Raw genomic sequence first — 57671 nt, forward strand, 5'->3', positions numbered from 1 at the left:
GCGAGCTATGGCTATAACAATGCGGCTTTGTATTGGAATGATATCTATTCAAATCCCAATACCCAAGCCCTTCTCAACCTCAACTTTTCCGTGCCGGTTTTGGATTGGGGAAGAAACAAAGCCAGAATGGGACAAGCCCAAGCCAACAAAAAATTAATTGCCTACACCGTGGAGCAGGACATCATCAATTTCGAGCAGGAGATTTTTACCAAGGTGAGGAATTTTACCATGCTGGAACAACGCATGGAAATCACCAAACTTTCCGATGAGGTCGCAGACAAACGCTATGAAATCTCCCTAAAAAGATACCAAAACGGCAATGTCACCATCACTGACCTGAACATCGCCCAACAGGAAAAAGACAGCAACCGGAGGTCCTATATCCAATCTTTGCGGGAATACTGGACGGCATATTATGAGTTGAGGGGATTGACACTATTTGATTTTGAAAACAACAGGTTGCTGTATCTTCCAAATGAAATAGAGCCCCCGGTGGAATGATTTCAACAAAAAGACGTTTTTATTCAAAATGAACCTCTCTATTTGGTAAATCCAAAATTGGGGTTTTGCCAGGAATCAACTTCTGAAAAGGCGAGATTTGGGAGGTAATGGGAATTAGAAATTTGAACCCTACCCATTCTATTAATTATGCAAATGGAGGTTTGAGCGATCCGCTGAAAAAGTATTGTTGTGCGTTAAAATAAGTAGCTTAAATACTTGCGATTAATTTTGGATTCAAGTTCAAGGCAAGACTCGAAAAGCAAAGATCAGGTTTCTCAAAATCAATCGGTTCCTCGTAGATCCTTAGTCTGATGCCTTCTGGAACTTCGTCCTGAAAATGATCCATCAGTGAAAAAACTGTTTCTTGGTCCGGCACTTCAATATTTACCTTGACTATTCCGTCCTGAATCATCTCCAGTTCCTTTGCAGCTCCCCTTGACAAATCTATGATTCTCTTGGAATTTTGCGGCAATCTATCGTTGACTCGGACCCAGACCACTTTGTTGTTTTTGGTATTGATGACCTTCAGCATGATGCCAAAAGGGAGGTTTTTATGTGCGGCGGTCATCTCTTCCATTTTGAAGGTTTCTCCGTTTGCTGTTTTTCTCAGGTGGAACTTCCGGCCGTAAAAGCTGGCAATTCCTTCCTGTATTTTGAGCTTTGCTTCAGTATCTGTTCCCCCGTTATTTGCGGAGGCCGACAAAGGACTCAGTGCTAGCAGGATAGAGAATAAGAATAGTAATAATTTCATTTCCAATTTTTAACAATTAATGTGCCATTCTGTGTCATCCTCGAAGTAAATGTTTGGATTGGACAAATGAACCCTCTAACTTGAATCTTAATTGAATTTCAATTTAAATGATTTTATTTTAAAAATCACAATCTTGACCCAAATGATTAAAATCCTCCACACAGCCGATTGGCATCTTGGCAAGAGATTACAGGAGTATTCCCGATTGGAAGAACAAAAATTGGTACTGGACGAAATCATCTCCATCGCAGATGAAAACGAGGTGGATATGGTCCTCTTGGCCGGTGATATCTTTGACACCTTTAACCCCAGCCACGAAGCTGTCGAACTTCTCTATAAATCCCTCAGAAAACTCTCAAAAAACGGAACCAGGCCAATTATCGCCATTTCAGGGAATCATGACAGCACCCAGTTTGTAGAGGCTCCAGACCCTTTGGCCAGAGAGATCGGCATCTTTTTCTATGGAAGATATGACACGGTTATCCCTGTCGGACAGCTGGATTCCGGCATAGAAATCACGCAATCAGAGGCAGGATTTATCGAAATGAAGCTTCCGAAATTCAATTTCCCAATCAGAATCCTTCTTGCCCCCTACGCCAATGAGGTTTTGCTCAAAACCTATCTGGGAGAAGTGGACCGTGAAAGCGAATTCAGAAATGTATTGGAAGAAAAATGGAGAAATTTGGCGGATAAGTACTGTGATGAAAATGGGGTGAATCTGTTTTTAGGTCATTTTTACTTTATGAAAGAGGGCGAAAAACCCGAACCTGAACCCGAAAGTGAAAGACCCATTCTCCACGTTGGTGGCACCCAGGCGATTTTCACCCACAATCTCCCGAAACAAATCCAGTATGCCGCACTGGGCCATTTGCACCGCTACCATGCTGTGGACAGAAGCCAGTTTCCGGTAGTATACAGCAGTTCCCCCCTCGCCTATTCCTTCAGTGAAGCGGAGCAGCAAAAACAGGTGGTGCTCATTCAAGCCGAGCCAAATATGGCAGTCAACTATTCACCAATAGGACTGACTTCCGGTAGGATGCTTTACCGCAAGACTTTTGACAACCTTCCCGATACACTCGATTGGCTGGAGCAAAACCCCTATGCATTTGTAGAAATCACTTTTGTGACGGAACACTCCATCGATGCACCCACCCGAAAAGCCATCATGAAAGCCCATGATGGGATCGTCAATCTTATCCCGCAAATCAAAAATCCAATTGGCTCGGAGAACCAAAGTCTGAAAGTCGAGGACCTGAGCAAAGACATGGTCAGCCTCTTCAAGATGTTTTACCAAAGTGAAAAAGGACAGGAACCCAATGAAGACCTCGTCGGGATTTTTAAAGAAATCATGAGCCAAAACGAAGAAGGATGATACCTATAAAACTTGAAATTCAGGGGCTGTACTCCTACAAAGAAACCCAAAGCATCGATTTTTCCCAGCTGACAGCAGCAGGACTTTTTGGGATTTTCGGAGCAGTCGGCAGTGGCAAATCGTCTATTCTGGAAGCCATCCTTTTGGCCTTGTATGGAAGCACGGAACGACTTTCCGACCGAGGGGAAAAGACCAGTATGCTCAACCTTCAGAGCGAGACGCTCCTTATTACTTTTGAATTTCGGGCTGGTCCGAACCACAGCAAAACCTATTTGGCCAGGTATTCGGCAAAAAGAAACCCAAAAAACTTTGAGGATGTCCGTCCGGCAGAGCACACTTTTTACGAAAAAAGGGACGGGATTCTAGAGCCACTTACCCAAAGGGCGGAAGAGTTGGTCGGGATGAAAAAAGAGCATTTCAAACAAACGGTGATCATCCCTCAGGGAAAATTCCGGGAATTTATCGACCTCACTCCTGGGCCGAGGGCAGAGATGATGAAGGAGTTGTTTGGCTTGGAACGTTTCGATCTTTCCAGCAAAACGGGCAGCCTCCTCAAGGTGGTCAAGGAGGAAAAAATCAGGCTGGAAACCCAGTTGCTGGCATTGGAAAATTACTCCAAGGAAATCCTGGAGGAAAAGGAAATCCAAATCAAGGAAATCGCCTTCAGCGCCGAGCAATTTGAGCTGGCTTTTATTGCTGCGGAAACCCAGTTTTCCAAACAGGAAGTATTGCAGACCAAAAACCAACAGTTGCAGGGATATTTGAAGGAATGGTCATCCTTGGAAGAAAAACGAGCGGAGATCGTTGAGAAGAAAAACATCTGGAAAGATTTCCTACGCGCCAAAACCTACCTGAAACCCGTTTGGAACCTGATCAAGGAAAAGCAATCCGATTTGGAGAAATTCAGGGTGAGTGTGACAGACTGCTCTAGGTTCAAGGAGGCTTACGAATTGGAAATTGCCAAACTCGAAGAAGAAGAGCTAAGGCTCAAGGAGCGAGCAGAACAAAAATCCAACCGGGAAGCCAAAATCCGGGACCTCAAAAAGGTGATGGAAATCCAAAACCTGATGCTTGCTGTGAAGGAAGCCCAATTCTTAGTGGAAAAATTACAGCCTGAAATCGAAGCAAAAACCAATTGGCTGAAGGAATTGGAAAGTGACATCAAAAAAAATGAAAGCAGCGCAGAGCAAATCGCATTGCCCGACCTTGCCCAAATGGCGGAATTGAAAAGTGCCATCAGGGATTGGAATCAATGGGAGGCGCAACTGACAAAAATGCACTCAGAATTCAAGGCCTTGGAAGCCTCCGGATTTGAAATGGCAAAGGTGATCCAGGAATTGGAAAAACAATTGCCCTTGCAGAAAACCAGTTTTGAGTCCTGGAACATTTCCCAGAAGCATCTGCTGGGGAAATTGGAAATGGAGAGGGAGAAATTACAACAGAAAACAGGTCTTGCCACCCATTTACATTTGTTGACCGAGGGCGAAGCCTGTCCGCTTTGCGGATCCACCACGCATCCACATCCCATCGAAGACCAAGAAGAGGAGGCGGAATTAAAAGCAAATCTCCAAGAAATCGAGGCCGCCAAGATTCTTTTGGAAAATATCACCAAGTATGCGCGCACCCATTCCGAACAAAAAATCAGGTTTGAAAACCAATTGCATAACCAATCCACCAAACTGAAAGATTTGGAAGCGATTCAATCCCAATTGGGTATTTTAAAAGAAAGCCTCAAAGCCAAAAACCTCCACACCAAGGAAGCTTTGTCTGGATTTATCCAGCAAACAGATGCGGGTTTGGAAAAAAAGGAGGCCTTGCTTCTTACCGTTAAAGCCTCCAGGAAAAAGGCCGAGGAGTCAAAAACTGCTTTGGAGCGGGAAACAATAGACCTGCGGACGGCTGAGCAAAAACTGATGGGGCTGGTTACTACCATTTCGGCAAAAAAAGAGGAAATCAAAGACACATTGTTCTGTAAACCTTTCTTCGAAAAAGAAGCCGATATCATTTCCCAAACCATCCAAAAAGTACAAAGGGATATTGAGGAAACCACTTTTCTGTTGGAAGGAAAACAAAAGGTTTTGCGGGAAACCCGATCCAAACAAGCCACCAACCTGGCGGACCTGAAAAACTTCGAGAAGTCCGTCATTGAGACCGAAAACAAAATCCAGGAATTGAAGGAAGAATTTGAAGCCTTGAAACAAACCCATGGCTTTCAGGATGAGTCAGCATTGATTGCCTTGTTCCATCATTCATTGGATGCGGACAAAGTGGACGCGGAAATCAGGCAATTTGAAGACCGGAGTTTATTGGTCAAATCCAAATTGGAGGAATTGCGTGGGGAAACCGGTGTGTCTGAATTCAGCCCAGAAACTTTTGAGCAATTTCGAAGTGAATTGTCAGAAAAAAAATTGGCCTTGAATGCCATAAAAAAGGAATTCACTTTGCTCGACCAAGACATCAAGGAAAGCAAGCTGAGATGGGAAGAAAAGCAGCTCCTCCAAAAGAAATATGGAAAGCTGGAAAACAGGGAGTCCAACTTAAAAGAACTGGATGGATTGTTCAAAGGAAACGGTTTTGTAAAATATGTCAGCCTGATCTATCTCAAGGAACTTTGTAACACCGCCAATCTGCGTTTCATGAAACTGACGAAAAACAGCCTGAGTTTGGAAATTGACGACAACAACACCTTTTGGGTCATCGATTACCTGAATGGCGGAAAAAGACGACTGCTCAAAACCCTATCTGGAGGACAGACTTTTCAGGCTTCGCTTTGCCTGGCTTTGGCCTTGGCGGAAAAAGTGAAATCCCTCAACCAAGCGGACCAGAGTTTTTTCTTCCTTGATGAGGGATTTGGTGCATTGGATAAAAGTGCTTTGCGGGTGGTCTTCGAAACCCTTAAATCCCTTCGCCATGAAAATCGGATCGTGGGCATCATCAGTCACGTGGAAGAGCTCCAACAAGAAATTGAAGTCCATGCAAAAGTGGTCCTCGACCCTGAAAAAGGCAGTCAAGTGGGGTACTCATTTTAGGGTGTCCGGGCTTGGAAATAAATGCCAAATGGTTCTTACTTGGCTGGGAAAAGTCTCGATCAACCCTGTTTCTTGTCTGGCTGTCCTGGGCGAAAGGCACAATTGATTTCACATAAATCCCACATTTTGACATGTTTGGATTGAAAATTGACTGTTGTGCCGATATGAGAAATACTTACATACGTTTCCTAGCCTCATTCTTTATCGCAGGATTGCTGATCACGGGAGCATGCAAAAGCACCAAAAACACCCCTGTCACCAAAAGTAAAATGACGGAGGTACAAGGAAAGGCAAGTTTTTATGCGAATCGGCTTGATGGCAAAAAAACGGCAAATGGAGAGATTTACAATGCAAAAAAGATGACCGCCGCACACCCGACGCTTCCTTTTGGCACTCAAGTAGAGGTGACCAACCTGAGCAATGGCAAAACCGTCCGCGTCAGGATCAATGATCGTGGTCCGTTTCGAAAGGGGAGAATCATTGATCTTTCAAGGGCGGCAGCAGAAAAGCTGGACATGATCAAATCCGGAGTGACCCAAGTCGAGATCCGATATCGGTGATCGTAAGCTGCAAAGGTATTCTCTATATCTATCCAAAAAAGGCAGGAATAATAATTTACTCAATGTACTGAGTAAATTATTTAAAAGTGACACTATTGACTGATTAACAATATTTTACAAAATTATTTTTTAAGGAAATTATACATAAAAAGCAGTCGGAATGACCACCTTTTATGTAAATAAGTCCACAATATCCATTCGTAAAAACTCTTGCCAAGGGATTCCATCATCGCCAATCAAAAGGGATTTTTCAGGTTTGAATTTTTTATTGAAAGCATTCAAGCCTGAAAGATTTCCTGTCTTGGCCGACTTGACTTCAAAAGCGATCACCTTTTTTTTGTATTCCACCACAAAGTCAACTTCTTCATTTCCCTCCCTCCAATAGTAGAGAGACAATTTCTTGTCCTTGAAAGATTGATTGATCAAATGAGCGCCCACGGCAGATTCCACCCACCTTCCCCAAACTTTGGGGTCAGCGATCAGGGTCTGGAAAGTTTCAGTGGAAATCCCCGACATGATTGCCGTATTGTGCACCATGAATTTGGGACTGGAGGAACGCTTCCGGACCATGTTTGGGCTGTATTTTTCAAGTCCCCCCAAGAGCCCCGCATCATTCAATAACTCCAGATAATTGGCCAAAGTGGTGGTATTGCCCGCATCGGCAAGCTGGCCCATGATCTTGGTGTAGCTCAGTACCTGCCCTGAATTCACCGACCCCAACTCAAACAAGCGCTTCATCAAAGCTGGTTTATCAACCCTTGTCAGCATCAGGATATCTTTGGAAATGCTGGTTTCCAAAAGGGAATCCCTGATGTAACCTTTCCATCGGTCTTCATCCATTTTCAGGGAAATGGCTCCTGGATATCCCCCAAACCAGATAAATTCCTCTGCAGTCAAACCGAAAGCGTCATGCATTTCTCCATAGGACCAATGGCCCATATAGGTGGCTTCAAACCTACCCGCCAATGACTCGGTAAGTCCCTGCTGCAACATCAACCTTGATGAACCCAATAGCACCACTCGGATATCCAATTCCTCGGTGGTATCCCTATCCCATTCTGCCTTTATTTGTTCACTCCAATTGTCGATTTTCTGAACTTCATCGATGATGAGCAGGTAGGGTTTGTCTTTTGTGGCCTGATGGCGGACACGGGCATTTTCCCACTGCTGCGCGATCCAGATGCTGTCTCCTGCTGGCACCGCATCCGCTGCCACCAATGCATGCGGATAGTCCAAGGCCTTGACAATTTGCCGGACCATAGTGGTTTTCCCAACTTGTCGGGGACCATATATCACCTGAATAAACCTTCTTGGCTCGTCTTGAAGACGCCTTTGGATCAGGTCTTTTTCTTTTCTTTGGTAGTCCATTTTTTATTTACTCAATGTATTGAGTAAATTTACTCAATACATTGAGTAAATAAAAAAAGTTGCTCTATTTTATTTTAAATCAATGGATTACAATAAATAAATAAGGATGTTTATTGGATATATTTTTCAAAAATTGAGTCAATTACTCCCTCCTGATTAAAAAATTCAGAAAAAAAGAACAGAAAAAAACCACCTCCAAAGCAGTAATGACTTTGAAGGTGGTTTTTATTGGCGTAGCCCAACTGAATTATCTCACCCCAAAATGGTAAGCAATCCGGTGGGTATATTTTTCGCCTGGATTCAACCTTGCCGTTGGGAAAGTTGGTTCATTTGGTGCATTGGGAAATGTTTGTGGCTCCAAGCAAAAACCCATGTGCTTGTTGTACGTGATGCCATTCGTGGTTTGTTTTCCATCCAAGAAATTGCCTGAATAAAACTGAACCGCTGGGGAATCCGCAAACAGTTCCATGGTCCTTCCTGAACCTGCATGGTAAACCTCTGCCATTTTTACCAAATTCTTATCATGCTTTTCTTTGACCACATAGTTATGGTCGTAGCCTCCTGGGATCTGGCCAATTCTTTCCCCGATTGTATGTGCCTCGTTGAAATCAAACGGGGTACCCACTACCGGAGCCAATTCACCCGTTGGGATCAAGCCTGCATCAACCGGGGTGTATTTGGCGGCATTGATCACCAACTCATGACCGAGAACGTCTTCCTTCATTCCGCTGAGATTGAAATAGCCGTGGTGGGTAAGGTTGATGATGGTCGCTTGATCTGTTTCGGCCTGAAATTCCAACAAGAGCTTATTGTCATTGGTAAGTTCGAAAGTCAACACTGTGGTCAGGTTCCCAGGATAACCTTCTTCACCATCAGGGCTGAGATAAGTCATTTTCACCTTCATGGAATCTTTCCCTTCGATAAATTCAGCATCCCAGAATTTACGGTTGAAGCCCAATGGTCCACCGTGGAGATGGTTTTCTCCGTTGTTTTTGGCGAGTTGGTAGACTTTACCATCCAATTCAAATTTTCCTTTGGCAATCCTGTTTGCATATCTTCCCACGGAGGCACCCAAGAAATACTGATTGGTGTCGTATTGGGCAATATTTTCATAACCGAGTACGATGTTTTCGGGTTTTCCGTCCCTATCCGGCACGATCAGTTTGGAAATGATTCCACCGAAGCTGGAGATTTCCACTTCCATTCCGTTCCCATTTGAAAGATGGAATACTTTGGCTTTTTGATCGCCAATGGCCACCTCTTGTACTTTGACTTTGAAATTGATTTCTTCTTTCTCCATTTCTTTTTCTTCGGTTTTTTGGGAGTTGCAGCTCCAGAGCATTCCTGCAAAAAGGGCAAGGAAAATGCGCATGATTTTCAGGTTGTTTTTCTTCATGTCCATGGGTTGGTTAGCATCCTTGACCGTAATAGGCATCTTTTCCGTGTTTCCGTTCATAGTGTTTTCGGATCAATGCTTCTTTTAGCCTTGGGGCCTTGGGGTTAATTTGAAGGGTAAGATAAGCCATTCTGGCTATTTCCTCCAACACTTTGCTGTTATAAACTGCTTTGGCTGCATTTTTCCCCCAGGCAAAAGGACCATGATTTCCGATCAGGACCATCTCCACTTCTTCGTAGGAAAGCCCTTTGTTGGAGAAACAATCCAAAATCTGCTGTCCGGTCATCTGCTCATAGTCTCCCAAAATCAAGTCATCCGACATCGGGGGTGCACAGGGAATATCTGCAGTCAAATGGTCTGCATGGGTGGTCCCCAAAATCGGGATATCCATTTGAGCTTGTGCCCATGCTACTCCATAAGTAGAATGGGTATGGACAATCCCTCCGATTTCGACCCAGTTTTTGTAGAGAAATGCATGGGTTTTGGTATCCGATGAAGGACGCATTTCCCCTTCGATTACAGTATTGTCAAAATCCAAGATGACAATATCCTCCACCTTCAGTTCTTCATAGGGAACACCACTAGGTTTGATTGCAAACACCCCTTTATTTCTGTCTACGGCACTCACGTTCCCGAAAGTGTACACGACCAAATCCAATTTGGGCAATTGCATATTGGCTTCAAAACACTCTTTCTTCAATTCCTGGTATTGGCTTTGACGGCTCATTTATAGACTATTTTGTAGTTTCTTCAATTTGACTCCCAAACACAATATATTGCTGGTAAAGCGATTCGTAAATGGCGACATGGTCCTCAATGGGCTCATAGACTTTATCGAAGCCATTGCTCATCGCTTGGATGGCGGCCTGAGTGGATGGATGGATACCAGCAGCGACCGCTGCATACATGGCTGCACCCAAAGCTGGAGCTTGTTCCGACGTAGCAATTTTGATAGGCATGTTCAAAATATCCGCCATGGTTTGCATGACCAGATTGGATTTTTTCGCCACGCCTCCCAATCCAATTACAGCATCTATCTGAATGCCTTCCTCCCGGAATCGATCCACAATTTTCCTGGAGCCAAAGCAAATGGATTCCACCAAAGCTTTGAAAACCCTAGGCGCATCCGTTCCCATGTTCAAGTTCCGGATTGCTCCTTTCAGAGCTTGGTTCGCATCCGGTGTCCTTCTTCCATTGATCCAGTCCAAAGCTATTGTTTTAGACTCAGAAACCGGTATTTTGATGGCATCATCGGAAAGTCTGATGATGATTTGATCCTCTATTTCAGCTATCAATTGTTCTTTTTGATCTCCGCTGATGAGCGTACTCTTCTGAATAAGTTCTATAGAAGGCTTGACAATTAGATTTTTGAACCAAGCCAATACATCACCGAAACCTGATTGACCCGCTTCCAGGCCAATTGTCCCGGGAATTACCGATCCGTCCACCTGACCACAAATCCCGGAAATCAATTTGTCTCCAAGTATTTCTTTATGGGTGACCATAATATCACAAGTGGAAGTACCCATCACTTTGACCAATGTGTTTTCTGTGATTTCTCCACCGACAGCTCCCGCATGGGCATCAAAGGTACCTACGGCAATTACCGTATCTTCTGACAATCCCAGCTTTTCAGCCCATTCTTTGCTCAGCTGGCCGGCAACCTCATCAGAAGTATAGGTTTCTGTGTAAAGCCTATCTTTCAAATCTGTCAAATATGGATCGAATTTTCCAAGAAACTCTTTTGGCGGCAAACCTCCCCATGACGCGTGCCAAAGGGCCTTGTGACCTGCAGCACATCTGCTTCTCTTGAAACTCAAGGGGTCTTCACAACCGATCAACTGGGCCGTGATAAAATCACAATGCTCCATCCAGGAAAAAGCGGCGTTTTTGACCGCTTCATCTTCTCTGATGACGTGCAGGATTTTTGCCCAAAACCATTCTGAAGAATATATCCCTCCTTCATATTTGGTGAAATCCTCACCTCCCCAAGTTCTTGCTGCCTCATTGATTTCATCCGCTTCTTTGATGGCTGTATGGTCTTTCCAAATCACCATCATGGCATTCGGATTATCGGCAAATTCCGGTTTCAAAGCCAAAGATTGCCCTTTTTCATCGACAGGCATTGGAGAAGAACCTGTGGTATCCACGCATATTGCCCTTACTTGATCTTTAGAAACTCCCGACGCTGACAAAACCCCTTTGATGGTTTGTTCCAATCCTTCAAGATGGTCCAAAGGATGCTGCCTAAATCGGTTTGAAATTGGATCACAATATTTCCCCTCTTTCCATCTAGGATACCAATACACATGACTGGCCAGACAGTTTCCATCCGAAGTATTCACCAAAACAGCCCTGACAGAGTCAGAGCCATAATCAAGGCCAATTACATATTTATCATTCATATCAAATTATTTAACCCTTACCATCAAAATCGCATTTGCGGGTACAGAGATTTTTAAATTGTCCTTGTTCAGTTTGAAATCCTTAAAAGCTGCTTTTTTTACCACTTCTTTATTTTCGAAAGTATTGTGGGAGTTGATGGCCGGAGCGGTGATGTATTCAGCCGTTACTGTTTTTGCGTCAATCCCTCTCAGCACAACATCCAAATCGATTTTTTTGTCAGGATTGATATTGGCGATACTGATATTGACGGTTCCATCCGCAGATCTAGATGTTGAAACATTCAATGCTTCCATTTTTTCCTTCCCAAAACCCACTTCCTCGGATTTCAAATCGTGTGAAAGCAAAGTAGCATCTTTGTGAGGCTTGTACAGATCAAAAACATGATAAGTTGGTGTCAGAATCATGTCCGTATCGTTCGTCAATATCACAGCTTGCAAGACATTGACTGTCTGGGCAAGGTTCGCCATATGCACACGATCCGCATTTTTATTAAAAATATTCAATGAAATAGCTGCTACGTGGGCATCGCGCATGGTGTTTTGCTGATACAGGAATCCGGGATTTGTTCCGGGCTCCACTTGGAACCACGTTCCCCATTCGTCAATGATCATCCCGATTCTTTTCTCAGGATCATATTTGTCCATAATGGTTCCATGACGCTTGATCAACTCATCGATTAAAGCGGCCTTTCGAAGCGTTTCCAAATAGGTTTCCTTATCAAAATCAGTCGCTGATTTTTTGTTTTCCCAAGAACCCGCGATGGTATAATAATGAAGAGAAAGTCCATCCATCATCCACAGGGGGATATTTTTCATCAAGACTTCTGTCCAATTGTAATCCCAGTTGTTTGCGCCCCCGGCGATTTTATAAAGTTTGTTGCCGCCATAATCTCTGGCATAGGTTGCATATCTTCTGTATTCGTTGGCATAGTATTCAGGCGTCATATTTCCTCCACAACCCCAACTTTCGTTACCAACACCCCAATACTTGATCCCCCAGGGTTCGGCTTGCCCGTTTCTTTTTCTCAATTCGGCCATCGGGCTCACGCCATCAAAATTGATGTATTCGATCCATTTGGACATTTCCACCACAGAACCACTTCCTACATTTCCTGTAATATAGGGCTCTGTACCGATTTTCTTGGCAAAATTCATGAACTCATGCGTTCCAAAAGAATTATCCTCTATGACGCCACCCCAATGCGTATTGACCATTTTGGGTCTCTCGGCAGGATCTCCGATTCCATCTGTCCAGTGGTATTCATCCGCAAAACAACCACCGGGCCATCTCAAATTTGGAATCTCCAGGTTGATCAAAGCTTGCATTACATCCTTTCTATACCCGTCTTCATTCGGAACATCAGAATCCGGTCCAACCCAAATACCTCCATATATACTTCTTCCGAGGTGCTCCGCAAAGTGCCCATAGATGTGTTTGTTGATCCTGATATCACCTTGATCAGCATTGATGATCAAGCGGTTTTGGGCCAGTGAAATGAAGGAAACCAGCATCGCCGCCAGTAGCATCGTCCCTTTTAAGCTTTTTGTTTTCATAGGTTTATATTAATAGGTTAATTTTTTTTGCAATTTTCAATCAGCTTTTAGGAGCCTGACATAGTGGATTCTCTCTGTTTCAAGTCCATCGATACTGACAAATTTCACTTCTATTTCTTGGGTTTTAAATCGGGAAATATCGTAATCACGGTCAGTGATTTTCTGTGATTCATTGGAAGTAAATTGCTCCTTGATCAAGAGTTCTCCATTGATGAGAATTTGAAATGTCTATCAGAAAACATTTTTTTGAATTTCAATATTTTGAGGAAACATAAAACTCTTCTCTTAAGAACAAGGCTTAGACCCGAGTGATGCATTACCACTTCCATACTGACCGAAAATTGCTTAATAATCAGTCTCTCTTACCTGTTTTTGAATTGACTAAATCGGCGCCACGTCTTATTCTCCGAATAAGCTGATTTTCAAACAGTTTCAAACCCATTGGGAAACCTAATGTATAATTGGCAATAAATTTTCATTCGAATATTAAATAAATAAAATCAAGAAAACAATTTTAAATGTATTTTACACACTAATATGTTTTGGCGTTTAAATAAATGGGGTCTACCTCAATTCCTAATTTTATTAATCCCAGGAATCCATCTTAAATGATCTAAACAGTCCAAAAAGTTTTTTTGGGTTAAAGTCTTAAATCTTGATGGATTCCACAAACCTGTTTTTTGCTAAAAAAATGGTCCCGTCACACATACTGATTCCTTTTATTCCCTTAGATTATTTGATAAAAAAAGTTTTAATCTTAAAATCCAACCTATTTTGTTTTTAAACAAAATCCGTAATATTTGGGAATGAAAAAAGAATTTTACTTTGGAAAATAGAGACTTTTCGGACATTCCAATGAATAATCTAAGCAGATTGATTTTCTGTACTCTCCCTGAAAAAAAACTGGAAAAATCAACCAAATTGAGGTTAAGCCTTCATAAAATTATTTAAAGTTGCTTATTTTCTACTTTAGGAGCACTATATTTAATTTTCAAAAAAAACTGCTCGAAACAACCAATCCTTCCCAGCACAATGAAATATTCCAATCAGACCCGGATTTTAGTAGCAGTAGATTGTATCATATTCGGTTTTGACGGAACAGATTACAAGTTGCTGCTCATCCAAAGGGGATTTGCTCCCGAGAAGGAAAAATGGAGTCTTATGGGCGGATTTCTGCAGCCCGACGAATCCTTGGACGAAGCCGCCATCAGGATTCTCAACCAGCTGACAGGACTTCATGATGTCTACATGGAACAAATGCAGGTTTTCAGCAAACCTGATCGGGATCCTGTGGAAAGAACCATTGCGGTTGCATACGTTGCGCTCATAGATATCCAGAAATACATGCAGCAGCTCAATGACAGTTTCCATGCAAAATGGTTTACCATACAAAACCTTCCAAAGATGATCTTTGATCATGAAGAAATGGTGGAAATGGCCAAGACACGACTCAGATACAAAGCAGCCATGCATCCCATTCTTTTTGAATTGTTGCCTGATAAATTCACCCTGCCACATTTACAGGCCATGTATGAAAGCCTTTACGATACCAAAATCGACAAAAGAAACTTTACCAGAAAGGTGCTTTCGACCAATTTACTTATAAAAGAAGACGAAAAAGACAAAACCAATTCAAAAAAAGGAGCCTTCTTTTATCGACTGGACAAGGATAAATATGAGGAGGAGTTTCAGAACGTTCAAAATTTTATCCCAAGAATCGAAATCCCCTCCTCCAGCGAATAAGGTCAGGGAAATATTTTTTTTCTTTTTTTTTAGGTGTAATTAATACGCTTAATTTTGAATTGGTATATTGAGCATCCAAAGAAAAATGTGTTTCCAAGTCTTATCGAAGAAAAGCAACCCTTTTACAAGGTGTCAATTTGGGCTTCAATATCGACCATGGATTCCCCTTTTTTTAAGGAAACGATACAACAAAATAAATTCGGAGAAATCAATAATTCGCTTGGATGAAAAAACCCAAGTTTTCGGTGTCTCATTTTCCATTCAATGTATGCTCTTGCTTCAATCTTGATGCATCAATTCATTTTTGATAACAAATGATTGGCGCACAACAAACCTAACTTAGATGATAAATAACCTTAAAAACAAGCAAATCTGGTTCCTGACGGGAAGTCAGCATTTATACGGAGAAGAAACCTTACTCCAAGTTGCCGCACACTCGGAGTCCATTGTAGCCGGACTTAACGATCAAGCGGAATTATCCATCACCGTGGTGTTCAAGCCCGTGGTGAAAACCTCTGAGGAGATTTATTCGATCTGTCAACAGGCAAACAACGATCAAAACTGCATCGGGGTCATTGCCTGGATGCATACTTTTTCCCCTGCTAAAATGTGGATCAATGGGCTGAAGGTTTTGCAAAGACCGATGTTGCATTTCCATACGCAGTTCAACAGGGATATTCCGTGGAATTCGATCGATATGGATTTCATGAACCTCAACCAAAGCGCCCATGGAGACCGTGAATTCGGTTATTTGACAAGCCGCATGAACCTTGGCCGCAAGGTAGTGGTGGGACATTGGCAAGATCCGGAAGCCGTAAAGGAAATTGACACCTGGGCAAGAGCCGCCAATGCCTGGCACGATTGGCAAGGGGCCAAATTTGTGAGGTTTGGGGACAATATGAGAAATGTTGCCGTGACCGACGGTGATAAAGTCGAGGCGGAACTGAAATTCGGATTTTCGGTAAATACCCATGCCGTCGGAGACCTTGTCGCAGTGATCAATTCCATTTCCGACCTAGAGGTAGACAGACTCGTCGAAGAATACGAAGATGCCTATACGATTGCCGAAAATCTAGTGAAAAATGGTTCCAGAAGACAATCCTTGTTGGATGCCGCAAAAATCGAACTGGGCATGAAGGCATTTTTGGCCAATGGAGGATACAAAGGGTTTTCAAACACCTTTGAAGACCTCCACGGAATGAAACAACTTCCCGGAATTGCAACACAACGATTAATGGCCGAAGGGTATGGCTATGCTGGAGAAGGCGATTGGAAAACCGCTGCTTTGGTAAGGGCGATGAAGGTAATGGGAGCGGGATTGAAGGGTGGAAATGCTTTTATGGAAGATTATACCTACCATTTTGACCCGAGCAACAGCTTGGTTTTGGGTGCCCACATGCTGGAAGTGGATCCAGTGCTGGCAGCCGGAAAACCAAGGTGCGAAGTCCATCCCCTTGGCATCGGTGGAAAAGAAGATCCCGTCAGACTTGTCTTCAATGCACCGGGAGGACAAGGATTGAATGCTTCACTCGTGGATATGGGCAATCGGTTTAGATTGGTGGTAAACGAGGTGGAGGCAGTCGAAACGCCATTTGATTTGCCAAACCTTCCTGTGGCAAGGGTGATGTGGAAACCCCTACCCGATATGAAAACGGGCTGTGCGGCGTGGATTTATGCCGGAGGTGCACACCACACCTGCTTCAGTCAGAATCTTAGTTCGGAACACCTGTCGGATTTTGCCAAAATAGCGGGTATTGAAGACATCATCATTGATGGAAGTACCAATCTGAGGCAACTGCAAAATGAGCTCCGCTGGAGTGATGCCTTTTATAGGTTTAGGATGTAAGGTTTGCCAGCATCCGGTCATGATTTACAACGATTAGGCAGTTACTGTCCATTTACTTAAAAAGCAAAAAAGAGAAGCCCAAAAAATAGGCTTCTCTTTTTTTATGAAATGTATTACTCAATTTCAATTTAAAATATTGGCATTGACCCATTCAATCTCTTCCTCCCGGATGGTGTGTTCTGAATCGGCAAAGATCAGGGTTTTGACTTTTGCGCCCATTTTCTCCATCAATAGGGAAGATTCCTGGATCCTTGTCAAGGGGACATGCATGTCCTGCTTGCTTGATCCTATGAAGACCGGTGTGCCTTTAAAGTCCCCTGCATATTTGGAGGGGTTGAATTGTTCTCCGATCAAACCTCCCGTAAAGGCGATAACCCCACCGTATTTTTCGGCATTTTGGGCTGCATACTCCAAGGAAAGGCAAGCTCCCTGCGAGAAACCGATGAAGTAAATTTGCTCGCTTTTGAAACCTCTTTTGTAAAGCGATTTCACTAAATCATCTATGGTTTTGATGGCCTGGGAAAAGGCTGGCTCGTTATTTTTTTCCGGCGCCATGAAACTGTAAGGATACCATGAGCCTCCAACTGCCTGCGGTGCAAACAATGCATAATCCTCCAGGTGTAGATAATCTTTTAGGGAAAGAATGCTTTCTGCACTTGCTCCTCTGCCGTGGATCAGGATTGCAACCTTATTCGCGTCCTCAATCTTTTTCCCAGCCTGTTTTATTTCAGCCATAGTCTTCAATATTCAATTTTACCTTTGCCAATCTTGCCACGAGTTTTTCACGGTTTGGCTCAGCCCAATCGGGCAATTTGATCAATTCTCCCAAATGATCCACATCCTCATCGATGGCAAAACCGGGTTCATCTGTCGCGATTTCAAACAACACTCCACCTGGCTCGCGGAAATAAATCGATTTGAAATAATTCCTGTCTTTTACCTCGGTTACATGATAGCCATTTTCCATCAGAATCTTCTGCACCTCCAATTGAGAGGCTTCATTGGCTGTCCTGAAAGCAATATGGTGCACTGTTCCTGCACTTTGGATTCCTGGCTTTCCCTTTTCATCCACCACAATATCAACGATATCCCCGGGCTTTCCCTGGGTTCCATATCGGAATCTATTCCCTTCGGACTGAATGAAATGGTAATCCATAAATTGTGTCATTAATCTTTCTGTGGCTTCTTTTGCCTTAAGATTCAATGTTGCTCCAAAAAAACCCTTGATGGAATATTCAAGAGGAATGTTCCCATAAGACCATCCAAGGCGGTTATCATCCTCCGTCGCCACCAACTCAATCCCCATTCCATCGTGATCCTCAAACCTGATGTACGTTTCATCGAAACGTTTGAGGATTGAAGAAATCGGGATTTTATAGTTTTCCAGTCGCGCAACCCAAAAAGGGAGTGCGTTTTTTGGAATTGAAAATGCCGTATACGTCATCTCCCCTGTTCCCTTCACTCCTTTTTTAGCCCCTTCAAAAGGGAAAGTGGTGAAAACGGTTCCAGGTGCTCCCAACTCATCCCCAAAATAAAAATGGTAAACGCCTGGAGCGTCAAAGTTGATCGTTTTTTTCACCAGCCTGAGCCCAAGAATCCCGGTATAGAAATCGATGTTTCTTTGTGGACTGCCGGCGATAGCGGTGATGTGATGGATCCCTGTGATGCGTGGTTTCATGATGCTGTTTTTTTAATGGCTGCGTATGCTATTGGTTTTTCAAAAGGGCTTGTCCAAGCCTGGGCATTTATTTCCATGGCTTGGACAAGCCAATTTTTCTTGCTTAATTTTTCACCAATTGGATGCTGGCAATGATCCTGATTTGATCGCCTACTACTACACTTCCCGCTTCGGTGATTGCTGACCAGGTCAGTCCAAATTCTTTTCTGCTAATTTTGCCTTCAAGTTCAAATCCAGCTTTGGTGTTTCCGTAAGGATCTCCGGCGATTCCACCGAATTCCACCGACAATTCAATTGGCTTGGTGATGTCTTTGATGGTGAGATGACCGTTCAATGTGAATTCGCCATTCTTGTTTTCCAAAACACCATTTGAAAAAATCAATTTAGGGAATTTCTCTGCATCAAAGAAATCTCCTGATTTCAAATGTGCATCTCTATCTTTCTGATTGGTATCGATACTGTCGATGTCCGCGGTGAAAGCAACTTTTGCTTGGTCGAAATCTTCAGATTCAGTTTCTATCGAACCTTCAAAACTTTTGAAATTTCCAGTTACCGTAGAGATAACCAAGTGCTTCACTTTGAATGAAACCTCAGAATGTGTTGGGTCAATTGCCCATTTGGTTGTGGTACTTGCTGTTGATGTGCTCATGATTTTATTGGTTTTTGTTTATATTTTATTTTTTTTATTATGTCTCTACATTCTTTGTCTATACATCAATAGGCTTAAAAAAACTCAGCCTCTCATTTTATCCAAAAGAAAATTGAGTTGATCCACTTCTTCCTCTGACAGATTGATTATTTTCCTATTGAAGGCATAAACGGCCTCTTCCAATTCTGTCAAGATTTTCAAGCCTTTCTCGGTGATCAAAATATCCACTTGCCTTCTATCCGTGGGACATTCCTCTCTGTTGACAAGTTCTTTTTGTTTCAATTTTTCTACCAATCGAGAGGCGTTGGACATTCTGTTCAACATCCGTTCTTGAATCGAAGAAACCGTTATCGGTTGACCTTTTTGGCCTTTCAATATTCGCAAAACATTGTATTGCTCCGGTGATATCCCCAAAGGCTTGAACAAACAGCTTTGGTTGGATACAATATAGCTTTGGCTATAAAGCAAATTGACCACGGCCTTGTTGAAAGGGTCTTTGAATTCTTTTTGCTTTATGGCTTCTTCTAACTTCACGTGTATATATTGTTTTTGTATTAATTGTATATACATGTAAATGTAAGGAAAGGTTTCCCTGCATCCAAAAAAAATTGGATTTATTTGTAAATTATTAATTGACAGGGCTTAATGGACCGCCAACCAGTCACCGAGAAGCCGATTGATTTCATCAGGTTTTTCGATGCTGCTGCTGTGTCCTGCACCAGGAAGCAGGTGCATTTTGGAGTTGGGAATGGATTTTTGGATGAATCTTGCTTTTTCGGGTGTGGTGGCCACATCTTCATCACCTACGATAATCAGCGTCGGGCAGATTATTTTCTTGATTTCTTCTTCCACACCCTTTCGGTAGATGACTGCTTCCACCGACTTGGCAATGGATTTATGATTGGATTTGAGTTCCTGCATCCAATAATCAAACGATTCTTTGTTTTCCGGATTTTCAAGCCAGCTTTTGGCAAACATAATCTTCATCACCGATTTGGCAACGGGTGGAATCACCCCAAACCACCGAACGATAGCATTGAGGAGCTTGTACTTCAGGAGATTTTCTTTTGGTTCTGGCTGTTCGGAAGTTTCCATTAAGATTAAACTTTTGATTCTTCCCGGATACCTCGCCGCCAATCTCATCCCCACAAATCCCCCCATGGACAAACCCACGAAATGAACGGGCTTGCCTACCAGCGCATCGATCAAGGCCAGTGCGTCCAAAGTCAGCAGATCCATATCATAATTCCCTTCGGACACTTGACTTTTGCCTTGACCACGATGGTCATAGGCGATCACGGTATATTTAATTTTAAGGAAGTCTATTTGTTCTCTAAACATCTTATGACTCCAAAGTAATCCATGGGAAAAGAAAACGGTCTCCTCCCCATTCCCTTCCTTGACATAAAACAACTTGGTATTATTCACTTGAATTTCGGGCATATTTTGGCTGAAAAGTGGGGATTACTTGATAATTAAGAGCGCTTTCAATAAATATTGACTTCATTAAGGGGGTTCATCACCAACACACAATAAGAGGCATTTTAAATTAATTGAGAATTTCAGAAAAAATCCCTTTTACCAATCAAGATCCTACCAATCCAATCCAGGTTGCGTGATCCGACTGTTTTCCCGGGCCTTGTGTTCCTGTACGATCTTGCGGGCATCTTCCAGCATTTGTTTGGCATCATATACAATTCCGTCTTTGACGGTATATTTCACTCCGCCAACTCTGATCGGTTCATTGTCCGGCCCGATTCTAATCGCGCCGGTGCCATAAAGCACTTTGATATTTTGAAGCGGATTTTCTTCAAGGATTACAAAATCCGCCAATTTACCAACTTCCACTGAGCCGATTTCATTGTCCATTCCCAAGGCCTCCGAAGCATGAAGGGTGGCTGCCCTGATGACTTCCAAGGGATGAAAACCCGCTTCACGCAGCAATTCCAATTCCCGAATAAAGGCAAATCCATACAACTGATAAATAAAACCTGAATCAGATCCTGCCGTCACCCTTCCACCACGGTTCTTGTATTCGTTCACAAAGGTCATCCAAAGGCGGTAATTTTCTTTCCACTGGATTTCTTCCTCTGTCGTCCAATCAAACCAATAGGAGCCATGGGATTCTCGGGAAGGCTTATAAAACCTCCACAAAGAAGGTAAGGTATATTCTTCATGCCATTCTGCCCTTCTCGCACGCATCAAATCCCGATTGGCTTCATAGATGTTGAAGGTGGGATCAATGGTGAAATCCAGGTCCAGCAATTCCTGCATCACTTTGTTCCAATGATCGGAATAAGGCGTCGCAGCCTGCTTCCAGAGTTTTCCCGCTTCCGCAAACCGATGCTGCTCATTCTGATAGTTGTAATCCAATCGATAATCCTGAATGGTCCGGTCTTCGAATAGGGCTTCCGGTAAACCATACCAATGCTCCATGGTCGTCAGTCCAGCCCTGGCAGAATGCAAGACATTCCACCTGGCCACATCCATTTGGGCATGGTGCATGGCAGATCTCAAACCAATTCTCTTGTTTTCTTCCATCGCGGCCTGCATCACTTCCGGCTTGGCTCCAAAAAATTTGATCCCATCTGCTCCTTTTTTTGCATTTTCATTCACCCAGGCTTTCGCTTCGGTCGCATTGGTGATTGGTTTTGTGGCCCCTTGACCAAAACTCGTGTAGGCCAAAAGCCTGGGTGCGGTGATGGTATTGGCCGCCGATTTTTTCTTGTGGTCCAAGACCCAATTCAGCCCATTGCCTGCAGAAGGATCCCTCACCGTCGTGATGCCATGCGCCATCCAGAGTTTGAATACGTATTCGGCTGGAGTTCCCTGCCCAGCACCTCCAATATGTCCATGCATATCGATCAGACCTGGTAAAAGATAATGTCCTTCCAAGTCCATGACTTTGTCATTGGTTCCTGCTTTTGGTCTTCCCCCTTCCTTTATCGGTAGTCTGGGATAGCCCACTACACTGATTTCGACAATCCTGTTTTTTTCCACCACGATATCCACAGGACCAATAGTAGGCGAACCTGTCCCATTGATCAGGTTGACACCCCGAATGATGAGCCGATCATAAGGTCCATCCCCTTCCTTTCGATCGGGAGAAGGCATGACTTGCGCAAAATTAGATTCGGGGAATAGAAAAATTGTAAAAAGCAGCAGCAGTATTGATTTTTTCATAGTCTTGTGATTTGACATTGAAAAATAATCTTTTTTGTGCCAATAAAAAAAACCGAATCTCCCAATAAAGAGCATCCGGTTTTTTTAGCGATGAGAAAAAAGAGTATTATTAGTCTTTTCTGAAAGTATAGCGCAATCCAATATTAGCCCTTACAGTAAAATCATAGGCATACATGGGCGTTCCTTCCAACAAAATGGAAAATTGTCGGTGGTTTTCAAGGGGTTTGAAACTCAATCCAATGGGCAAACCAAATTTACCATTATCAATTGAAGATATACCCAACATCAAGCCAAGGTGCACATTGTACCAATCGGATTGTTTTAAATTGACATGACCCAAGACCTCAATACCATAGACATAGTTCACCACATCACCTGCGAGAAACCGTACTTCCCCAAAATATTTTTTATCGATATCCGTACCGACCCCAATCTGGCTCAAGACACCACCATGGTAAAGACCTGCGTGAACTTGGGCAGTTACATTTTTCACAAGAAAAAATGAACAAAAAAGCATCAGAAAAAGCAAAAGTGATTTTTTCATACGGTTTGGTTTGACTATAAACTTCAAGTATAGGTAAATATTAAAAAACCACAAAACCTTAATTTGATTAATTTCCCAATCAACTGGTGAATTTCAAATAAAAAAACCCACACAAAGTCCCCTAATTGAAGGATCCTTTGTGTAGGTTTTCCACTGCTTCTATTTCAGCAAATCTATTCTCTCAATATTTCCATAGGGGCAACTTTCACAATTTTCCTTCCATTCAACCAGCCAAGGATGACCGTCAGCAGCGTGATGGCTAAGTAAACGAAAAATGCCTCTTTAAATGCAGCCCTAAATGGCAATTCAAAAACAAACTTGCTCAACAGTCCTGTTGCTAAAAAAGACAGCATTATTCCGCTCAATGAAGCCAAACTCCCCAAAAAGAAATATTCCAAAGTATTGATCTTGCTCACGATTCCACTGCTTGCCCCTAGCGTCCGCAGCAAAATACTTTCCTTCATCCGCTGGTATTTGCTGATGATCAAAGAACTGATGAGGACCAATATCCCTGTAATAATGCTGAAGAAGGCCATAAACTGAATCACAAAACTGATTTTACCAAGAATCTCTTCAAGCGTCTCCACGATCATCCCCAAGTTGATGACGGAAATATTGGGGAATTCCCGGACAATCTCAGACTGCACATCGGCGGCTTGTCGATCATTGGCCGTTTTGGTAATCAAGACATGGAATTTTGGCGCATTGTTCAGCACATTTTCTGGAAACAGAACCAGGAAATTGGTGGAAACCTGATTGAACTTGATGTCCCTAAAACTTCCCACAAAGGTCTTGATGGGCCTTCCCTGGACATTAAAGATGATCTCATCGCCAAGATTGATTCCCGTTCTTTCGGCATAGCCTTGATCAAAAGAAACAAAAACACTGTCTCCTTGATTTTCGACCTTGCGCAGGCTTCCCTTTACCAATCGCTCCGAAGCGATCAAAGTATCTCGGTAAGAGACCCTAAATTCTCGATTGTACAATCCCCTGGACCTTCGCTCTTCTTCGGGAAGGTCTTCATTTGCCTTTTTGGTCAGCCCATTGATGGATTCCAAAGCCATGGTCACAATCGGTACTTGTTGCATGATGGGCAGGTTTCTGTCTTTGATCCTGCCGGCCACTGCATCCACCTGATGGGATTGAATGTCAAAAAGCAACATGTTGGGTTGATCTTCCTTCCCTGCAAATCTCGCTTCATCCAAAAGCTGGTTTTGGACAAAGAAGAGCGTGCTGATCATCGCCGTTCCCAAGCCGATGGTTGCGATCAAGGATACGGTTTGGTTATTGGGTCGATAGAGGTTGGCTAAGGATTGTCGGATGGGGTATTGGAGCGATAGCGGAAGAAACCTTCTGATCATCCACATGATCCCCAGTGCAACTGTCCAAAGTGTTGCAAATGCAAAAACCACAAAGCCCGTGAATCCCAAAGCAACCTTCCAATCTTTCAAAAGGTAAAAACTGAATCCGAAAATAAAGAGCAAAATCGTCACGATCACCGCCCATCGAAGAGGATCACGACTGATTTTCGTTTCTCCTGCCTCGGGCCTAAGCGTAGCCATGGGAGACACTTTCCTTATTTTCAAAAGTGGCAGCAAAGCAAATAGAACCGAGACAAACAACCCAGTCAGCACCCCAAAGCCTACGCTTGTCCAAGAAACCTGAACAGTAACGGCTACAGGCAAAAAATCCTTGAAAACCGCCGGAAGGGCAAACTGCAACAAAGTTCCCAATCCCGCCCCCAATAAAGATCCCAGCAAACCCATCATTAGGATTTGTGTCAAATAAATCAGCATTGCACTCCAAGAGGAAACACCCAAACAACGCAATACTGCGACAGACGCCAGTTTTTCTTTAACGAATACATTGACTGCACTCGCAACGCCCACACAACCCAAAAGCAGTGCAATAAAAGCCACCAAGCTCAGGAAGTTGGAAAGATTTTGGAAAGACCGGCCTGTGGATCTTTTTCGATCGGCCAAGGTATCCGCATCAATCCGCGCCTCATCCCATTGGGCCTCATATTTTGTTTTCAACAACTCCGGATCCTGGTCAGAAGGAAGTTCATAGTACCGGAGGTAGTTCAATCTGCTTCCATATTGGATCAGACCTGTTGCTTCGACATATTCCATCGGAATGTAGACTGCAGGCGCTACCGATGCGGTGATGCCCGTTTGGCCGGGGACTTTTTGAAGTTCCCCTTCAATCAGGAATGTCAGTTCACCTATTTTGATACTGTCTCCCACTTGGGCGTTGAATTGAGCCAAGAGGAGTTTTTCGACCAATGCTTTGCGAACGCCGGACCTGAAACTGGATTCAGCGGATTCGGGCAGGGTTTCCAGCTTTCCATAAAAGGGATATTCACCGGCCAAAGCCCTCACCTGCGTCAATCGGCTATCGTCGGTAGCCGGAAAAACCACCATGCTCGCAAAATTGATTTCCTCTGCGATTCGGGTTGCAATGGAGTCTGTTGGCTGTTCGCCTAAAGGTTGATTGTTTTTCAATTCCAAATCTGCCCCCATCAACTCTTTGGCCTGATTGTTTATGTCTTGGCTGAGGTTGTCTCCAAAGGAACTGATCCCGACCAATGCCGCGATTCCGATCACAATGGAAGAGACAAAAAGCAGGAGTTTGGCCACATTTTTTCGGAAATCCCGAAAGGCCATTTTTAGGATCCAGGAAAGATTATGCATAAGTATCCTCCTGAATTTTACCTCCTTTGATATGGATGATCCGATTGGTTTTTTTGGCCAATTCCAAGTCATGGGTCACCAAAACCAAGGTTGTTCCCTGTTCTTTATTGAGGTCAAAAATTAGTTTTTCAATCATCTCGCCAGTCTCCGTATCCAAATTTCCTGTGGGTTCATCAGCGAATAAAATCTTCGGTTCATTAGCAAAAGCACGTGCAATCGAGACACGCTGCTGTTCACCTCCGGAGAGTTGAGTCGGATAGTGTGTGGCCCTGTTGCCAAGACCGACTTTCGTCAAAAGTTCCAATGCTTTTTGCTTGGCGTCTTTCCGCTTCTTGAGCTCCAGTGGCACCATCACATTTTCAAGTGCAGTCAAAGTGGGCAACAATTGAAAATTCTGGAAAATAAACCCAACGAATTTGCTTCTGATATCGGCTCTTTGGTCTTCGGAGAGATTTTCCATGGATTGGCCATTGAGACTTACGCTGCCTGTACTCGCAGAATCCAGTCCCGCACACAACCCCAAAAGAGTCGTTTTTCCACTTCCTGAAGGCCCCACGATGGCAATGGTGTCTCCAGCCTGGATGTCAAAATTCACTTCATCCAACACCGTCAATTTTCGGCTTCCGCTTTGATAGGTTTTTGAAACCTGCTTTACACTCAAAATACTCATAAAAATTGCTGGGGTTTTAGTTGGCAAGGTAACAGTATAAGACGGCCAAAAGGTTTAAATGTTTGGCGTAAATATAAGGTATAGGCTTGGCTTTGAACAAAATTGCGCTGAAAATCGTATTTTTGAAACTATTGCCCAGCGGGCTGGCTTCATGAGGCAGGCAAACAACAATACTTGGCCCCTTGAAACCAAATGTAACTAGACGTCTATCTGTATGAAATTGAATTCCCTAATACTACTGTGTGTATTGACCCTCTCTATTTTTTCTTGTGCCCCAAAGGACGAAAAAGTGGTGCAATCCGAGAATCTTGAGCAGCAGGAAACCAAGATGGAAAAAAAACTGATCCTTTTCTTTGGCAACAGCCTGACCGCAGGATACGGCATAGAAGCCGAAGATGCTTTTCCCGGCCTGGTAGCAAGTCGCATCGATAGCCTTGGACTCGATTACCGGATCATCAATGGAGGATTGAGCGGAGAAACCACGGCAAGCGGGGTGGCAAGATTGGAATGGTTTCTGGAAGAGGAACCTGATATTTTCATATTGGAATTGGGCGGAAATGATGGTTTGAGAGGAATTGCGATTTCAGAAACCGAAAAAAACCTCAGGGCTATGATTCAAATGGTCAAGGCGAAATATCCAAAGACGAGAATCTTGCTGGCAGGAATGCAAATTCCCCCGAATATGGGCCAGGATTATGCCTCTGGGTTTAGGGAGCTCTACCCTCGGGTTTCACAAGAGGAGAATGTCACCTTGATTCCATTTCTTTTGGAAGGCGTAGCCGGAAATCCGGCATTGAATCTTCCCGATGGCATCCACCCCACCGAAGAAGGTCACCTGATTGTATTCGAGACCATTTGGGAATTTTTGGCCCCATTGATATGAATAGGCAAGACGTAGTTTATATTTTCTTTACCATTTAAATAACCCATTGCCGCGATAACACAAACTTCTTCTTTTGGAAACACAAAGGTTTTTTGATTTCAAAATTTTTAAATTAACTTGGTAAACAAATTTAAAAATTTCATCAAACATGAGTTTTCAGACCCAATCAGCCGGAGAAGAATACGATGTCATTATCGTAGGATCCGGTGCCGGGGGCGGCATGGCCTCTAAAATTTTATCAGAAGCTGGATTAACAGTGGCAGTCGTAGAGGCTGGAGCTGACTTTGACCCAGCAAAAGAAGAAGACAGGACCCAACTGCGAAATCCATGGGAATCTCCGAGAAGAGGCGGGGGAACGCAAATCCGTCCTTTTGGTGATTTCGATGCCGCCATTGGAGGTTGGGACATGGAAGGTGAACCCTATACCCGGGGAAATGGAACCAAATTCGACTGGTTTCGATCCAGAATGGTCGGTGGAAGAACCAACCATTGGGGGAGAATCTCCCTTCGCTTTGGTCCCAATGATTTTAAAAGAAAAAGCATCGATGGACTCGGGCATGATTGGCCGATCGGCTACGATGATGTCAAGCCCTATTATGACAAAGTTGACAAGTTGATCGGTGTATTTGGGTCCAAGGAAGGGATTTACAATGAGCCTGATGGCTTGTTTCTTCCTCCTCCAAAACCAAGGCTTCATGAGCTTTTCATGATCAAAGGTGCCAAAGGAACCAATTTGCCTATCATTCCCTCAAGACTTTCCATACTCACCCGCCCCATTAACAACGATCGTGGTGTTTGCTTTTTTTGCAAGCAATGCAATCGCGGTTGTCAGGCTTATGCCGATTTTTCTGCCGGAACCTGTTTGGTTCATCCCGCGATGAAAAAAGGAAAGGTGGATCTTTATACCCATGCAATGGTCCGGAAAGTCACCACCAACGATGCCGGCAAAGCCACTGGCGTTTCCTATGTGAACAAACTGGACATGAAGGAATACAAACTCAAGTCCAGGGTAGTCGTCCTTGGTGCATCTGCCTGTGAATCCGCACGGATCATGATGAATTCCAAATCCAAATCACACCCCAATGGATTGGGCAATCACAGCGGAATGCTCGGAAGGTATTTGCATGATTCTACCGGAGCAGATAGAATGGGCATTATTCCAGACCTGGTCAATAGAGAAAGATACAATGAAGATGGTGTAGGAGGCATGCATGTCTATACGCCATGGTGGCTTGACAATAAAAAACTGGATTTTGCCCGAGGCTACCACATTGAATATTGGGGTGGCATGTCCATGCCTTCTTATGGTTTTGGCTTTGCCATGGATACCATGAGGAAATACGTGAAAGACGAATTCGGAAATCCAAGTCCCAACGGGGGCTATGGAGCTGGGCTAAAAAAAGACATCCGAAGTTTTTACGGGACCACTGTCGGCATGTCGGGCAGAGGAGAGAGCATTCCCCAATACTCTAACTATTGTGAAATCGACCCAAATGTGGTGGATAAATTTGGAATCCCTGTTCTCCGTTTCCATTACCAATGGACAGAACATGAAATCAACCAAGCCAAGCACATGCAGGACACCTTTGAGGAAATCCTGACCAACGCAGGAGCGATCTTGATGGGGACTAAACCTGGGCCTGAAACCATGTACGGATTGGCCACCCCGGGAAGGATCATCCATGAGGTCGGGACAACCAGAATGGGAAATGACCCAGCAACATCAGTATTGAACAGCAATTGTCAGGCATGGGATTGTGACAATCTCTTTGTGGTCGATGCGGGCCCATTTGTATCCCAAGCGGATAAAAACCCAACCTGGACCATTTTGGCCCTGTCGTGGAGAACGTCCGATTTCATCATCAGTGAATTAAAAAAGAAAAACATTTAAGACCGGAACCATGAACAGAAGAGAAAATCTCAAACTCCTTTTCACCGGAACAATAGGCTCAGGATTCCTCCTGACCGCTTGCAACCCCGAAGACAAAAAACTGGAATATTCGCCAAAAATAGGAGGCGGTACCGTCGGCGGCCGAATACCCGATGAAGATCTCCGAGACCAAAAATTGCTTTCGGAAACTTTCTTCACTGATGAGGAAAGGAAGAAACTCGATGTCTTGGTGGACATCATTATCCCCAAGGATGACATTTCCGGCAGTGCGACAGAAGTGGGCGTACCTGATTTCATTGAGTTCATGGTGAAAGACCAGCCTTCCTACCAAACGCCCATGAGGGGCGGATTGATGTGGTTGGACCATTTCAGTGAGGACCATTATGGCAAACTCTTTATGGCGCTTTCAGAAAATGAGCGGATGCAAGTCATTGATGCCATCGCTTGGCCGGAAAAAGCAAAGCCAGAAGTGGATACAGGGGTAAGGTTTTTCAACATGATGCGCAATCTCACCGCTACGGGATTCTTCACCACAGAGGTGGGATTCAAAGATCTGGGCTATGTGGGGAACCGGGCAAATGTCTGGGACGGTGTACCAGAGGAGGTCATGAAAAAACATGGGCTCCAATATGAGGAAAAATATCTTTCCGTTTATTTAAAGCCCGAAGATCGAGGCGAAATTGCCCAATGGGATGAGCAAGGAAATCTTATCTGACCATTTCCAAAAAAGAAAGTTCAAATCAAAAAGCCACTGATAATCAGTGGCTTTTTGATTTGAACCCCACTTGGGGTTAGATAATCAGGTTGAAATCTGAAGAAAATTCTTAAAATGAAGATCATAAAAAGCTTGATTAGTTTAAAAAATTGACTAAAATTATCTTTTGAAAGGAACTCAAGCAAGTTCATGATTTATGTAATCGATCACTTGGGTATTCTTTAAACCCGAAATATGCAATAGGTTTCCAAATTGGATCGAAACTGCATGAAAATCAGACTATTGGGACAATAATTCTAGACACCAATAGGGTAAAGTTAAAAATAGTCAACACCTAATTGATTATCAGTAAATTACAATATTGAATTGAGTTCGTAATGCATAAAACGGGTTAAAGTTTTTCTAACAAATCTTAACGGGAAGTCTTTTTATTTATAAAACTACAATCAACTAACCTTACCAAATATTGATGAATATGAAAAGATTGATCTTATTGTTTATCGCCCTTGCGCCGTCGATTACTTTTGCACAATTCGACGAATCCTGGAATCTTCCGGGTTACACGCCAATCGCTGAGATTGTTATTCTTGATCAACTCGAAAATACCGAAGGAATAAAAAAAACTGGGGATATTTTCTCAAAGGCAAAGGGAGTATTTTCAATCTCTGCGATCAATACCATCCAAAACCGGGCGATGGAAAAATTAAAGACAGAGGCCTCACTTAGGGGCGCAAGTCATCTCTATATCAAAAATTTCAACCCTGAAAACAGCGTTTTTTCCAAGACAGCCAGTTATTCAGCTTCAACTTATAGGCAAGAGGGTGAAATAAATTTTACAAAAGCACGTGATTTTCTAAAGGATAACCAATTGCAAATTGAGTTGAGCAGAAAATACAATCGAAATGCATGGAAAGTCATTGATCAGATTCAGTCCAAACCGGTACAAAGAATAAAAGTCGAGGACATTCAGGAAAAAGGGGGAAGAATTTTGGTGAAAATATTTACTTCTGAAAACCAAGCCATCCTTTGCGAAGTAATTGGATTGTCGGATACCCGGATTTTACTGACCACAGAAACAAGGGGAAATGAAGAGTTTGAACTTCTGGGATTGGGAATAAGGGATAAAAACGTGAATATCATCCAAAATCGCCAATAAGAACCCTTCCAAAAACCGACATTGATCGGATTACGATTCAAGGAACAGCACTCATTTCAAAAAAAGGCAGTCGAATGACTGCCTTTTTTTGAAATGAGAATATCCTGAATGCAATGTTAAAACCCGAAATATGCATTGGGCTTTCAAATGGGGTTGGAACTGCAAGAAAATCAGACTTTTAGAAAATAAGGCGCATTACCGATATGATGCAGTTAAAAATAGCAAACAACTGACTGATTATTAAGCTATTTCATCCTGTATTAGTAATGCATACTACGTAGAAACCATGGAATCAGGAAAGGAAGCCGATCCGATTTGAATTTGCCTGCGGTCAAGGGCATTGTCAATCCGGCTGTGGGCGCGTTTTTACGCTCAGCAGATTGATTCTTTGATCTGAATTCAAAAGGTCCCAAAATTTGTAACAAAACCATGTGTATATCACTGGATTGAAAACACCTGAATAGTTACAAAGAACTCAATTAGCCCGTTTATTTGTTGCCTCTGAATTAAAACCCTATTTTTGGGGAAATTTTATTTTCATGACCAAGCCATTAATTTCTGTTGTCATCACCGTCTTCAACGAAGAGGAGAATATCAAACCCCTGTTAGCCTCCACATATTCAGCACTGAAGGATTTGGATTATGAAGTCATTTTGGTGGAAGATGGCGCCACAGACAAGACGGTGGCGGAAGTGAAAAAATATGCCAACAACCGAACAAAACTGATCATATTCAATAAAAACTATGGTCAGACCACGGCTCTTTCCGCAGGGATAGACATGGCCAGCGCCGAATACATCGCGACCATGGACGGTGATCTTCAAAATGACCCAACGGATATCCCGATGATGTTGGAAAAAGCCATTTCCGAAAACTGGGATGTCGTGGCAGGCAGAAGAGCCAACAGACAGGATGGGTTTGTGCTCAGAAAGTTTCCAAGTAAAATCGCCAATTGGGTGATTCGGAACACCACCAAAGTTTATTTGAACGATTACGGATGTAGCCTAAGGGTATATCGGGCTGATATCGCCCAAAACATGGGGCTGTACGGAGAGCTCCACCGATTTATCCCGGTTTTGGCCAAGCAAGAAGGCGCCACCATGACAGAAGTGGATGTGAAACACCATCCCCGGATCCACGGAACCTCTAAATACGGCTTGAGCAGGACTTTTAAGGTAATGGCGGATTTGATCCTGATGCTGTTTTTCCAAAAGTATTTTCAACGCCCCATCCATATTTTCGGAACCTTGGGGATGTTGTCTTTTTTCGTGGGAATCGTGATCAACATTTATTTGCTTGTCGAGAAAATCCTCGGGGGAGACATTTGGGGCAGGCCAATACTCCTGTTGGGATTTATATTCCTTTTGGCAGGGATCCAGCTCATTACCACAGGTATTGTTGCTGAGATCATCGTGAGAACGTATTTTGAATCCCAGAACAAAACCACTTACAAAATCAAATCTGTTTTTCAGGGTGAATAAAAAAACAATCAAATTAATCTTAAAGCTGATCCTGACGGGGTTGGCTATTTTTTTGGTTTTCCGGAAAATCGATACCGATCAACTCTTATCGGTGATCATCACCGCAAAGTGGACTTGGCTTTTTATCGCGATGCTGCTTTTTATTCTGAGTAAATTTCTGACAGCCTTGCGCCTCAATGCCTACTTCCGGAATATTGGCCTTTACATCTCCGAAATCCACAACATCAAGTTGTACAGTATCGGGATGTTTTACAACCTTTTCTTACCCGGTGGAATGGGTGGCGATGGTTACAAGGTGTACATGCTCAACAAACATCACGGAACGCCTCTAAAACCCTTGCTTCAATCTGTCCTACTCGACAGATTGGGTGGCTTAGTGGCCATCCTTTTCCTTCTTTTTGGCTTGGTCTTGGTAGTAAAAATCGATTTCCCCTTACTCAATGATTTCCCTCTTAAAACTTTGAGTTCTATTGGGCTACTATTGGTTTTTCCGGTTTTTTTCCTTGTTCAAAAACTGATGTTCAAAAAATTCCTCCCCTCCTTCCTGTTGGCCAATTTGTATTCCATCATGGGTCAGGTAATCCAATTGGTCTGTGCCTATTGCATCTTGATCTCCTTGGGCATTAATGAAAATATATTGGAATACCAGTTTGTGTTCTTGGTATCCTCCATCATCGCTGTGCTCCCGCTGACCATTGGGGGTGTGGGTGCGCGGGAACTTGTCTTTATTTTTAGCCATGAATATGTAGGGATCGATAAAAATGCCGCTGTAGCCTTCAGTTTGATTTTCTTCCTGATCTCCGCTATTGTCTCCCTGATGGGCGCATTTCCAAAATCAGGATTCCACAAAAATTGAATAAAGCATCTTTGGATCTGGGGAATCTTGAAAAAAAATTCCTACTTCTGGAAATTGTCGATTGTATAATGGGAACTAAGACGCTGGCAAAAAAAATCCAGTGGCCAACCAGTTGTAGGCAATCCCCGCAAGGATTCCGATGACGATGATTAAAGGTGAGGCGAGCCTGGAAAACTGCAAAAGCAAATAGGTGCAAACGATGGCCAAGATATTGAAGAGATTGGCTTCAAGAGGCTCAAAAAGCAGATAAGCTGCCGCGATCAGCATTCCGCAACTTACCGCATTGATCCCTTCCAATGCCGCGCGTACCGGCCTGTATTTCTTCAATTGATCCCAAAAACGGATGACGAAGAATATCAGAAACGTTCCGGGTAAAAATATCCCTGCAGCAGCGATAAATCCTCCCATCAGAAAACCCCCGAGCCCAAAATCCCTCATGGACAAAGCCCCAACGTAGGAACTGATGCTGAAAGTCGGCCCAGGTATTCCCTGTGAGATGGCATAACCCGTCAAAAACTCCTCAGAGGACAGAAATTTTTTGAATTCTACAAATTCAGTATACAGGTAGGGAACCAAAACTTGCCCGCCTCCAAAGATCAAACTCCCATTTCGGTAAAAATTTTCGAAGAGCAATACCGATTGATTCTTGGTCAATGCACCGAGGACTGCCGCCAAAACCAGAATCCCACCCCAAAGGTAGAAATTGGACCAGGAGATGACCAGTTTTTTATCTCCCTCCTCTTTTGGCTGCTTGTGGTATTTGAGTGAGGTGGCAATCCCCCCAACCAACAACAGCACGGGAAAAACAAATGGAGAATTATAGAAGAATGAAATAAAGGCCGAAAACATCATCAGCATCATCGCTTCTGTTGTTTTGATCATTTTGAAAATTGTCTTCTGAGCGGCATAAATGATAAAACCGATTGCCATGGGCTGGATGAATTTTGCGAAATTCAAGGCGCCAGGGGTGTTTTCCTGGAGAAAATCTATCAAAAATGCCGCGATGATCATCAGCAACGTGGCAGGCAAAATCCAGACAAAAAGTGAGAGGTAAGCTAGAAATGGACCTCCGATTCGGAAACCAATGGCAGAAATCGTTTGGGTCGAGGTCGGACCCGGAAGGACCTGACACAAGGCATTCAATTCCCAGAGTTCTTCTTCCGTTATGTAGCCCCTCTTTTTGACCATGGTATCCAATACCATGGCCAAAAAGACTTGTGGGCCTCCAAATGCAGTCACAGAAAGCAACAATACATCCTTCAAATAAAGAAAATACCGTCCTTTCCTGGTTTTCATGGTTTATTTTTTTAAACCCAGTTCTCTCAAACGCTCATCGAGAAATTCACCAGCTGTCGCATCGGGAAATTGTTTTGGATGGGATTCGTCAATACAGCTTTCCAAGCAAGTTAGGTCCATCTCAGACCTAGGATGCATAAAAAACGGAATGGAATACCTGCTTGTGTGCATCATTTCCCGAGGAGGATTGACCACTCTATGGATGGTGGACTTTAATTTCTTGTTGGTCAACCTTTCCAGCATATCGCCCACATTGACAACAAGTTGGTCGGGCAATGCGGTGATTGGAATCCATTTTCCATCCCTTCTCAAAACTTGCAAACCGTCTGCGCTTGCGCCCATAAGAAGGGTGATCAGGTTGATGTCTCCGTGTTCGGCTGCGCGTACGGCATCTGCAGGCACTTCATCGGGGTTTTCTATCGGAAAATAGTGTATTTGTCGTAGGATGGAATTGCCATAAATGACTTTTTCTTCGAAAAAATCTTCAGGAAGTTCTAGGTGAAGTGCAATGGCCCGGAGCATATTTTTACCGGTTGATTCAAGCGTACGGTAGGTTTCCAAACCAATTTCCCTGAATTTCGGCAATTCCTCTGGCCAAACATTTTCTGGATATTCAGCCCTGATCGGATCAGTGTCGGGGATAAAACCCAAATCCTGGCCAATATGGTAAAACTCCTTGAGGTCGCCCGTATTTCTACCTTTGGCGTGTTCTTTTCCTTTACCGGTATAGCCTCTTTGAAACCCTATTTCAGGTTTCTCATATTTTGTCTTGATCGAATCGGGAAGGGAAAAGAATTCCTGGATCGTCGCATAAATATTGTTTTGCAAATCTTTGCTCAATCCGTGGTTCTTGATCGCCACAAATCCGATATTTTGATAAGCTTCTCCTAATTTTTTTACAAAAGCTGCCTTTTTTTCAGCATCTCCAGAAGTAAAATCCGCCAAATCAAGTGAGGGGATTTCATCATATAAAATCTCAGTCATAAGGGTATAATTTATACCGAAAGGTAAGCTATTTTAAACTAAATTTAAATAACTTTAGCGGATTACCCTTAAACCCATGAAGAAAACAAGCCTTTCTCTTTTGCTGTCAATCCTACTTTTATCCTATTCCTGCGATTCCAAAAGGGAGAGAAAAAAAGAAACTATTATTACCCACGAAACTGCTGATAGTATTTCCTCCGTATTACCTGAAATCAGTTTTTTCCATTATGAGGAGAAAAACGATTATCCGGATGCCATCATCGAAATGTACACCCCTCTGAGCAATCAGAGTTTTAGACCAGGAAAAGTCCCCTTCGAATTCAATATAAAAAACTATCCCTTTGCCGAAGGATTGAGTGGGTTTCAGTTGAATTTGATCTTGAATTCGGGAGATCCGATTGGCTACAACATGCCTATTTTCCAAAGAGAGCTAAAGGAAGGCACCTATAGGGCTGTCGCCTATTTGATCGATCCTGAAGGCCTTGCCTTAAAAGAGTTCGGGAATTATATCGACAGGGATTTTACGGTCGGTGACACAAGGGCATTCCCCTATTTCGCCGAACCTTCCGTCTTTCTGAATCTTCCCAAAAACCAACAAAGCTACAGTCCGGAACAGGAAGTGATCATCGATTTTTTGGTGGTCGGTGGAGACATGAAAGCAGATGGACTCAAAGTCCAAATTAGCGTGAATGAATTTTCCTACGAAATAGAGGAAATGACTCCAGTAAGAGTGGCCAACCTCCCCAAGGGAGAATACAGGCTGTATGTAAACCTAGTTAGGAAAGATGGAAAGGAATTGGATGGCGCATTCTCAAGAGTGAGCAAAACAATCATCATCGAGTAAATTCAAGGTTTACCCGGCTTTGAAGGCCTAATTGTTTTTTTAGAAACCAATCCAATGCTCAAATACAGTTTCATTTTGTGGAACATCCTTATCTTTACACTTCAAACAGGCATATTAACAAAGGATTATGTTATTAGTAAATACCATTAGAGACCACTTCGAAACCGTGTTGGAAGGTTTGCAAAAACGCAATTTCCCTCATGCGGAAGCCGCCCTTCATCAGGTGTTGGAATTGGATAAGAACCGGAAGGAAACCCAAGTGGAAAGGGACCGATTGCAGGCAGAATCCAACAGTACGTCCAAAGAAATCGGAGCCTTACTCCGAGAAGGAAAAAAGGAAGAGGCCGAAAAAATCAAATCCCGGACAACGGAAATCAAGGAACAGATCAAGTTGTTGGAAGATACCTACTCCAATTACGAAGAGGATTTGAAACAACTTTTGTATACGCTTCCAAACGTCCCACATTATTCCGTCCCATCCGGAAAATCCGCAGATGACAACGAGATTGTTTTCGAACATGGGGAAATCCCCGAACTCTTTGAAGGAAAACTTCCCCATTGGGAGTTGATCAAAAAATATGACATCATTGATTTTGACCTTGGTGTCAAAATCGCAGGAGCTGGTTTTCCAGTTTACAAAGGAAGGGGTGCGCGTCTTCAGCGGGCACTGATTAATTTTTTCTTGGATGAGGCCATAAAAGCAGGCTTTATCGAGATTCAACCTCCAATTTTGGTCAATGAGGATTCTGGCTACGGCACGGGTCAGTTGCCTGATAAGGAAGGTCAAATGTACGAGGCTACCGCTGACAAACTGTACCTGATCCCAACGGGAGAGGTGCCCATCACCAACCTTTACCGGGATGTGATCCTCAACGAGGTGGAATTGCCGATCATGAATGTCGGGCATACACCCTGCTTCAGAAGGGAAGCAGGAAGCTGGGGAGCCCATGTCCGTGGACTCAACAGGTTACACCAATTTGACAAAGTGGAAATCGTTCAGGTGGTCCATCCGGACAAATCCTATGAAGTGCTGGAGGAAATGAGCCAATATGTGCAGGGATTGCTCCAAAAACTGGAACTTCCCTATAGAGTTTTGAGACTTTGCGGAGGAGATATGGGCTTTACGTCGGCCCTGACATACGACATGGAAGTGTATTCCGCAGGTCAGGACAGATGGCTTGAGGTGAGTTCTGTCAGCAATTTTGAGACTTACCAAGCCAACAGGCTGAAGTTGAGATTTAGGGGGGAAGACAAGAAACCCCAGCTGGCGCATACCTTGAATGGAAGTGCCTTGGCCTTGCCTAGGATCGTGGCAGCCATTCTGGAAAACAACCAAATCGAAGATGGCATCAATATGCCAAAGGTGTTGATTCCTTATTTGGGATTTGACATGATTTAGATAAAACCCAAAATATGCAATAGGTTTCCATATGGGATTGAAACTACAAGAAAATCAGACCATTGGGAGAATAATTCCCGACACCAATAGGGCGAAGTCAAAAATAGTCAACACCCAATTGATTATCAGTAAATTACATTATTGAATTGAGTTCGAAATGCATCAAACGGGTTAAAAAAAGGCCGGGTGGTATGTATACCCGGCCTTTTTTTTATTTTTTCTAGTTGCCATTTATTTCGACATCGATTTTTTTGGTCTTCACCTTTACATCCTTGTCTTTGGTGTTGAACTTGATTTCAGTTTTACTGTCTTTTTCAACTGTTACTTCTTTGACTTCTGTGGTTTTCTCAGAACCACAAGCGCCTAAAAATCCCAAACCAAGTATCATGAATACGTATACTGTCTTTTTCATATTGTCAATTGTTATTTAATAGCAGTATTCAAATATCAGACCAAAGACCTAGAATCAATTGTTCGAAAAAACTCCCTCTTAAAGTCATGTAAATGAAAAGGGCTCAGATTTACCAATCTGAGCCCTTTCCCTACTATTTTAACTTTCCTTCGGTATCGGTAAAATTACCGGTAATGGTGACATTGTTTCCTTTTCTCACTTGACCATAGATAGTGATGCTGTTTCCCGAACCCACAAATTCAATGGTTGCTCCACTGTTGAGGTTAAGATCCCCATAGAAAACAGCGGATCCAGAAATTCTCAAGACAGCATTGCTGTTGATGGATAGGGTATTGTTCTTTTGGTATTGTCCGAAGGCAAAAGTACCGTTCATCTTTTTTCCATGAGAAGACACCTGATTGTGAAAACGAAAGAATTATGAAGAAAGGTGCGGAACTCCTATCTACGCGGTTATTTCCTGAGGACTTTGATGTGTTCAATTTTTTGACCCCATTTGATTTCCACCACAAAAACGCCTCTTGGAATACGCTTGGCTACTTGGCTAAGAATTTCGTTCATTTCTGACTCATTTCTGACTGACTTATCAACAGTTTGACTCATGGGATGAATTATTCTAAAAGTAATGGGTTCGTCATCATACTGATTTCTGTCCATAAGACTGATCCTGAGCTGTTCTCCATCAGTAGGGTTAGGGTAAGCCCTCCATACACCCTCTGTGAATTGAAGTGCCGGTATCCTTACGGACAGGACTTTTGAATAATCCATTTTCCCAGAGAAGCCGACTTGTTTGAGTCTATAATAAACCGTCCCGCCGGTCAAGGGTAAATTTTTGTCCTCAAAATTATAATAAGCCGGTTCGTCAGAATATCCCATACCGTCAACTTTCCCAACCGCTTCCCAATTGTTGATATTTTGAAAAGACCGTTCCACTTCGAAATGTGAATTTTCCCATTCCTTGGCAGTCGCCCAAGTAATTTCCGCCAGTCTATCTTCATGCAGGTACTCGGCTTTGATGAAAATGTATTCGACAGGGAGGATGCGTACGTTAGCGTAAACTATGAACACACGGCCCTTACCACCATTACCTCCTCCTCCTGTTCCAGCTCCACCACCAGAACCAATTCCCAGTGCAGATTCACCAGGACCACTCACATTTCCGCTTCCACCAAGAAATGATCCATTTGGTGCTCTACCACCATTAATAAAATTATCTTTTACAGTTCCATTGAAATTGTAACCGACTCCGCCACCGCCGCCGCCATAATTGACTGTTGTTCCAAATAAATCATATGCAATACCTAAGCCTCCTCCTCCGCCATCCCCTTGGCCATTACCTGCAGCTTTACCGAGTTGGCCAAGACCTGCGGCTCCACCTCCACCACCGCCAACTGCTGCTCCACCTTGTGGCCCCCCAACATCTGCAAAAATACCCTTACCTCCTATATTTCCATTTGCTCCATTACTTGCACCACCTGTTCCTTCATAATTACTAGGTCTAAAAAAGCCTCCACCACCACCCGAAGCCCCTGTTGTACCATTAGCTACATCAATAGAGCCAAATGATCCTCCTGTCCCACCCCCTAGAGCTGAGAAAGACACTGCATTTCCATCAACATTACCTGTTAGCGAAGAAGGCTCTCCGTTTTGGCCTCGCACCATTTCATTTGCTGCTCCACCTCCACCTTCACCAACCTTGATGTTAAACGTAGTACCATCAGGCATGCCAAACTCTGCTGAGGTAGAAACATAGCCAGGCACTAATCCACCAGCTCCACCGCCACCAGCAGCTTTTCCAGCCCCGCCGCCACCCCCGCCGGCTATGACTACTAAATCAAAATCTACAAGACCCTCCGGTGCAATCCAATCTGTATCGCAAGTGAATTCTATGATGGTAGCACCACTTCTAGAGCCATCGTCAATTACAGTAAAACAACCATCAGGGGCGATTGGCGGGCAGGAATAGGATATGATAACTAAACCACTTCCTCCATTTCCTCCATTTGAGTTACCCTTAGCTCCTCCGCCACCCCCGCCAGGAGCTGAACCATTCTGGCCGTTTGTGTTTTGGCCTGTACCAAAGCCCCCAGGACCACCAGCTCCCCCTGTGGGGCCACCACCATTTCCTCCGTCACCACCTGTATTGGCACCTCCTACCACTCCGGGATCACCGTTATTTGTTGTGCCCTCACCACCAGTACCTATTGTTGTACCAATTGCTCTGTTTCCGCCGTATGCATAGACTATACTCGAAGTCAAAGGGTCTGGATTGGTTGGATTTCTGGTGACATAACTAGGATTACCATTTTGACTAGGATTATTGGTTTGTCCTACACCACCTGCCCCAATTACTACATTTAATACATTACCTGGATTAACTGGCATACTTACCATGGAATAACCTCCACCTCCTCCACCAGCATTATTATTATTCACACGACCGCCGCCGCCGCCGCCCCCCCCCCATACCTTGATGGTGATTTCGGTAATCCCTGCAGGTACAAAAAACTCTCCATTAGCATCAAACACTGCAGCACAAGTTCCAAAGAAAGTAATATTTCTATCTTTTAAATCAACGGTACAAGCATCTCCATTCCTTCTAATGGTAAGTATTTCTAAAGAAGTTAAGTCTGGATTATTAATGCCTACTGTCGTAAAAGTACCTCTACCGTTAACCACATTTACAGTAGCTGTCAATGGCACTGGATTGGTATTTGCCAAACCCAATGAATAAGTAATTGTATAGGTTCCGTTTGGAAGATTGGATGTAGTACCTCGAATGGTCACAATTGCAGGACCTCCTTCGAAGCTAGGCGATACAGAAGTAGTGGAAGTCAATTCATATAAAGGGGTCACTATTATAGTGCCTGTAGCGGAAACGGTGCCGCATCCACCAGTTAAAGGTATCGTGTAATTAAATGTCCCGGATTCTGAAGGAGTTCCGGTTAGAGTTATAATATTGGAATCCCAATTTGGTGTAACACCGGCAGGTAAGCCCGTCGGAATTCCGATTCCAGTGGCCAATGAAGTTCCTATGGATACAGGTAACATCATTTCGTTGGCACATACTCTTGGAATGGTAGTAGGGGGTGTAAATCCATTACGTCTAATATTAATTGTATTTGAAGAAGTGGAATTTACAGCAGTACAATTATTTGGATTTGTATAGTTTACAGAGAGGGATTTGTTACCAGGTGTTAGCCATCTAACCGTAATTGTATTATCGGAAGCACTACCCCCTGAAACGATGGTAAAGTCGGTTCCTGCTACACCAGGTAATCCCCATTGATAACTGCTCTGTCCCGCTTGTGTAGTGTAAACTCTATCTTCATTTACACAGATGCCAGTGGGGGGTTGATCGGTAAATGAAGGTGTTGGTAGAGTGTAGACTTCTTGCAAACCAGAGGGATTTGAGAAGACTGTCGTTCCACAAGCGTTCGTTACCCTCACATAATAATACCGTTGCCCTACCGTATTAGAAGGTGGAAGATATGTATTTGAAGTTGCCCCTGTAATGGCAGTACCGCCAGTGTTAGATTCAGAAGTATTACCAAACCATTGATAGCTCAGCCCTGTTCCTAATCCAACAGAAAGTGGGGCAAAAGTGCCATTCAGACAACTTCCTTGTGCAGGTAAAGTTAAAGGCTCTATGATTGCTGGAGCTGCATTGACAGTGATAGTGCCTGTTGCAGCAACGTTTCCACAACCCCCAATTAGGGGAATACTATAATTGAATACACCATAAGCTGTTGGTATTCCAGAAATTGTAATTTGGCTTCCTGACCAAGTTGCACTTACACCTGGAGGAAGCCCGTTTATGCCAGAGTTGTCTCCAGCATTGCTAATCCCGGTGGCAGATGTGGTGGTATGCGTGATAGGGGCTATTGCCGAATTGATGCATACAGGAGGGGGACTTGACGCAGGAGTTACCGAATTTCCCGGGTTAACAACAAATGCACCCGAAATAGAGCTGGGTACGGTATTGCCGCAGGCACCTGAGACCTCCACGTAATAATAAGTAGTGCCAACATTTACGGAGGAAGGAGTATAATCATGTGCTGTTTCTCCAGATATTGCAGTTCCACCAGTATAGGCAGCTGTTGTATTGCTAAACCACTGGTAGGTAAGTCCAAAGCCTTCACGAACAGAAATTGGATTAAAAGGCGTTCCTGGGCAGGAGGTTTGACCTGCTAAACTTTCGTTTACAGCGCTAACAACTTCATTTACTGTGATCGTACCTGTAGCGTTAACTGTTCCACAACCACCGGTTAAAGATATTGAATAGTTGAAAATTCCTGTTTGGGTTGGAGTCCCTGTAAATTCTATTTGATTATTGTTAAAATTCACCGAAATCCCTCCAGGTAGACCTGTTGCATCACCTATTCCGATAGCTCCATTAGTAGGCTGAAAAACATTTGCTGGGATTGGAGTATTTCTACAAAAAGTATTAGCTGTGATTGTGCCCGCTGTGTTGTTTGGTGTTACTCTAATTGTACCTTGTATGGAATTTCCTTCACAACTTCCTTCGGGTCTGATAGTGTAAGTAAATGTGCCAGCTTCGGTAGGTGTTCCAAAGATATTGACATTTCCTTGGTTATAGTTAAAAGAAACACCTTCAGGCAATCCAGTAACTGTAACGTTCAAAGCTCCTCCGACTTCATACAGGACAGGGCTTACACTTCCGCCAATACAAAATGTCTGTTCCTGCGGTCCTGAAATTAAAGCAGGGGCAGGACAGGTCCATGATACGACAATTCTGCCATTTCCACCATTCCCCCCTCGAAGTGAAGTCCCACTTTTCCCACCGATTCCACCACCACCACCTCCTGGCGAAGTTCCTGCTATTCCTGAAAGTCCATTATTCCCGCCTGGACCACCATTTCCCGCATTATTGATACCTATACCGCCTACACCGCCTGTTGTGGTGGTAGTACCACCGCCAGGGTTTCCAACTCCTGAGAAATTGCCGGCTGCACCACCGCCAGTTCCTCCATTGTTGTTGCTGGTTGAAGCATTAGGGGATCCTCCACCTGCGAAACTCGACCCTGCATCCCCACCGATTGTCCCACCACCAGCACCTCCTGTACTTGAATTTCCTGCACCCCCACCCAATGCCGAAAGGCTTCCAAAAATAGAATTTCCACCTGCAGTGGAGGTGATAGTTTCCCCACCTCCAACTCCACCGGTTCCAATCGTAAAATTAATTGTTCCTAAAGAAGTAACTGAGAAAGAAGCGGCTCTTAAAAACCCTCCTCCACCGCCTCCGGCTGCTGACCTATTATTATTAAAATGGTAACCGCCGCCCCCGCCCCCGCCCCACATTTGGACCTCAACGGAAGTTACCCCATGGGGGACGATAAAGGTCCCGCTTGTATTGAAGGTCCTTGTTTCTGTTTGGCCAAAAACCCTAAGACTAAAAAGCATCACAACCATTACCCCAAAAAACATCCGGGCGAATTTTAAAAATTGGCTATTTGTGATTCTCAAATTATTCACGATATCCAGGATAATTGAAGAAAACTAAAAAAAAACCCATACTACTTCTTTAATCAAATGGTTTTATAAATTTTTAAAACTAAAATTAACGCAGGTGATAATAACCGAAAATTTGACCTACGAACAACAAACAGCCAAATTTTGGAACAATGATACATAAAAATTGTTTAAAAACAATGCGAATTCAAATTTCGTAGCCTATTTACTGCATTTAAAAACCTTTTTTTTGGTTTTCATACCGAGGCAGTGACTAAAAATCAGAACTGTATTTTTTTGAAAATTCAAATAATTTCCACTGTTTTCATGACCATTTTACTTTTTGCCTTTTCTAGGAAGAACAACGGTAAAAACATCTGGAAATCTTAGCCAAAATCTCACATAATTTTTCACCTGTTTAGGCTATTTACTATGACTAGCCAATACTACCCTCATAAATTGCTCCCAAAGGGACCCTGAAAAGTTACTCCATATTTTTCAACACCTGCAACCCATTTTTAAACAGAAATCCATTTCATCCCGGGGACATACTTTTTTGCAACCACCAACAAGTCAAAAGCAATCCTTACCCATTGCCCCTTAAAAGGGTAATAATATTACAACTATAAATGAATTTTACCTAAAAATCTCTTATTTATTTTTTTGAAAGGAAACTTCCAGAAAAAGTCTAGGTTTTATGTATCCGAATGCCAAAAAAAATTAGAGACTGAACTAAAATTAACCTTGCCATACGTTCGCTTTCAATAAAATTTTAGTTTCAAAAAAGGAAATATGGATAATTTCTTTAATCTCTCACCAAAACTTTGATATATTCAACATTCTGACCCCAAGAAACCTCGAGAACATAAATACCATTTGGCGACTGAAGTATTGCCTTTTGAAGCGCCACCGAAAGTCTGGGAATATTTGTGCCAAAATAAGCTCTAAATCCAGCATTTGGGGATATCAGACGCACATGTATTTTTTCATTCTGATATTTACTTCTATCCAACAACTCAAAAGAAAATCTTTCTCCAGAAGTGGGGTTTGGAAAAGTTCTCCAGACATTTTTTGTCACCTGAGAGGAAGGCAATCTTACCGAAACTACCTTACTATAGCCAAATTTACCGTTGAAGTCGATCTGTTTCAACCTATAAAAAAGGTTCTCTCCTGTAATTGGAAATGTGTTGTCGATAAAACGATATTCCACAGGACCCGCAGAGAAACCAATTCCTTCTACCATACCAATTTTTACCCAGCTTTTGACAGTGTCAGTGGAGCGCTCAACTTCAAAATGAGAGGTTTCCCACTCTTCGAAAGTTTCCCATTTAAGCAGGACATCTTTTTTCTCTTTTTGGAAATTAGCCTCAATAGTTTGAAACTCCAAAGGAAGTATGCGATAGGCGATTCGAATTATCACAATTCCGCTCGATCCAGCTCCCCCTCGAAAATTACCGGCGCCTCCTCCAGATCCGGTATTTTTTGTTCCAAAATTCCCCACTCCCTCTCCGAATTTCCCGTTTCCGTCTCCGCCAAGTTCAATTCCATTAAAAAAACCTCCGGTACTTTCTCCGTATCCCAAAGCTGGATTTCTACCAGTGGAACCACCTCCTCCTGAAAATGCATTTCTTATATTAGGGACATTTGTAAGGATGTTTAGCCCCAATCCATTTCCACCGGTTCCGGGTTGATTGTTACTTGCATTTATACCCGCACTTCCTGCGCCTCCACCACCACCTCCAGTGAGTTGATTTCCATTCCCACCCCTATTGCCGTCTCCACCTGGATTCCCAATATTACCTACCTTCAAGCCTTTGGAACCTTGTCCTTGTCCAGGGGAATTGTTGGCCCCACCTCCTCCTCCTGACCCTCCCGATCTTCCGTTTCTGGCTATGGATGATGTTGAACCACCGCCGCCTCCTCCAATAGAAGTAATCCCAAAAAACGAGGAAAGGAAACCATCTTGACCTTGGTTGGAAGTAGAGCTGGAACCTGGGCCTCCACTTCCAACAGCGACCGGATAGACTTGCCCAATTGTCAAAGACAGTCCATCTACAGTTGTTATTTCTCCTGCCCCTCCGCCCCCAGCAGCCTCACCTCTTCCTCCGCCTGCACCACCTCCGACAACTGCCACCATTACATCAAGGAGTATTTGATCAATTTGCAAATCAGGCACTTTTAACTGCCCTGGACATCGATAAATATAAATCACGTCTATTCCATCGGACGTGCTTATTTGCTGCGTTTCAAAACAATCATAAGATGGACAGCTTCCCACATTAAAATCCCCTACAATCGCATTAGCGGTGGGAATCTTATTGATAAACAACGGCGAGTCTGCGTTTGATAAATAATTACTTACAATACTTCCATTGTTATTAAAAGACCCGTTTACTTCTATGTTACTGCATTGATTGGAGTTAATTGCATTAATACCACCGTTACTGTTTACTTGCAAGTTTCCTGCTATATTGAATTGTCCCGAAAAATTGATTGTAGTATTGGAGTTGATGTTGGCGGTTCCTTCAATGAAAGTATTTCCCTGAAGGGTTACTAATGCATTGCTGTTGAAATTCACATTCCCTCCTAAATTAAGGGTTCCGTTACTTAAAAAATTACTGTTGCTATTAAAATCAATATTACCGGGTACAGACATGTTCCCATAATTGTTTAGCGTTTTATTGGAATTAAGATTGGAATTGAAAAAGAACTGGCTATAGTTGTTAATTACCCAATTTCCATTAAAATCATTCCCAATTGACAAACTTCCATAGTTATCAATTCTTGACAATCCCGATAAACTTGAAGCTGAACCATTCCATGATGAATTATCGGCAATACAAATAACAATATTATTTCTGTTGTTGAAGTTAATTGCACTCGTTCTATTTCCCGAAATACAGACAACACTGCCATTTACCATTGAACCTACGGGTACATTATCCCCTTCTATGGTTACTGTACAACCTGAGCATTGTCCGTAACTTTTATTGTAAATACTTAAAAAAACACAAACAAAAACCAACCATTTTTTCATAGCCTAGAACAATTCTCAGAAATAAATGGGTGTACAAATATTGATTTATTCACGACCTTCATTTTACGCTTTCTCAAATACATTTTAATTAGTTTATTTTCAAAAAAGGGAATAATATTCCAATTTTATTGAAAACAAGAAATAATATTACTGTTTACCCCATTGTAAAACAAGTTAATGGTTTCGAAATTCAAAAATTAATCTTTTGATATCTAAATTTGAAAAAGGTTTCAATAATTGTAAAAACGCAAAAGCCCCTGACTAAAAAATGTCAAGGGCTTTTGGGCATTAAAATAATTTTTACGAGTCTCGTAGAATCTAAAAACCAATCAAAGCAGAAAAAGGATTTATCTAAATCTTACCCGTTCATGCTGATCAAGAACTCGGAATTGTCTCTGGTACCTTTCATCCTTTGCAGAAGGAATTCCATGGCTTCCTGGGAAGTCATGTCGGCCATCAACTTTCTCAAGATCCACACACGTTGCATTTCTTCCTTGTCCATCAGGAGATCTTCTCTTCTGGTGCCGGAACCCGGTACGTCGATGGCTGGATAAATCCTTCTGTTGGAAAGTTTTCTGTCAAGGGAAAGCTCCATGTTGCCGGTTCCTTTGAATTCCTCAAAGATCACCTCATCCATTTTGGAACCTGTTTCGACCAAGGCAGTGGCAATGATGGTCAACGAACCTCCATTCTCTACGTTCCTGGCTGCGCCAAAGAAACGTTTTGGCTTGTGAAGCGCATTGGCATCCACACCACCGGATAGAATTTTTCCCGAGGAGGGCACTACTGTGTTGTAGGCTCTGGCAAGACGGGTGATGGAATCCAAGAGGATCACGACATCATGCCCACATTCTACCATTCGCTTGGCTTTTTCCAAAACGATCGAAGCGACTTTCACGTGTCTTTCTGCTTGCTCATCAAATGTAGAAGAGATCACCTCTGCTTTTACCGAACGGGCCATTTCTGTCACCTCTTCCGGTCTCTCATCGATCAAAAGAATCATCAAATGCACCTCAGGGTGGTTTTCCGCAATGGCATTGGCGATTTTTTGCAAGAGAACAGTCTTACCCGTTTTTGGCTGGGCCACGATCATTCCCCTTTGTCCTTTACCGATAGGGGCAAAAAGATCCAATATTCTAGTGGAATAATTGTCGTGTCTGGTCGTGAGGTTCAAGCGCTCTTCCGGAAACAATGGCGTGAGGTACTCAAAGGGAACCCTGTCGCGGATTTCCTCGGTCGTCTTTCCATTGACCGTGATCACTTTCAAAAGGGCAAAGTATTTTTCTCCTTCTTTTGGCGGGCGGATGGTTCCTTTGATATGGTCTCCGGTTTTAAGGCCAAAAAGTTTGATTTGTGAAGGAGACACATAAATATCATCCGGGGATGCAAGGTAATTGTAATCCAAAGACCTCAGGAATCCATATCCTTCGGCCATGATTTCAAGCACGCCTTCATTTTCAATGATTCCGTCAAATTCCTTCATGCTCACGTAAGGCTTCCTTTTGGAAGGAATTACTTCTGCAGTAGGGATATGCGCCTCATCACTGTCCTTGTAATTTTTTCTTCTTGGAAGATCCACTTCCATTTCAGGCTGACTTTCATAAGCGGCTGTGGGCTGCTCGATCTCAATATCCTCCACGACTTTTTTACGGGGACGGATAAATCTTGGTTTTTCTTCCTCTGAGGCTTGCGGGATGGATTTGGGCTTTTCCTCTGGCTTTACTTGTTCCCTTTCTCTTGCGGGGCGTTCGGCAGGCGCAGGTCGTTCAGCAGGCTTTTCACTGGCTTCCCTTTTTGGTCGTTCGGCTGTCTTTTCTACTTGCTCCCTTTTGGTTTCTACTTGTTGCTCCCTTTTGGGACGCTCCGGACTTTTTTCTGATGATTCCCTTTTGGGACGTTCGGGTGCTTTTTCAGGGGATTCCCTTCTTGGCTTTTCTGTTTGTACCTTGGCTCTTTCCATCGTAGGAGCCTCTTTCGGTATCTCACTCACGTTTTGTCTCCCTGTTTTTGGCTTGATGGGTGCCTCTTCCTTGGTGGATTGTGGTGCTTCTGGTGTAGTGGGGGTGGATTCTGTTGGGGTGGGTTCGCCTTCAGCGATCGAGGGCTTCTTTTTTGGCAGGGCTTGCTCTGGGGTGATTGCCTGTTGGTCCAAAATGGCATAAATGAGATCGTCTTTTTTGAGGGTCTTGTGGTTTTTGACGGCCATTTCCTCAGCAATCTCTTTTAACTCAGAAAGGAGTCTAACTCTTAATTCTTCTATGTTATACATAAAAAGCAAATGTAAATTGAAATGATTGAATGATAATGATGATGTGTGAAATGATGTGAGTTGAGTATTACCGCAATGAAATAAAAAGATATTCAGGATAATATTAATCCCCGGGGAGAGGACCTTTAATTCCCAAGACATTACAATATTACGGTTTACATTATTAAAACGCAAATAATTCATCCTTAGACTTAATTATTTAAATAATTAATTGCCTGAGGACCTTTACAGATTTCCATTCTGAAGAATTTTCCAAGTGTTGGGAATAAAAAACCAAGAAATGATCCAGCAGACTCCTTCTGTACACCGCCGGGATTTTTTCTTCGCAGGCAAAGGAATGTTGGATCAGGTGGTCAAGATATTCCTTCTCCCTAGCAATAAAATCCGGAGATGTCACCTTAAGCTCGATTTCGTCAAAAAATGATTCGGCATCCATTGGCGCAAAACCCAAGTACCGGGAGGTTTCCCATAAAAACACGACCGGGAAAATCGGTAAGGACACGTTTTCCTCATCCAAATGGCTTACTGCTTCGTAGAGAAAGTCAAAAAGGGATTCATTCTGATAGTTTTCATAAATGGATTTACCGAGCACTTCTCCCACAAACATGGCCACACCGGACCGGAAGAAATCAAAGGGAATCCTTTGAAATGCTCTTGAAAGCTTGACCTCCGAAATTCTGTTCAACCCGGCGCCCTCTTTGTCATAAACCACCAATTCCAATAGGGTCAAGGGCTGATACAAAGCCATTTTTCCCTTGGAACCACTACTTCTCACCCCATTGACGATGTAGGATTTCAAGCCCAAGTCTCGCGTAAAGATTTTCACCACGATAGAGGTTTCCCGATATCGGATGTAGCTGATGACAATACCGGTAGTCTTTTTTAGCATTACAACACCACGAATTTACCTGCAACGCTTTCACTGCCTCCCTCATCCCTGGTATAGACCAGATAAACACCAGGCGAAAGTTTACCACCTTCGCCATTTCGGAGGTTCCATGTGGTTTTCCCTCCCCTCACCTGGACCGAATAGACGACCCTTCCGGAAGCATTGCTTATTTTGATGAAGGCAAAATCTGTCAACCCTTCTATACTCAGATATCCCACAAAATCCGGACGCACCGGATTGGGATAAATTTTTAATGCCTCTAATGATTCAAAAGCCTTCATACTTCCCCCACGAAAGGAAAGCGCCCCATTGGGCACCACCATCAATAGCGCTCCCGTCAATGGATCCAGGGTCAAATTTCGGATCGTATTGGACGGCAGCGGACTGTTGTCTCTTGTAAAATGGGCCAATAATCCATTCCCAAATTCATTGAAATGCCAAAGGCCATTCGAGGAGGTTCCAAACCACTTGGTTTGGTCAGGGGCAACTTTCACTGAAGTCACACTCTGGCCGTTGAGCAAATTTCTGTTTTCGAAAAGGGGTTGAATAGCATTGAACCCCGAATTTGTGTTTGTCCCAGATACGGCCGGAAGATAAACCACCCCACTGCTCATCCCCAACCACAAATTATCTGCTTGGTCTATGTCCATATCCAGCAATTGTCCTGGAGGAAAAGCCCCTTGATTATCCGCATTCCCAAGCAGCCTGTTCAAACCACTCGAGGCATTGAAAACCCTTATCCTTGGCGATCCCCCAGCGGGGGTATGGAGAATCCAAAGATTGTTGGCTTTGTCCATACGGATTTTGAAGGCGAACTGTAGCCCAGAAACGGGTATGGTTTCCCAATCACCATTGGTTTTGATTTTGACAAGTCTTTCTTGATTGTCGCCAAACCCAACCCACAGCTGGTTTTGGGCATCTTTGGCTAGGGCCCAAACTTTGGACCCACCGTTAATTCCAGGCAAATTCAACTTTTCCAATGTCCCATTTTGCTCCTTCCACAAGCCATCCCCATCGGTGCCAAAATAGCGAACATCCTGAATGCTCACCATCTCCGTGGTGTTCTTTGGAACTTCAACCTTTTCCCAAATCCCCTCAACCAGTTTTGAAGCGGCATTGCGCTCTGAGGCGGCGCTATTTCCCTGTGCATCTACAAAATACGGAATCGCAAAAACACCGGAAACGGTCCAAATGAATTTCTGGATTTTTGTTTGCGGACCGCTGGCAAAGATGAACTTATTGTCTCCCGTTTTGAAAATTCCTTTTCCCGGAACACTCAGATACAGGTCATCTGAGACGACATGATAGTCTGTGAAAGCCATATTGTCCGATTCGTAAAAACCCGAAAAAGAGCCATTGGCCGTTAGCTTGTTTATCGTTCCCTCTTGGACAAAGAACAGCCCAGAACCAAATTTTTTGAGCATATGGCTTCCATAAGTACCAAAGATCAATTCAGCTTCGTCTTCCTGAAGGAGGTAAAGTTGAAGATCCGCCCCCCTCATAAAAAACTTTCCTCCCAATTCCTCGATCGAGTGGAATCCACCATCTACGGATCTGGCCAACAATTCCCAATTTCTGAAATCCTTTAGATTTTTGGATTTTTCACCTTTCAGAATCCCCAATTCGGTGGCGAGATAAATGGATTTCTCATCCATGGACATGTCAAAAATCGGCAAAGTGGATCCTTCAGGACCGATATTCAGAAAAGCATCCAAAAACTGGCCATTCATAAGATCGACTTGCGCCAATCCAAAATCAGCCATTAAAAATGCCGAAGATTCGAAAATTTTGATTCCCCTTATTCTTTTGTTCAATATTTGTGGATTGTCTTTCAAGTCATAAACGGACTTGATCGATTTCTCCCCAATGACATCCAATGTTCCGTCGGGATAGGACACCATAAACAACTTGGATTTCGAGTCATACGCTGCTGCGGTAAAAGCCTGCCCATACAGTCCATCTATTTTGGTGATGGCACGAGGGGACAGTTCATGGGTTGCAAAAAAAGAAATCGCTTCAGTGGCATGATAGAATACAGTCCGATCATCCCCTTTTAAAAAACCCGCATCAAGATACGACTGGTGAAATCGCCAACTTCCTACCGGAATATCGGACTGGGCCATTAAATTGGCATTCGGAGGAAAAACCGAAAAGACAATTAGCAATAAGAAAAGCCCAACCGATTTCAAAAAAAGCCGTTTCTTGGGATTTCCTGAAATCATATCGATTTTACACTGATCAGTCCAAAAAAAAGACACGGGAATCATCCTCTGAAAGAAAATATTTCTTGTTGTGCTCCCCATTTGCAGGCCACGAATACCTCCCCCCATCGCGCCCTATTTTTTGTCCTCCAAAAAGCATTTCCGGCATCGGGCTTCATAGCTTTCCTTCTCCCCGACCATCACTTTTTCTTTTGCATCGGAGAGCCGGAAGGAATAGGAAGCCAAGTCCCCGCATTTCATACAGATGGCATGCACCTTGGTGACATATTCGGCTATGGCCAATAATTGTGGCATGGGATCAAATGGCTTTCCTTCAAAATCCATGTCCAGTCCAGCCATGATGACTCTTTTTCCGGAATTTGCCAAAACAGCCGCCACATGGATAATCTGTTGGTCAAAAAACTGAACCTCATCGATTCCTACCACGTCGCAATCTCCTGCCAATAGAATAATATCATCTGCAAAATTTACCGGGGTAGATCGAATTGCACTTTCGTTATGGGATACCACGTCAAATTCATGGTACCTTTTGTCTATTGATGGTTTAAAAATCTCAACTTTCTGTCTGGCAATCAATGCACGATTCAGTCTTCGGATCAATTCTTCTGTTTTTCCCGAAAACATGGAGCCGCATATTACTTCTATATGGCCTTTCTTCTCGTGTTGACTCTTTTTTCCTATGGAGGGTTCTATAAACATGGGTCTTATTCGGAGTAATCCAAATGGGGAAGCTTTTGCTCTTCTGGAACTTTTATAGAAAGCTCCCCATACATCAATTTAGCTTGGCAAGATAACCTTTCATCCACTTTTAACCTTCCGTTTCCCCTAAAATATTCTTCGCTATCGGTCAGCGGGCTGAGGTTTTCAAACCCTTTGGTCACAACCATTTTGCAAGAAGTACATCTTCCCTTTTTCCCGCATGCATGCATCCAATCTATATAGTTTTCATGGATTAATTCTATAACTTTACGGTTGTCTACCTGAGACACGATTTCTTGATGATTAAAATTTTCGATAGTGATTTTCAGCATGATTTCTGATCTCCAAACCAAAACAATTGATTATGTGTGCTAAAATAAACAGCAAATATTTAGAAAGCTACGTGAGTGAATTTACCAATACGGTTTGTGAAAATTATTTCAGGAATAAACAATACATGTCTGGCCAAGACATCATTCAGCTCACACCCTCTCCACAAGTCAATTTTTTCATCATCAAAGCACTTTTTGAAGGATGGCAGTTGGAATTGGAAAAATTAAAAAGCAATCCTTACTTTGATTACAGGGACAAAGCTGTCCATGAAGCGCTGGGCGAATTCATGAATGTGCTTTCCCGAAATATAAAAATCGACCGAAATTCATTTGAACCTTTATTGGCTGAAGCTTTGGCCTTTACTATTTTTTTGGCGGTAGATCCCCTGACTTATTATACCGGTGAATTTGAAAAAGTGGATTCCAACAGATTGAATGATTTTCTTAAAGAGAACAAAAAATATTACAAATGGCACAGCATCCTGATCAACAACCTCATTGACAAAGCTGGGTTGGGCAATACCCATGAAGCGTATAATGCTGCATTGTTGACAAATTTTGAAGCCAAAAAGAATGAATTGGAATCTGCTGAAAGCTTGTTGAAAAGCTTAGATCAAATTACTCAATTGGATTATAAAGCACTGTTTGTTGACATCAAGGAGCAAAGTGAACAACAAATCAAGGCAGAAAAAGAAGAGGCCCAAAAATCTGTTCAGGATTTCTTGGCAGAGGCAAATGAGGCGATGGATGCAAAAAAAGAAGAAATCCACGTTGACTCACCTGCTGAAATTCGTGAGGAAGAAATCATCATTGGATCCAATGTCGTTGTAGAATCTCCGAAGCATGCCACCGGAAGTAGAGCCATTGATCCCTTACAAGCTTGGGAACGTTTTGAGTCGGAAGAATACATGATCATGAAAGGCACCATTGGGAAACTTGCCGAAAGTGTGAGCATCAACCAGCGCTTTATGTTTACAAAGGAGTTGTTTGATGGCAACCCCGATCTATTGAAACATACCCTGAAATCCATCGACAATTGTGATAGTTTTATTGACGCCATCAACCTGCTGAATCTCCGTTTTGTGGAAGAACTCAACTGGGATAAAGATTCGGAGCCTGTCGTGGAATTTTTACAGCTTATATTCAGAAAATTCGACCAGAAAGGCTGAGTCAAGCCAAAACATGCATTAGGTTTCCGAATGGGGATGAACCTGTAAGAAAATCAGACTACTTGGAAAATATCGCATAGTACCGACATGGCGGAATCAAAAGTAAAACTCAATTTACTGGTTATTAGGTAATTAAGGGCATAAATATGATCGGTAATACATGATATGGGTTCAAGGCTGATTATGGAGTTCCGCATTTTTAAAAAATAAAGGGGAATCAATCTAGATAAGCGCAGGAAAACCTGGGATGAAAAGGGTTTGCTGGATCAGTCCAAAACCCCAAATATTTTTTTATATTTGATAGGTTCGGTAGTTTTATATTGATTTTTATTGGAGTGAGCCTTTCTAGAGGATCTTTTCCATTGAAATGGTTAAGGTCAATTAGATTTTGAGGTAAACCTGATACAATTGAGGCTTACCCGAATAGCCCTTTCGGATATTTTTTATTGAATTAAAATCAAACAGTTTATATGGACGATACCCACAAAATGCCTGAGGTCCCCGATAATCCCAATTATGAAATCACGGGCGATTTGGTAGATCATTATTGGTTTTTGATCAATTATCTGAGTGGAATGATCAAAGCTTCGGAAATAAAGGCGGGACTGATTTTGTCTTTTTATGGCATTATCTTAAATCTGTATTTCAAATACTTGGACATTTTTCTGGAAATGGCCAAAAACGATTGGTTCATCATCACCTTTATGGGTTTATGGCTAGTGGTGACCATCCTCTCCATTTATTTTAGCTTCAAGTGTTTTTTACCCATGATCTTAGGCAGTTATGACAAAAATGTTTTTTTCTTTGATGATGTAATAAAAGGCTTCGGTACCATCAAAGAATATTCGAAACATCTTTACCAAGTGAGCAACGAAAAAGAAATTCTTTTTGGCCAATTGGGAGAACAGGTTTTTATAAATGCCAAGATCGCTTCCACAAAATTTGGTTTTGTTAATAAATCCATCCGTTTGTTGGCACTAAATATCGTTTTATTGTTTATATTTCTTTTTACTTATTCAGTTCGAACATTCTCTTGGTTTTTTTAGGCTTGAATAATAATACATGTTAAACTATGAAAGGCTACTTCGAACTAAAGAAATTTGTTTTTGGGCTGTTGGCCAAAGAATTACCGAGACACATTACCTACCATGGACTCGAACATACTTTGGATGTACTGGAAGTCTGCGACCAGTATATCAATGCATTCAACCTATCGGGTGAAGAAGCCCACCTTATCCGCATTGCGGCCATTGTCCATGATTTGGGATTCTTAAAATCCCCCCTGAACCATGAGGAAGTTGGTGCAGAAATGGCATCTGAAATCATGAAAAATCTTGGAATGGACCCTAACCATATCGAGGAAGTGTATCGAATGGTCATGGCCACAAAAATCCCCCAGACGCCTGAGACCGACCTTCAGAAAATCATTTGCGATGCAGATCTGGATTATCTTGGTCGGGATGATTATCCGGAAATCAGCGCAAAACTATTTGAAGAACTCAAGGCCTTGAATTTTTTGAAAAATGAAGAGGAGTGGCGCATGCTTCAGATCAAATTTTTGCAGGAGCATGCCTTCCACACCCATTTCGCCAAAAAACACCGAGAACCCAAAAAGCAGTTTTGGCTCAATCAAATCAAAAAAGGCAAAGAAGTTTAACCCGTTTTGTATCGGGTTTTTAGCCCTTTCATGCATGCTCTTCTCTATTGCATCCTGAAATCCCCTAATCGTCAGGCTTTGTTTATTGTTTTTTGACTTCACCATACCGGCGACACGAACCATTCTAGCAATCTCCTGCTGTTCTTGCAGATTCAAGCCCCTTTGAAAGGGGAATGCATATGTCGGGTTTAATTCATCCTCCCCAAAAACTGAATTCTGTGGGAATCCAGCTTGATGAAAATAAACAACAAGATCGTGAAGGACCATAAAGAGGATCCCCCATAACTAAAGAAGGGAAGCGGAATCCCCACCACGGGAAACAAGCCTATGGTCATGGCGATATTGATCAAGAAATGGAAGAGCAATAGCGAGATCACACAATAGCCATAAACCCTCGAAAATCTGTTTTTCTGCCTCTCTGCCAGGATTATCAAGCGGATCAGCAAAGAACAAAACAGGAATACGACGACAATGCTTCCTACCCAGCCAAATTCTTCACCCAAGGTGCAGAAAATAAAATCCGTATGTTGTTCGGGCACAAAGTCAAATTTGGTCTGTGTTCCCTCCAAATACCCCTTTCCCCAAAAACCACCTGACCCGATGGCGATTTTGGATTGGGTCACGTTCCACCCCACACCCAAAGGATCCAAATCGGGGTTGAACAATACCATAATTCTATTTTGCTGGTGCGTCGGCAACTTGGAAACCACAAAATCCAGACTGTAACTGTAGCCAATCACCACAGCCCCAATAGCCAAAAGACTTAGGCTCCTCCTGAGGCTCTTTTTGCCCATAAAATTGAGTATACCAAGCACGACAGCCACACCAATGACAAGGTAAAGATTGTTCTCAATGCCCAAGGCCAATAGGGAAATGGTGATAAATGTCAAACCCAAAACGTAGTACCGCTGAGGCATTCCTTCCCTGTAAAGCATCACAAAAAATGCGGAATACACCATAGCCGTCCCTGTATCTGGCTGCAGCATGATAAGTGACACCGGGATCATGATGATAGCCAACGCTTGAAGCTGATACTTGACTTGACTCAAGTCAAAACTCGGCCGCTCCATAAACTTTGCCAAAGCAAGTGCCGTAGCAAATTTCGCGAATTCTGCGGGTTGTAAACGGAATGCACCGATCTCAAACCATGCCCGCTGGCCATTGATCTCCTTCCCAAAAAATGGGGTAATCAGCAAGAAGATCACAAAAACCCCATAGAGGATTATGGAAAGATTTTCGAACAATCGGTAATCGGCCACCATGATGAGCGTAATCAACAGTAGCGCTGTACCGATCCAAACCAATTGCTTACCGGAATTGATCGAAAAGTCAAAAATACTTTTGGCCGCCTGCTCGTCATACACGGCCGCATAGATATTGAACCAACCGATAATTACCAATGAAGCATAAATGCCAATGGTAATCCAGTCTATCTTATTGATGTATAAATCGTCCTGTCTCAAATCACATGAATTTACCTACCCGCACGTATTCTTCCAACTCTAGTCTAGTGACTTCTCCCCTCAAATATTTTTCAATCATCAGACTGGCGATGCTCGCAGCGGCCCTTCCTCCCCAACCCGCATTTTCCACATATACCGCAATGGCAATTTTGGGGTCTGATTTAGGGGCAAATGCTATGAATACGGAATGATCTTCCCCTTGCGGATTTTGAGCTGTTCCAGTTTTTCCCGCTATTTCGATATCCTTGATAACTGCCCTTGCCGCGGTTCCATAGATGGCCTGCGCCATAGCATCCTGAACCATATCAAAATGATGGGCATCTACGCCAACTTCATGTTTTGTACGGAACTCTTCCGGGATGTTATCAGTGTTTCCGTCTATCGCCTTGATCAGATGTGGGGTATAATAATATCCTTTGTTGGCAAAAACCGCAGCCAAATTTGCCATTTGCAAGGGCGTCACCAACATTTCTCCCTGACCAATGGAAAGCGAGTAAATGGTTGAATATTTCCATCTCCCAGCACCATATACCCGGTCATAAAGTTTGCTGGAAGGAATTGAGCCCCCTTTTTCATTGAACATGTCCAATCCGAGAGGAGAACCCA

At 43.0% G+C, this 57671-nt stretch carries 46 protein-coding genes (2 of these 46 cut by a window edge); 17 read left to right on the plus strand and 29 right to left on the minus strand.

The features are described from left to right. Positions 1-501, plus strand: the 3' end of a protein-coding gene (locus Q7J63_RS07530) for a TolC family protein (protein WP_304885113.1). It extends 996 nt beyond the left edge of the window; the window shows 501 of its 1497 coding nt (coding positions 997-1497); the start codon falls outside the window, past its left edge; it ends in the stop codon at positions 499-501. 208 nt (positions 502-709) lie between these two features. Here the strand turns inward: Q7J63_RS07530 and Q7J63_RS07535 are convergent, their stop codons facing one another. Further along, positions 710-1252 carry a septal ring lytic transglycosylase RlpA family protein gene (locus Q7J63_RS07535; protein ID WP_304885115.1) on the minus strand — a complete coding sequence of 181 codons (543 nt, stop codon included), beginning with the start codon at positions 1250-1252 and terminating at the stop codon, positions 710-712. Between the two features lie 142 nt (positions 1253-1394). Between Q7J63_RS07535 and Q7J63_RS07540 the strand changes: the two genes are divergently transcribed. From Q7J63_RS07540 to Q7J63_RS07550, 3 genes are all read left to right on the plus strand, one after another. Continuing rightward, positions 1395-2624, plus strand: a complete 1230-nt coding sequence (locus Q7J63_RS07540; RefSeq protein WP_304885117.1) for an exonuclease subunit SbcD — start codon at positions 1395-1397, stop codon at positions 2622-2624. Next, positions 2621-5653, plus strand: a complete 3033-nt coding sequence (locus Q7J63_RS07545) for an SMC family ATPase (RefSeq protein ID WP_304885119.1) — start codon at positions 2621-2623, stop codon at positions 5651-5653. The genes Q7J63_RS07540 and Q7J63_RS07545 overlap by 4 nt, the downstream gene beginning before the upstream one ends. Before the next feature lie 131 nt (positions 5654-5784). Then, entirely contained in the window at positions 5785-6213 is a 429-nt protein-coding gene (locus Q7J63_RS07550; protein ID WP_019596276.1) for a septal ring lytic transglycosylase RlpA family protein, read from the plus strand. A 171-nt stretch (positions 6214-6384) separates the two neighbouring features. On the opposite strand, the gene Q7J63_RS07555 is transcribed toward Q7J63_RS07550, so the two are convergent. The 6 genes from Q7J63_RS07555 to Q7J63_RS07580 form a co-directional block, all read right to left on the minus strand. Then, on the minus strand, positions 6385-7581 hold the full coding sequence (locus Q7J63_RS07555; RefSeq protein ID WP_304885121.1) for an ATP-binding protein: 1197 nt from the start codon (positions 7579-7581) through the stop codon (positions 6385-6387). Between the two features lie 247 nt (positions 7582-7828). Next, positions 7829-9037, minus strand: a complete 1209-nt coding sequence (locus tag Q7J63_RS07560; RefSeq protein WP_304885123.1) for an aldose epimerase family protein — start codon at positions 9035-9037, stop codon at positions 7829-7831. Continuing rightward, positions 8991-9704, minus strand: a complete 714-nt coding sequence (locus tag Q7J63_RS07565) for an L-ribulose-5-phosphate 4-epimerase (protein ID WP_304885125.1) — start codon at positions 9702-9704, stop codon at positions 8991-8993. Before Q7J63_RS07565 ends, Q7J63_RS07560 begins: the two co-directional genes overlap by 47 nt. Before the next feature lie 7 nt (positions 9705-9711). After that, a complete protein-coding gene (locus Q7J63_RS07570) occupies positions 9712-11382 on the minus strand; it encodes a ribulokinase (RefSeq protein WP_304885127.1) in 1671 nt (556 codons plus the stop codon). A 6-nt stretch (positions 11383-11388) separates the two neighbouring features. Beyond that, entirely contained in the window at positions 11389-12936 is a 1548-nt protein-coding gene (locus Q7J63_RS07575) for an alpha-N-arabinofuranosidase (RefSeq protein WP_304885129.1), read from the minus strand. 36 nt (positions 12937-12972) lie between these two features. Further along, a complete protein-coding gene (locus Q7J63_RS07580) occupies positions 12973-13155 on the minus strand; it encodes a DUF6805 domain-containing protein (protein ID WP_370691883.1) in 183 nt (60 codons plus the stop codon). 813 nt (positions 13156-13968) lie between these two features. On the opposite strand from Q7J63_RS07580, the gene Q7J63_RS07585 reads away from it, so the two are divergent. Both Q7J63_RS07585 and araA read left to right on the plus strand, forming a co-directional pair. Continuing rightward, complete coding sequence (locus Q7J63_RS07585) at positions 13969-14679, plus strand: NUDIX domain-containing protein (protein WP_304885133.1); 711 nt, start codon at positions 13969-13971, stop codon at positions 14677-14679. Between the two features lie 346 nt (positions 14680-15025). Then, entirely contained in the window at positions 15026-16525 is a 1500-nt protein-coding gene (gene araA, locus Q7J63_RS07590; RefSeq protein ID WP_304885691.1) for an L-arabinose isomerase, read from the plus strand. Positions 16526-16648: 123 nt separating this feature from the next. Here the strand turns inward: araA and Q7J63_RS07595 are convergent, their stop codons facing one another. From Q7J63_RS07595 to Q7J63_RS07635, 9 genes are all read right to left on the minus strand, one after another. Next, positions 16649-17260, minus strand: coding sequence for an alpha/beta hydrolase (locus Q7J63_RS07595; protein WP_304885135.1), 612 nt, complete (start codon positions 17258-17260; stop codon positions 16649-16651). Continuing rightward, positions 17253-18203: a ring-cleaving dioxygenase gene (locus tag Q7J63_RS07600; protein ID WP_304885137.1), complete on the minus strand. Its 951-nt coding sequence runs from the start codon at positions 18201-18203 to the stop codon at positions 17253-17255. The genes Q7J63_RS07595 and Q7J63_RS07600 overlap by 8 nt, the downstream gene beginning before the upstream one ends. 103 nt (positions 18204-18306) lie before the next feature. Continuing rightward, on the minus strand, positions 18307-18852 hold the full coding sequence (locus tag Q7J63_RS07605) for a YceI family protein (RefSeq protein ID WP_026333453.1): 546 nt from the start codon (positions 18850-18852) through the stop codon (positions 18307-18309). A gap of 84 nt (positions 18853-18936) precedes the next feature. Then, entirely contained in the window at positions 18937-19386 is a 450-nt protein-coding gene (locus tag Q7J63_RS07610; protein WP_304885139.1) for a MarR family winged helix-turn-helix transcriptional regulator, read from the minus strand. A gap of 108 nt (positions 19387-19494) precedes the next feature. Then, on the minus strand, positions 19495-20295 hold the full coding sequence (locus Q7J63_RS07615; RefSeq protein ID WP_304885141.1) for an alpha/beta fold hydrolase: 801 nt from the start codon (positions 20293-20295) through the stop codon (positions 19495-19497). 150 nt (positions 20296-20445) lie between these two features. Continuing rightward, the gene (locus Q7J63_RS07620; protein ID WP_304885143.1) at positions 20446-22035 is read right to left on the minus strand and encodes an amidohydrolase family protein; all 1590 of its coding nucleotides are present in this window, start codon (positions 22033-22035) and stop codon (positions 20446-20448) included. Between the two features lie 109 nt (positions 22036-22144). Next, positions 22145-22579 (minus strand): hypothetical protein, encoded by a 435-nt coding sequence (locus Q7J63_RS07625; protein ID WP_304885145.1) that lies wholly within the window; start codon positions 22577-22579, stop codon positions 22145-22147. A gap of 173 nt (positions 22580-22752) precedes the next feature. Beyond that, positions 22753-25272 carry an ABC transporter permease gene (locus Q7J63_RS07630; RefSeq protein WP_304885147.1) on the minus strand — a complete coding sequence of 840 codons (2520 nt, stop codon included), beginning with the start codon at positions 25270-25272 and terminating at the stop codon, positions 22753-22755. Then, positions 25265-25942, minus strand: a complete 678-nt coding sequence (locus Q7J63_RS07635; protein WP_019596258.1) for an ABC transporter ATP-binding protein — start codon at positions 25940-25942, stop codon at positions 25265-25267. The genes Q7J63_RS07630 and Q7J63_RS07635 overlap by 8 nt, the downstream gene beginning before the upstream one ends. Positions 25943-26156: 214 nt before the next feature. Here Q7J63_RS07635 and Q7J63_RS07640 point away from each other — a divergent pair, with 214 nt between their 5' ends. The 6 genes from Q7J63_RS07640 (at position 26157) to Q7J63_RS07665 (ending at position 32924) form a co-directional block, all read left to right on the plus strand. After that, the gene (locus Q7J63_RS07640; protein WP_304885149.1) at positions 26157-26825 is read left to right on the plus strand and encodes an arylesterase; all 669 of its coding nucleotides are present in this window, start codon (positions 26157-26159) and stop codon (positions 26823-26825) included. A gap of 148 nt (positions 26826-26973) precedes the next feature. Then, positions 26974-28716, plus strand: a complete 1743-nt coding sequence (locus Q7J63_RS07645) for a GMC family oxidoreductase (protein ID WP_019596255.1) — start codon at positions 26974-26976, stop codon at positions 28714-28716. Positions 28717-28726: 10 nt separating this feature from the next. Continuing rightward, the gene (locus Q7J63_RS07650) at positions 28727-29431 is read left to right on the plus strand and encodes a gluconate 2-dehydrogenase subunit 3 family protein (protein ID WP_304885151.1); all 705 of its coding nucleotides are present in this window, start codon (positions 28727-28729) and stop codon (positions 29429-29431) included. 475 nt (positions 29432-29906) lie between these two features. Beyond that, entirely contained in the window at positions 29907-30587 is a 681-nt protein-coding gene (locus Q7J63_RS07655) for a hypothetical protein (protein ID WP_304885153.1), read from the plus strand. Positions 30588-31126: 539 nt separating this feature from the next. Next, positions 31127-32068, plus strand: a complete 942-nt coding sequence (locus tag Q7J63_RS07660; RefSeq protein ID WP_304885155.1) for a glycosyltransferase family 2 protein — start codon at positions 31127-31129, stop codon at positions 32066-32068. Further along, positions 32061-32924: a lysylphosphatidylglycerol synthase transmembrane domain-containing protein gene (locus Q7J63_RS07665; RefSeq protein WP_304885157.1), complete on the plus strand. Its 864-nt coding sequence runs from the start codon at positions 32061-32063 to the stop codon at positions 32922-32924. The genes Q7J63_RS07660 and Q7J63_RS07665 overlap by 8 nt, the downstream gene beginning before the upstream one ends. A 75-nt stretch (positions 32925-32999) precedes the next feature. Here the strand turns inward: Q7J63_RS07665 and chrA are convergent, their stop codons facing one another. Next, on the minus strand, positions 33000-34220 hold the full coding sequence (gene chrA / locus Q7J63_RS07670) for a chromate efflux transporter (protein ID WP_304885159.1): 1221 nt from the start codon (positions 34218-34220) through the stop codon (positions 33000-33002). Between the two features lie 3 nt (positions 34221-34223). Continuing rightward, a complete protein-coding gene (locus Q7J63_RS07675; protein WP_304885161.1) occupies positions 34224-35204 on the minus strand; it encodes an isopenicillin N synthase family oxygenase in 981 nt (326 codons plus the stop codon). Between the two features lie 76 nt (positions 35205-35280). Between Q7J63_RS07675 and Q7J63_RS07680 the strand changes: the two genes are divergently transcribed. Together Q7J63_RS07680 and serS are read left to right on the plus strand one after the other, a co-directional pair. Further along, a complete protein-coding gene (locus tag Q7J63_RS07680) occupies positions 35281-36048 on the plus strand; it encodes a hypothetical protein (RefSeq protein ID WP_304885163.1) in 768 nt (255 codons plus the stop codon). 127 nt (positions 36049-36175) lie between these two features. Next, positions 36176-37447: a serine--tRNA ligase gene (gene serS, locus Q7J63_RS07685; RefSeq protein ID WP_019596244.1), complete on the plus strand. Its 1272-nt coding sequence runs from the start codon at positions 36176-36178 to the stop codon at positions 37445-37447. Between the two features lie 220 nt (positions 37448-37667). On the opposite strand, the gene Q7J63_RS07690 is transcribed toward serS, so the two are convergent. The 9 genes from Q7J63_RS07690 to Q7J63_RS07730 all read right to left on the minus strand — a co-directional run bounded on the left by Q7J63_RS07690 (position 37668) and on the right by Q7J63_RS07730 (position 52776). Further along, positions 37668-37859, minus strand: a complete 192-nt coding sequence (locus Q7J63_RS07690; RefSeq protein ID WP_304885165.1) for a hypothetical protein — start codon at positions 37857-37859, stop codon at positions 37668-37670. A 133-nt stretch (positions 37860-37992) separates the two neighbouring features. Next, the gene (locus Q7J63_RS07695; RefSeq protein WP_304885167.1) at positions 37993-38232 is read right to left on the minus strand and encodes a hypothetical protein; all 240 of its coding nucleotides are present in this window, start codon (positions 38230-38232) and stop codon (positions 37993-37995) included. Between the two features lie 77 nt (positions 38233-38309). Further along, positions 38310-43352, minus strand: coding sequence for a glycine-rich domain-containing protein (locus Q7J63_RS07700; protein ID WP_304885168.1), 5043 nt, complete (start codon positions 43350-43352; stop codon positions 38310-38312). A gap of 781 nt (positions 43353-44133) precedes the next feature. After that, positions 44134-45984, minus strand: a complete 1851-nt coding sequence (locus tag Q7J63_RS07705; RefSeq protein ID WP_304885170.1) for a glycine-rich domain-containing protein — start codon at positions 45982-45984, stop codon at positions 44134-44136. 739 nt (positions 45985-46723) lie between these two features. Then, positions 46724-48634 carry a transcription termination factor Rho gene (rho, locus tag Q7J63_RS07710; protein ID WP_019596234.1) on the minus strand — a complete coding sequence of 637 codons (1911 nt, stop codon included), beginning with the start codon at positions 48632-48634 and terminating at the stop codon, positions 46724-46726. A gap of 199 nt (positions 48635-48833) precedes the next feature. Further along, the gene (recO, locus tag Q7J63_RS07715; RefSeq protein WP_019596233.1) at positions 48834-49523 is read right to left on the minus strand and encodes a DNA repair protein RecO; all 690 of its coding nucleotides are present in this window, start codon (positions 49521-49523) and stop codon (positions 48834-48836) included. Next, positions 49523-51646 carry a T9SS type A sorting domain-containing protein gene (locus Q7J63_RS07720; protein ID WP_304885173.1) on the minus strand — a complete coding sequence of 708 codons (2124 nt, stop codon included), beginning with the start codon at positions 51644-51646 and terminating at the stop codon, positions 49523-49525. The genes recO and Q7J63_RS07720 overlap by 1 nt, the downstream gene beginning before the upstream one ends. Positions 51647-51859: 213 nt before the next feature. Further along, a complete protein-coding gene (locus Q7J63_RS07725) occupies positions 51860-52444 on the minus strand; it encodes a thymidine kinase (protein WP_019596231.1) in 585 nt (194 codons plus the stop codon). A gap of 5 nt (positions 52445-52449) precedes the next feature. Continuing rightward, positions 52450-52776 carry a 2Fe-2S iron-sulfur cluster-binding protein gene (locus Q7J63_RS07730; protein WP_304885176.1) on the minus strand — a complete coding sequence of 109 codons (327 nt, stop codon included), beginning with the start codon at positions 52774-52776 and terminating at the stop codon, positions 52450-52452. Between the two features lie 32 nt (positions 52777-52808). On the opposite strand from Q7J63_RS07730, the gene Q7J63_RS07735 reads away from it, so the two are divergent. From Q7J63_RS07735 to Q7J63_RS07745, 3 genes are all read left to right on the plus strand, one after another. Further along, on the plus strand, positions 52809-53945 hold the full coding sequence (locus tag Q7J63_RS07735) for a hypothetical protein (protein ID WP_304885178.1): 1137 nt from the start codon (positions 52809-52811) through the stop codon (positions 53943-53945). A 470-nt stretch (positions 53946-54415) separates the two neighbouring features. Further along, positions 54416-54991 carry a Pycsar system effector family protein gene (locus Q7J63_RS07740; protein ID WP_019596228.1) on the plus strand — a complete coding sequence of 192 codons (576 nt, stop codon included), beginning with the start codon at positions 54416-54418 and terminating at the stop codon, positions 54989-54991. A gap of 26 nt (positions 54992-55017) precedes the next feature. Beyond that, positions 55018-55602 carry an HD domain-containing protein gene (locus Q7J63_RS07745; RefSeq protein ID WP_304885180.1) on the plus strand — a complete coding sequence of 195 codons (585 nt, stop codon included), beginning with the start codon at positions 55018-55020 and terminating at the stop codon, positions 55600-55602. Between the two features lie 188 nt (positions 55603-55790). Here Q7J63_RS07745 and rodA read toward each other — a convergent pair whose 3' ends face one another. Together rodA and Q7J63_RS07755 are read right to left on the minus strand one after the other, a co-directional pair. Then, the gene (gene rodA / locus Q7J63_RS07750; protein ID WP_304885181.1) at positions 55791-57065 is read right to left on the minus strand and encodes a rod shape-determining protein RodA; all 1275 of its coding nucleotides are present in this window, start codon (positions 57063-57065) and stop codon (positions 55791-55793) included. Position 57066: 1 nt separating this feature from the next. Further along, positions 57067-57671, minus strand: the final stretch of a protein-coding gene (locus tag Q7J63_RS07755; protein ID WP_019596225.1) for a penicillin-binding protein 2. It continues 1195 nt past the right edge of the window; the window shows 605 of its 1800 coding nt (coding positions 1196-1800); the start codon falls outside the window, past its right edge; its stop codon occupies positions 57067-57069.

Source organism: Rhodonellum sp., from assembly GCF_030656585.1.
Classification (GTDB): Bacteria; Bacteroidota; Bacteroidia; order Cytophagales; family Cyclobacteriaceae; genus Rhodonellum; species Rhodonellum psychrophilum.

Bases quoted from the DNA above. Each gene is read 5' to 3' on its own strand.
- Q7J63_RS07745 (WP_304885180.1), top strand. From the start codon at position 55,018: ATGAAAGGCTACTTCGAACTAAAGAAATTTGTTTTTGGGCTGTTGGCC.
- Q7J63_RS07575 (WP_304885129.1), bottom strand. From the start codon at position 12,936: ATGAAAACAAAAAGCTTAAAAGGGACGATGCTACTGGCGGCGATGCTG.
- Q7J63_RS07605 (WP_026333453.1), bottom strand. From the start codon at position 18,852: ATGAGCACATCAACAGCAAGTACCACAACCAAATGGGCAATTGACCCA.
- Q7J63_RS07625 (WP_304885145.1), bottom strand. From the start codon at position 22,579: ATGAAAAAATCACTTTTGCTTTTTCTGATGCTTTTTTGTTCATTTTTT.
- Q7J63_RS07635 (WP_019596258.1), bottom strand. From the start codon at position 25,942: ATGAGTATTTTGAGTGTAAAGCAGGTTTCAAAAACCTATCAAAGCGGA.
- Q7J63_RS07695 (WP_304885167.1), bottom strand. From the start codon at position 38,232: ATGAACGGTACTTTTGCCTTCGGACAATACCAAAAGAACAATACCCTA.
- Q7J63_RS07600 (WP_304885137.1), bottom strand. From the start codon at position 18,203: ATGAAACCACGCATCACAGGGATCCATCACATCACCGCTATCGCCGGC.
- recO (WP_019596233.1), bottom strand. From the start codon at position 49,523: ATGCTAAAAAAGACTACCGGTATTGTCATCAGCTACATCCGATATCGG.
- Q7J63_RS07680 (WP_304885163.1), top strand. From the start codon at position 35,281: ATGAAGAAAACAAGCCTTTCTCTTTTGCTGTCAATCCTACTTTTATCC.
- Q7J63_RS07560 (WP_304885123.1), bottom strand. From the start codon at position 9,037: ATGAACGGAAACACGGAAAAGATGCCTATTACGGTCAAGGATGCTAAC.
- Q7J63_RS07640 (WP_304885149.1), top strand. From the start codon at position 26,157: ATGAAATTGAATTCCCTAATACTACTGTGTGTATTGACCCTCTCTATT.
- Q7J63_RS07675 (WP_304885161.1), bottom strand. From the start codon at position 35,204: ATGACTGAGATTTTATATGATGAAATCCCCTCACTTGATTTGGCGGAT.
- Q7J63_RS07740 (WP_019596228.1), top strand. From the start codon at position 54,416: ATGGACGATACCCACAAAATGCCTGAGGTCCCCGATAATCCCAATTAT.
- Q7J63_RS07720 (WP_304885173.1), bottom strand. From the start codon at position 51,646: ATGGCCCAGTCCGATATTCCGGTAGGAAGTTGGCGATTTCACCAGTCG.
- Q7J63_RS07585 (WP_304885133.1), top strand. From the start codon at position 13,969: ATGAAATATTCCAATCAGACCCGGATTTTAGTAGCAGTAGATTGTATC.
- Q7J63_RS07645 (WP_019596255.1), top strand. From the start codon at position 26,974: ATGAGTTTTCAGACCCAATCAGCCGGAGAAGAATACGATGTCATTATC.
- Q7J63_RS07630 (WP_304885147.1), bottom strand. From the start codon at position 25,272: ATGCATAATCTTTCCTGGATCCTAAAAATGGCCTTTCGGGATTTCCGA.
- Q7J63_RS07725 (WP_019596231.1), bottom strand. From the start codon at position 52,444: ATGTTTATAGAACCCTCCATAGGAAAAAAGAGTCAACACGAGAAGAAA.
- Q7J63_RS07595 (WP_304885135.1), bottom strand. From the start codon at position 17,260: ATGGCTGAAATAAAACAGGCTGGGAAAAAGATTGAGGACGCGAATAAG.
- Q7J63_RS07735 (WP_304885178.1), top strand. From the start codon at position 52,809: ATGTGTGCTAAAATAAACAGCAAATATTTAGAAAGCTACGTGAGTGAA.
- Q7J63_RS07650 (WP_304885151.1), top strand. From the start codon at position 28,727: ATGAACAGAAGAGAAAATCTCAAACTCCTTTTCACCGGAACAATAGGC.
- serS (WP_019596244.1), top strand. From the start codon at position 36,176: ATGTTATTAGTAAATACCATTAGAGACCACTTCGAAACCGTGTTGGAA.
- Q7J63_RS07545 (WP_304885119.1), top strand. From the start codon at position 2,621: ATGATACCTATAAAACTTGAAATTCAGGGGCTGTACTCCTACAAAGAA.
- Q7J63_RS07570 (WP_304885127.1), bottom strand. From the start codon at position 11,382: ATGAATGATAAATATGTAATTGGCCTTGATTATGGCTCTGACTCTGTC.
- Q7J63_RS07615 (WP_304885141.1), bottom strand. From the start codon at position 20,295: ATGCCCGAAATTCAAGTGAATAATACCAAGTTGTTTTATGTCAAGGAA.
- Q7J63_RS07705 (WP_304885170.1), bottom strand. From the start codon at position 45,984: ATGTCTGTACCCGGTAATATTGATTTTAATAGCAACAGTAATTTTTTA.
- Q7J63_RS07555 (WP_304885121.1), bottom strand. From the start codon at position 7,581: ATGGACTACCAAAGAAAAGAAAAAGACCTGATCCAAAGGCGTCTTCAA.
- Q7J63_RS07535 (WP_304885115.1), bottom strand. From the start codon at position 1,252: ATGAAATTATTACTATTCTTATTCTCTATCCTGCTAGCACTGAGTCCT.
- Q7J63_RS07730 (WP_304885176.1), bottom strand. From the start codon at position 52,776: ATGCTGAAAATCACTATCGAAAATTTTAATCATCAAGAAATCGTGTCT.
- Q7J63_RS07550 (WP_019596276.1), top strand. From the start codon at position 5,785: ATGTTTGGATTGAAAATTGACTGTTGTGCCGATATGAGAAATACTTAC.
- rho (WP_019596234.1), bottom strand. From the start codon at position 48,634: ATGTATAACATAGAAGAATTAAGAGTTAGACTCCTTTCTGAGTTAAAA.
- chrA (WP_304885159.1), bottom strand. From the start codon at position 34,220: ATGAAAACCAGGAAAGGACGGTATTTTCTTTATTTGAAGGATGTATTG.
- Q7J63_RS07690 (WP_304885165.1), bottom strand. From the start codon at position 37,859: ATGAAAAAGACAGTATACGTATTCATGATACTTGGTTTGGGATTTTTA.
- Q7J63_RS07565 (WP_304885125.1), bottom strand. From the start codon at position 9,704: ATGAGCCGTCAAAGCCAATACCAGGAATTGAAGAAAGAGTGTTTTGAA.
- Q7J63_RS07660 (WP_304885155.1), top strand. From the start codon at position 31,127: ATGACCAAGCCATTAATTTCTGTTGTCATCACCGTCTTCAACGAAGAG.
- Q7J63_RS07540 (WP_304885117.1), top strand. From the start codon at position 1,395: ATGATTAAAATCCTCCACACAGCCGATTGGCATCTTGGCAAGAGATTA.
- Q7J63_RS07655 (WP_304885153.1), top strand. From the start codon at position 29,907: ATGAAAAGATTGATCTTATTGTTTATCGCCCTTGCGCCGTCGATTACT.
- Q7J63_RS07620 (WP_304885143.1), bottom strand. From the start codon at position 22,035: ATGAAAAAATCAATACTGCTGCTGCTTTTTACAATTTTTCTATTCCCC.